This is a genomic window from Pseudomonas sp. CBC3 (assembly GCF_037967085.1).
Classification (GTDB): domain Bacteria; phylum Pseudomonadota; class Gammaproteobacteria; order Pseudomonadales; family Pseudomonadaceae; genus Stutzerimonas.
Genome location: NZ_JBANEO010000006.1, coordinates 1 through 56563 on the forward strand (window position 1 = coordinate 1; position 56563 = coordinate 56563).

The window sequence follows — 56563 nt, forward strand, 5'->3', positions numbered from 1 at the left end:
GTCAACCGCCTCGTGAAACCGCTTTCGATCGACCTGACCGAAGCCACCAACAGGACTCAACCACCACCCTGCCAGCCCGGCGCATTCTACTCGAATTCGCCGTCCGTGCAAGCCCTAGATTTAGATAACTTCTTGATTTACAAGAGGTTTCGCCAAGGGCCTGCGCCGGAGAAGGTGCGCATTATAGGCACCCAGAAATGCATGTCAACAGGTATTCCAGGTTATTAGCCTTAAGGGCCCTCGCTGCGAAGTGCTTATATATAGAGTCGGCTTCGGGGTTTCTCTTCATTCTTCAAACCAAGTTCGACAGGCTTTACACTGGCGCTCCTCTCAACTCATCAGATGGACGATATGTCTTATACGCCCGCCGACCAGCTCGACTTGATGCTGTTTCCTACTTGGCTCGTTCCAGTCGAGCCAGCGGGCATTGTCCTGACAGACCACGCGCTAGGTATCCGCGACGGACGCATCGCCCTAATAGCTCCCCGCGAGGACGCCGCCAAATACGCCGCCAAGGAGACACGCGACCTTTCTGGAATGTTGCTAGCGCCCGGGCTGGTAAATGCGCACGGCCACGCTGCCATGACATTGTTTCGAGGGCTGGCAGATGACCTGCCGCTGATGACTTGGCTACGCGAGCATATCTGGCCCGCGGAAAGCAAATGGGTCAACGAAGAGTTTGTGACGGCAGGTAGCGAGTTGGCAATCGCGGAGCAGTTACAGAGCGGCATTACCTGCTTTTCCGACATGTATTTCTTTCCCGAAGTGGTCAGCCAACTCGTGCATAAGCACGGAATTCGGGCGCAGATAACGATCCCAGTGATGAACTTCCCTATCCCGGGAGCACGCGACGCCGATGAGGCGCTTCGCAAAGGGGTATCACTGTTCGATGACCTCAAGCACCACCCGCGCCTGAGCATCGCTTTCGGGCCGCATGCACCTTATTCCGTATCGGACGACAAGCTGGAAAACATACGTACATTGGTGGCCGAGATGGATATCGGCATTCATATGCACGTCCACGAAACCGCACATGAAGTAGAAGAGGCACTGAAGCAGCATGGCGAGCGTCCCCTTGCCCGCCTGGCTCGCCTTCAGCTCCTGGGGCCACGCTTCCAGGCCGTTCACATGACTCAGATAAATGATGAAGATATTGCCCTGCTGGTTGAACACAACTGCAGTGTGATTCATTGCCCTGAATCGAACCTGAAACTGGCAAGCGGCTTTTGCCCGGTCGAACGCCTATGGGAAGCCGGGGTTAATGTCGGGATAGGTACCGATGGCGCAGCCAGTAACAATGACCTCGATTTGTTGGGCGAAACTCGCACTGCCGCCCTGCTTGCAAAGGCGGTCGCGAATTCGGCTACCGCCCTCGATGCCCACCGTGCACTGCGCATGGCCACGCTCAATGGTGCTCGTGCGCTTGGGCTGGATGATCACACCGGATCGCTGGAGATTGGAAAGTTTGCAGATATGGTCGCATTCGATTTGTCCCGCCTTGCGCAGCAGCCCGTCTACGACCCAGTGTCTCAGCTAATCTACTCCAGCAGTCGCGACTGCGTACGCCATGTATGGGTGGGCGGCAAACAGCTGCTCGATGATCGTCGGCTGGTTCGTATGGACGAAGAGCGCTTAATCACCACCGCCAAGGAATGGGGAGAAAAAATCCGTTCCAAGCATTGAGCCGGGTACGCTCCCACCGCTCGCCGCGACAAACTGACGTATACGAAGCGCGCCATCAGAGCTTTTTTGCTGACCGAAGCTGGCAACATCAGCAACTCGGACAAGCCTCTCATCCAAGCTTTCAAACGGAACAGATCATGAGCAACGTCGACCACGCCGAAATCGCTAAATTCGAAGCACTCGCCCACCGCTGGTGGGACCGCGAAAGCGAGTTCAAGCCGCTGCATGAAATCAATCCGCTTAGGGTCAACTGGATCGACGAGCACATCTCGCTGGCAGGCAAGCGTGTTCTGGACGTCGGCTGCGGCGGAGGGATTCTCAGCGAGGCCATGGCCCTGCGCGGCGCCACGGTGATGGGAATCGACATGGGCGAGGCTCCACTTTCCGTTGCCAGGCTGCACCTACTCGAATCAGGCCTGGATGTTGATTACCGGCAGATCACCGCCGAGGCGTTAGCCGAGGAGATGCCGGAGCAATTCGATGTCGTGACATGCTTGGAAATGCTCGAACACGTACCCGACCCCGCCTCGGTCATCCGGGCCTGCTACAAAATGGTAAAACCTGGCGGACAGGTATTCTTTTCGACCATCAACCGCAACCCGAAGGCCTACGCATTTGCCATCATCGGCGCCGAATACATGCTGCAATTATTGCCGCGTGGCACCCACGACTATCGCAAGTTCATTCGCCCGTCGGAATTGGGGGCTTGGAGCCGTGATGTCGGACTTGCAGTCAAAGACATCATAGGCCTGACCTACAACCCGCTGACGAAACACTACAAGCTGTCACCGGATGTAGATGTGAACTATATGATCCAGACACTCCGGGAGGCGTGATGCGTTTGCGCGCGGTGTTATTCGACATGGACGGTACGCTGCTCGATACCGCTCCGGACTTCATCGCTGTCGCACAGGCGATGCGCCTGGCACGAGGCCTCGCTCGAGTTCCTGACCAAGACGTGCGCGATGTCGTTTCAGGTGGAGCCCGGGCGATGGTGCTCAGCGCCTTCGACGTCGATCCACTATCGGATGAATTCGAGTCGTTGCGACTCGAGTTTCTGGATCGCTATCAGCACCATTGCGCGGTCGAAAGTCAGCTCTACGACGGCATGTCGGAACTGCTGATCGATATTGAGCAAGCGAACCTGATCTGGGGAGTCGTCACCAATAAGCCGTTGCGTTTCGCTGAGCCAATCATGCATCAGCTAGGTCTCGCATCGCGCTCTGCCGTGCTTGTCTGCCCAGATCATGTCAGCAAGAGCAAGCCCGACCCAGAGCCGATGCTTCTGGCATGCAGTCAGCTGGATCTCGATCCGTCCACCGTACTGTTCGTTGGCGATGACCTGCGCGATATCGAATCAGGACGCGCGGCAGGTAGTCGCACGGCCGCGGTGCGTTATGGCTATATCCATCCCGATGACAATCCCGACACCTGGGGCGCGGACGTGGTTGTCGACCATCCTCTGGAACTGCGTGCCTTGCTGGATCGCACGGCGCGGACTAATTAACAGCTCAAGCCTGACCACCTTCTTTTTCGATAACTATCGATGGGCGCCTGCCCACATCCTGTATATGAGGCTTCAGATGTTCGAGTACTCAGCCCGCCCCGACCTGCTCAAGGATCGGATCATCGTGGTCACCGGTGCCGGACGCGGAATAGGCGAAGCTGCAGCCAAAGCCTACGCGGCGCACGGCGCAACCGTTCTGCTGCTGGGTAAAAGCGAGGAAAACCTCAACCGGGTATACGACGAAATCGAAGCCGCCGGCTGGCCGCAACCAGCAGTAATCCCTTTCAATCTTGAAACCGCATTGCCGCATCAGTACGACGAACTCGCGGCGACCGTCGAACGAGAGTTCGGTCGATTGGATGGCCTGCTGCATAACGCGAGCATCGTTGGTCCACGTACGCCGGTCGAGCAGCTGTCCGGCGATAACTTCATGCGAGTCATGCAAGTTAACGTCAACGCCGCCTTCATGCTCACCAGCACGCTGTTGCCGTTGTTGAAACTGGCAAATGACGCCTCGGTGATCTTCACGTCGAGCAGCGTCGGGCGCAAAGGCAGGGCTTACTGGGGAGGCTACGCCGTATCGAAGTTTGCAACCGAAGGACTGATGCAGGTCTTGGCGGATGAACTCGACGGCACTGGCTCGATCCGCAGCAACAGCATCAATCCGGGCGCGACACGCACCGACATGCGTGCAAAGGCCTATCCCGGCGAGAATCCGGCCGTCAATCCCTTACCGGCCGACATCATGCCGGTCTATCTCTACCTCATGGGGCCAGATAGCACTGGCATCAACGGGCAAGCACTCGATGCTCAGTGATTCGAACTAGCCTATAGCGCCTGTTTCCCGTCGCAACAGCACCGGCAGGCATGCCAAATTGGCATCATCCTGCCGTTTCGCTGGCAAATGATTACCGCAGCGCAGGCGTTAAACTTGCAACCTGCTGATAAATAACGATTTTACATTCTGGCACTGAATTCGCATGGAACTTCTAATAGCGCAGATTGCGTCCGAGGTCCTTTCATGTTGGCAGACAAGCAGAACAACACCACCGTCGATATCGGGACTGCCCGCGCAAGGCGTCTGGACATTAGTGTCAACGAAACCTTTTCTCCGCCACGACTCAACCTTTTTAGTCTGGACAATCTAGCGGCACGCTTGCAGACCAGTCTAGAAATCGATCGGCTATGGAAGTTCTTCCTGGATGAAATCCATCATGTGATCCCGTCGTGTGCCCTTAGCTACCGCCACGCCGACACCGACTTTCACCTTCAGCTTGGTGAGACGACGAAGTTCGATATGAGCTATTCACTTTCCAATCAAGGTGATTGCCTCGGCGAGCTGCGCGTGTTCAACCATGCGCCCTTTTGCGAGTGGACGCTGAGCGAGCTGGAACGCGCAATTGACTGCATGCTGTTCCCGGTGCGCAATGCGCTGCTGTATCGGCGTGCCATTCAAGCGTCACTCAAAGACCCGCTGACGGGTACGGGAAATCGTGCAGCACTGGAGCAAAGCCTGACACGGGAAGCCGAACTGTCCCGGCGCCATGGCCAAGCCCTGTCGGTCATCATGCTGGACATGGATTATTTCAAGAATCTTAACGACCGCTACGGACATCAAGCTGGGGACGCCGCGCTTAGAGCGACAGCGCTGCTGCTCAAGGAACAACTGCGCAACGTCGATATGGTTTTCCGGTTTGGCGGCGAGGAGTTCGTGCTCGTGCTATCCAGCACCGGCCCCGAGGCAGCGGCCATCGTAGCCGAACGCATTCGAGCCGCCATTCAGAACCTCTTCTTTCTCATCGGAGAAAAGCAGGTTCGGCTGTCGGCCAGTCTCGGTTGCGCGACCTATCGCCCATACGAATCTCACGAAGAATTGCTGCTGCGAGCCGACCAAGCGCTTTACCAGGCCAAACGCGACGGCCGCAACCGGATCAGAGCCGCTGCTGCTGTATAGCAAAAATCACGGGCAACCAAACGAAAAAAGGGTGAGGTCACTACGATCTCACCCTTCATCGCTTCAAGCTCTATTCGTCACGGACGCTTGGGACGGTCACCGCGTCCAAAACCAGGACGCTGTCCCTCGGTATTGGACGGGCCATTGCGCTTGGCTGGCGATGGCTTGCCACGATTGCGACCAACAGTGCTCGGGCGCTCCGCCACTGGGGTGCCGCGGCCAGGTTTGCTGCGCTCATCTGCATCACGTGGCTTGCGTGCAGGCTGGTCATCGCGCGAGCGACGTCCTTTTTCGCCGCCACTCGGCACATCAGCGTCATGGGCCGAACGCAAAACTCTTGGACGTCGCTCGCCGCGCCCGAGAGGCTTGGCCACCTTGCGCTGCATGCGGTCGAGCTTGTCCTTGGTTTTGGCCTTCATTCCCGGCAACGCCACCGGCTTGAGACCGACCTCTTCGCTGAGGATGTCGACTTCGCTCTGAGTCATCTCCCGCCAGCGCCCCATGGGCAGGTCTGAAGTCATGAACACCGGCCCGAACCGCACACGCTTCAGTCTGCTGACGACGAGCCCCTGCGATTCCCACAGACGGCGCACCTCGCGGTTACGACCCTCCATCACCACGCAGTGGTACCAGTGGTTGAAGCCTTCGCCACCGGGTGCCTGCTGGATATCGGTGAAACGCGCCGGGCCGTCTTCGAGCATGACGCCCGTTTTCAGGCGCTCGATCATCTCGTCATCGACCTCACCGCGCACCCGCACCGCGTATTCCCGATCCATCTCATAGGACGGATGCATCAGACGGTTGGCCAGCTCGCCATCCGTAGTGAATAGCAGCAAGCCGGTCGTGTTGATATCGAGGCGTCCGATATTGATCCAGCGCCCCTCTTTCGGACGGGGCAAGCGATCAAACACGGTCGGACGCCCTTCTGGATCGTCGCGGGTGCAAATCTCGCCGTCCGGCTTGTTGTAAATCAGGACGCGGCGGACCACCTCGGTGGCTTCTTCGCGCTTGAGCAGACGGCCATCGACGGCGATCGCATCATGCAGATCGACACGCTGTCCGAGGGTTGCGATCGTGCCGTTAACCTTGACTCGGCCAGCGGCAATCCAGCTTTCCACGTCGCGGCGCGAGGCCAGACCAAGGCGGGCCAGAACCTTCTGCAGCTTTTCGCCGTGGGCAATATGAGGGGTCGTATCTTCGTGTTCGGTCATCTAGGCACCTCCCGGTGTGGCAGTTCCGATTGAAAGGCCGCGCACTATACGCGTACCGATTCGCCAAAGCACTAGGAAGCTTAGCAGCCAGAACCAGGCGCGCACGGAGCGTGGCGCGCCGTGCGGTCAGGCGGCTTAGCGTTTATCCAGCGCAGCTAGCGCATCAGCCGTGGCTTGCTGAATGCTGGCCCAATCGCCGTTCTTCAGCGCTGCCCCGTCGATCATCCAGGTGCCGCCTACACACATTACATTGGGGAGCGCCAGATACTGGGCGGCATTGGCAGCGTTGACGCCTCCGGTCGGGCAGAAGCGCACATCAGCGAAGGGACCGCCAAGCGCCTTGATGGCAGCGACGCCTCCGCATATTTCAGCGGGAAATAGTTTGAAGCGGCGATAACCAAGTGCATAACCACGCATGATGTCCGATGCGTTGCTGATCCCGGCCAGCAGCGGTACGGAACAGTTGACGCCTGCTTCAAGCAGCTCGTCCGTGCAGCCCGGCGAGACGATGAACTGCGCACCCGCTGCTTCGACGTCGTCCATCATGCGTTTGTCGAGTACCGTGCCAGCCCCCACACAGAGGTCGGGTCGCTCCTCACGCAACCGGCGGATGGCGGTGAGCCCATGTTTCGAGCGCAAGGTGATCTCGAGTGCTGTCAGTCCGCCTGCAGCGAGCGCGTCGGCCAGCGGCAGGATCTGCTCTTCGCTGCCGATGGTGATTACCGGAAGGATGCGCGCTTCGGTACAGATCTTTTCGATCAGTGCGTTTTTTTGGTCCATGGTCATGGAAAGTCCTCGGGCCTCAGGGGCACCAATAGATCTCTAGAGGGGAACGCAGGAATGCACGGATGGGCATTTGCATGGTTTCGAGGCGCATTGCCTGACGCAGCGTCTCCAGCTTGGACGAGCCCTGGATCGCCAGACACTGAACCCGAGCAGATGCCAGCAACGGGTAGGTCATGCTGAGGCGCTGCATCGGCGGAGTGGGCGCGAGCATCGGCAGGCAACGATCCCTGCCGCTGGGCTCAAGCCCTTGCTCCAACAATGGGCTGTTAGGAAACAACGAAGCGGTATGCCCATCATTACCCATGCCTAGCACCAGCACATCGATAGGCTGGCTGAGGTCAGCCAATCGATGATTCGCCAACTGCGCGGCCTGCTCCAGCGTTTCGGCCGGCTGATAAAGGCCGAGCAGCTGCGCATCAGCCGCGGCGTTCTGCAACAGATGGCGCCGCACCAGACCTTCGTTACTGTCGGGGTCGTCGACATCGACCCAGCGTTCGTCAGCGAGGCTGACCTGCACCTTCGCCCAGTCCAGCCGACGCGTCGACAATGCTTCGAAGAACGCGATCGGGCTGCGTCCACCCGATATCACCAGGCTAGCGCTGCCGTGAGTATCGACAGCGTAACTCAGCGCCCCGGCAACGCGGTCAGCCAATACCTGCGCCAACTGGTCGGGATCGGGCAGGCTATGGGCAACCACCCCCGACGGCAGTTCCAGTTCAGAGATCGCCATACCAGGACCTCCCATCACGTGTAATCAGGGCAACGGACGCGACCGGGCCCCAGGACCCAGCAGGATAAGCCTTCGGCGCATCGCCAAGGCGCGACCAGCCGTCGATGAGTTGATCGCACCATTTCCAGGCGTACTCGATCTCATCCTTGCGAACGAACAGGTTCTGATTGCCTTGCATCACTTCGAGCAGCAGGCGCTCGTATGCATCCGGAATCCGCGAACTCTTGTAAGTCTCGGAGAAGTTCAGCTGCAACGGCCCGCTACGAAGATGCATGCCCTTATCGAGCCCTTGCTCTTTGGTCATAACCTGCAGCGAGATGCCTTCATCCGGCTGCAAGCGGATGATCAAGCGGTTGCTGATCAGTGAACGTTGCTCAGGCGCGAAGATGTAGAACGGCGGTTCCTTGAAATGGATGACAATCTGCGAAACCTTTTCGCCCATGCGCTTGCCGGTCCGCAGATAGAACGGCACACCGGACCAGCGCCAGTTGCAGATATCGGCACGCAGCGCGACGAAGGTTTCGGTGCTGCTTTCGGCGTTAGAGTTTTCCTCTTCCAGATAGCCCGGCACAGCCTTGCCGCCGACCGAGCCAGCCACATACTGACCGCGCACCACTTGTTTACCCAGACGCTCCGGCGTGATCGGCGCCAACGCCTTGAGCACCTTTACTTTCTCATCGCGAATGCTGTCGGCGGTGAGGTCGCTTGGCGGGTCCATCGCAATCAGGCACAGCAGCTGCAACAGATGGTTTTGAATCATGTCGCGCAGCTGTCCGGCCTGATCGAAATAGCCCCAACGCCCTTCGATACCGACGGTTTCCGCGACGGTGATCTCGACGTGCGAGATGTGATGCTGGTTCCACTGCGTCTCGAACAAGCTGTTGGCGAAGCGCAGCGCAATCAGGTTCTGGACCGTCTCCTTGCCTAGATAGTGGTCGATCCGGTAGATACGCGTTTCGGGAAAATATTGCGCAACCGCGTCGTTAACCACCCGAGATGATTCGAGATCATGGCCGATCGGCTTTTCCAGCACCACGCGGGTCTGCTCAGCCAGTCCGACCGCCGCGAGGTGCTCGCATATCGCGCCATAAACCGCCGCCGGCGTAGCAAAATAGGCGATCAGCGGCATGTCGCGCGACACCGTTTCGGCCAGCGCTGCGTAGTCCTGGGCGCTGCGGAAGTCCATCGTGATGTACTCCAGCCGCGCTTGAAACCGCGAGAGCGCCGTTTCGTCCAGCTGCGCGGCAGGAATGTATCGGCGTAACGCCTGATCAATCCGCTCCAGATGAGCCGAAGGCTCTCCTTTATCGCGAGAAAGCGCCAATATGCGCGTATCGCTGTTGAGGAGTCCCGCTCGATCCAGCTGGTAAAGTGCCGGAAACAGCTTGCGCAGCGCCAGGTCGCCTAAGGCGCCGAACAAAGCAAAGGTAGTTGCGTCAACGGTAATAGCAGGCATGTTTTTGTATTAACCAAATTAGGCTGCGTTACAGGTTTTGTAAGTGCAGTTTAAGCAGATAATGTTGTCATTAAAACAACATAACCCGATTTTTTCGCGCCTCGTATCAGCTTTTTGAAGAGCTGAAGGCGCGACCCCTTGAAAGAAGAGACATGGATCGCATGAAAAATCTCTTGGAACAGATAAAAAATCAGCTCGACGAGCTGAACAAAGCGGAGCGGAAAGTCGCGGAGGTGATACTGAGCGACCCGCAGCAGGCCACTCGTTACAGCATTGCGGCGCTGGCCCAGACGGCCAAGGTCAGTGAGCCTACGGTAAACCGCTTCTGCCGTTCGTTCGGCGCAGCAGGTTATCCCGCACTCAAGATCCAACTGGCTCAGAGCCTGGCGAGCGGCGCTGCCTATGTCAGTCGCGCAGTGGAGGCCGACGACGGCCCAGAAGCCTATACACGAAAAATCTTCGGCAGCACTATCGCTTCGCTCGACAGCGCCTGTCAGGCTATCGACCCTCAGGCTATCAGCCACGCCGTAGACTTGATGATTCAGGCACGCCAGATTCATTTCTTCGGACTCGGCGCCTCTGCATCCGTCGCGCTGGATGCACAGCACAAATTCTTTCGCTTCAACCTTCCGGTGACCGCCCACAGCGACGTGCTCATGCAGCGCATGCTGGCGTCGGTAGCGCATACCGGGGATCTTTTCGTGATCATTTCCTATACCGGGCGTACCCGCGAACTGGTGGAGGCCGCAACGATCGCACGCGACAATGGTGCTTCGGTGCTGGGAATGACTGCTGCGGATTCCCAACTGGCCAGGGTCTGCACGCTGAGCCTGGACATACCACTGCCTGAAGACACCGACATCTATATGCCGATGACCTCACGGATCATTCAACTGACCGTGCTCGACGCGCTGGCCGCTGGCGTGACCTTGCGCCGGGGTGTCGATTTCCAGCCACACCTGCGAAAGATCAAGGAAAGTCTGATGGCGACCCGTTATCCAACTGAAGAGAGCTGATCACTTCTTTTTCTTCCTTGCCTTCCCCAGCGCTTTCAGCCGCTCGGCGGCCAACTCGTTGACCGCCTTGCGTTCCTTGTTTTTCATGCCCTTCCAGGCCTTCATCTCGTCCCGGCTGCGTCCGCAGCCAATGCAGATGTCGTCCTTGAGCTTACAAACGCTGATGCAAGGGTTCTTCGCCTTGTCGCTCAAAGCCACCTCCGGTTCAGTTGAGGACTCTACCGCTCGGGTCAGTAGAAGCCCTCTTCACCCAGAGGTTCTAACAAAATCAGGCTATCAGCGTGATCAGTCCCACCAGTATTCGACCTGCACGCCAAAGTTCGACCCATGCTGATCGCCGCCGAAAGCGCCGGTGTCCGACAGCGCGGAGCCAGCAGCCATCAGATTGGCCGCATCCTGCGCCGCGTCGTTCCACTGAGCATAGGTGTAATACAGGCGCACCTCCGGACGAGCCCAGAACTCAGGACCTGCCGGTGACCAGGTCGGAGCCACAGTGAATTTGGTTAGCTTTCGGGTGCCTTCCGGTGCGTCGATCTGATCATGTCCGACTTCGGCGACCAGCTTGAATTGCTCAGTCAAGGCATAGACCGGGCGCACGCCAACCGATATCCAGTCCTGATCGCCACCGTTCTGGCGCTTGTCCTTTTGGTACACCGCCTGGAACTGCCCACCGAAACGCGGCGTCACTTGCCAGTCGAAGAACTCGACCACTCGCCAGCTCGTGTCGCTGCTGCCCAGCGTCACGTCGCCGGTATACCCAAGACCCGTGCCTGGCCCTTCGCCGTACTGAACGGCCAAGGTATTGCTGCCTCCCAGGAACCCGATCTGCTTGTGCTGCACGGTAACGGCCCAGCCACTGTTGGCATCGTCACGGTCCGGCTCGTCGATATAGCTGACACCGAACTCCAGTTCGCCGCCCGGATTGCTGTCGAAGCCGCCGACGTTGAAATCGTGGCGATTGATGTAGTTGTCCTGGAACACGCTGTCCTTGCGTGAAAAGGCGTAGCTGTATTTCAGCCCGCCGATCTCCATATCCTCGATGCCGGCACCAGTGGCGCTCTGGTTCCAGTAGTAGAAATCGGAGATGTGGATGTCATTTCGCTTATAGAAACGTCGCCCTGCCCACAGCGAACCTCCGTTGAGTGCCGGCACCTTGCTCCATTCGGCATAGGCCTGCACCAACCTCGCCCAACCATGGTCGCCGGTGAATTTCGGCGTATGGTCATATTCGTTGTAGAGCGCCGCCATGCCCTCCACGCTCAGCACCGAACCATCGTCGAGCGTGAACAAGTCCTGCCTCAAACCCAGCTCCGCATACTGTTCGCACTCGTTGCCGAGGCGATACTTGGACGGGGCTCCAGGCAACTGGAAACAGGCTTGCGAATCGCTACCGCTCGATTCTCCAATGCCACTGCGCACGTAACCATTGAAATCCAGTGCCTGAACGGTAAACGGAATGGCGAGACTGCCCAGCGCTACCGCGAGACCCAGGCGTGTGGTTTTTTTCATATCCGCTCCAATTAGCTCTTATTGTTGTTACTGCCGTTGGATTGAGCCGGTGAAGGCTCTCCTTTCCGACCCGCATGTCAGCCTCATGCTCACTGCGGTTCGAGTCGTCATGCCCAGCGGTGTTCGCTGCAACCGCTGGAGCAATGCATGAATAACATCTGGACGCGTTCGGCGCCGGTACGCAGACACCCCCCCACCGGGCTTTTTTCATCCGAGCAAAGCGCCCTCTCAGCGAGCAACCAGCCGTGTGACCGTTCCGTTGCGCCCCGCCGCTCCATTCCCCGGCGCGACGCCCAACCGCTCACCCGTCTGCGCGTCGAACAGCAGGACCTTGTCCGGCTCGAACTGCAGCGTCAATGTTTCTCCGGGGTTAGGCGCCGCGTCCGGTGCCAGGCGGCAACATACCTTGGTCTGGTTGAGGCTTACGAAGATCATGGTGTCCGGCCCGGTCGGCTCGATCACCTGCACCTCCGCTCGCAACGAAGGCAAATCACCTGCGGCACCAATACCGATTTGCTCGGGCCGGATACCCAGAATCACATCCCGCCCTTCCAGCGATTCGCCGTCGGCAAGCTTCAGCGGTAGTTCGCAGCGATCCTGACCGCTTTCCAGCAGCGCACTCCAGCCACCGCTCTGCTTGCTCAAGCGCAGCGGCACGAAGTTCATCGGCGGCGAACCGATGAAACTCGCCACGAATAGGTTGGCCGGGTTGTTATAAATGTCCTTCGGCGTCCCGAACTGCTGGACGACACCATCTTTCATCACCGCGACCTTGTCGCCGAGCGTCATCGCCTCGATCTGATCGTGAGTGACATAGACCGTCGTCGTCTTCAATCGCTGATGCATCAACTTGATCTCCGTGCGCATCTCGACCCGCAGTTTTGCGTCGAGGTTGGACAACGGCTCATCGAATAGATAAATCTTCGGCCGCCGCGCCAATGCGCGACCCATGGCCACACGCTGCTGCTGACCGCCGGACAGCTGCGAGGGCTTACGCTCCAGAAGGTGCTCGATCTGTAGCAACTGGGCAACGCGCGACACTTCCTCTTCAATCTTGGCCGCCGGCACCTTGCGCATCTTCAGGCCAAAGGCGATGTTCTCCCGCACCGTCATGGTCGGATACAGCGCATAGGACTGGAACACCATGGCGATGTCCCGATCCTTGGGACTGGCGGTACTGATGTCAGCGCCATCGACGCGAATCTCGCCCCCCGTGATGTCCTCCAGCCCGGCGATGCAGTTCATCAAGGTTGATTTGCCGCAACCCGAAGGGCCAACAAGGATCAGGAATTCTCCATCGCCAATCTTCAGGTCGATATCCTTCAGGGTGTCATTGTTGCTTCCGGCGTAGCTCTTGCGAACGTTGCTGAGTTCAAGTGCAGCCATGGTCGTTCTCCTAACCCTTGACCGCGCCGGCCGTAAGCCCGCGCAGGAAATACTTGCCGGCGAGGATGTACACCACCAGCGTTGGCAGCCCGGCGATCATCGCCGCAGCCATATCGACGTTGTATTCCTTGGCGCCCGTGCTGGTGTTGACCAGGTTGTTCAGCGCCACGGTAATCGGCTGGGTATCGCCACTGGCGAACACCACACCGAACAGAAAGTCGTTCCAGATCTGAGTGAACTGCCAGATCAGGCAGACCATGATGGTCGGGATGGACATGGGCAGCAGAATCCTGCCGAAGATCGTGAAGAACCCCGCCCCGTCCAGCCGTGCGGCGCGAATCAGGGCGTCCGGCACGCTGACGTAGAAGTTGCGGAAGAACAGCGTCGTGAAGGCCAGGCCGTAGACCAGATGCACCAACACCAGCCCCGGCGTCGTGTTGGCCAGGCCGAGTTGGCCCAGCGTGAAGGACGCCGGCAGCAGGATCACCTGGAACGGTAGAAAGCATCCGAACAGCAGCAAGCCGAAGAACAGCTGCGACCCGCGAAAGCGCCACATCGCCAGCACGTAGCCATTGAGCGCGCCAAGCAGCGTGGAGATGATTACGGCGGGCACGGTGATCTTTACCGAGTTCCAGAAATAGCCTCCAACCGCGTCCCAGGCTTTGACCCAGCCGATGACCGTCATCACATCCGGCCACGACAACAGGTTGCCGGTCCGGATGTCATCGGGCGTCTTGAAGCTGGTCAGCAGCATGACCACCAGCGGCACCAGATACATCGCCACCGCCACCAACAGCGTCGCGTAGATCGCCACCCGGCTGAATGTCAGGCGCTTTCGCCCTACGAGGCTAGTCATGGCGCTTGTTCCTCAGTTCCGAATAGAGATAGGGCACGACGATCGCCATCACCGCACCGAGCATGAGAATCGCACTGGCCGCGCCTAGCCCCATCTGCCCGCGGGTGAAGGTATGGGCGTACATGAACATCGCCGGCAGATCAGAGGCATAGCCTGGGCCGCCCGCAGTCATTGCCGCCACGAGATCGAATGCCTTGATCGCAATATGCGCGAGGATCATCAAGGCGCTGAAGAACACCGGCCTCAGACTCGGCAGAATGATTCGCAGATAGATACTCGGCAGGCTCGCCCCGTCGATCTGCGCAGCCCGAACGATGGATTGATCGACACCACGCAAACCGGCAAGAAAGAGCGCCATGACAAAGCCGGAAGCTTGCCAGACTGCGGCGATTACCAGGCAATAGACGACGCGGTCAGGATCGACCAGCCAGTCGAAGCGAAACCCTTCCCAGCCCCAATCGCGCAGCATCTTGTCGATCCCGAGCCCCGGATTGAGCAGCCACTTCCAGGCCGTACCGGTGACGATCATCGACAAGGCCATGGGGTATAGGTAGACGGTGCGAATGAAGCCTTCGCGGCGAATGCGCTGATCCAGCAGCACCGCCAGCAGTACGCCGATGACTAGGCTAATAGTGATGAACAACCCGCCGAACACCAGCAGGTTTTTACTGGCCACCCACCAGCGGTCGTTGCTCCAGAGACGTTCGTATTGCGCCAGCCCAACCCATTTGTAGCTGGGCATGAAACGCGAGTTGGTAAACGAGAGCAGGAACGTCCAGAAGATGTAACCGTAGAACCCGACCAGCACGATCAGCATGCTCGGCGCCAACACCAGTTTGGGCAGCCAGTTCTGCAAGGCATCCAGCGGTGAGGCTTTGGTGAAGACAGCAGTTGAGCTCATGTCTGGCTCCGTGGGGGTACAGGATCCATAAAGCGGCTCCAATCGTTGTTCATGGGCACGACTTGCCCGTCACGACCAGTCGAGGGGCTGGCCGTGAGGTTCGATGCGTCAGGAAAAAAGGCCGCCGAAGCGGCCAATACGCTATTGAACTGCCTGAATCGCCGCAGCCAGTTGCTGCGCCGCTTTCTTCGGATCGGCAGACGGATCGTTGAAGAAGTTGGTGACCACGTCGAACACCGCACCCTGCACATAGCTGGAGGCCGCCATGCCGTGCGCCAGACTCGGTACCAGACCCGGACCTTGCGCAGAGTCCTTGAAGTCTTTCATCGACTGCTGGGCGCAGACGTCGAATTCGCTCATGTCCTGGTCCAGACGCACGGGGATTGAGCCCTTGTTCTGGTTGAAGAACTGCTGGAACTCAGGCTCCAGAACCGTCCGTGCCAGATCCTTCTGCGCCTGGCGATCCTCGTCATTGCTGAGCTTGAACATCGCCAACGAGTCGATGTTGTAGGCAAAGCTGCCCTCGGTACCGGGGAACGGTAGACATTGGTAATCGTCACCAGCGATCTTGTTCGCCGCGCTCCACTCGCTCTTGGCCCAGTCACCCATGATTTGCATGCCGGCCTTGCCGTTCATGACCATCGCGGTGGCGCTGTTCCAGTCGCGGCCCGCGGCGTTGTTGTCGACGTAGCTGCGCAGCTTTTTCAGCGCGGCGAACGCCTCGACCATTTTGTCGCCGGTTAGCACATCACGGTCCAGATCGACGAACGCCTTGCGAAAGTCCTCCGGACCGAGGACCGCCAATGCCAGATCTTCGAAAACGGTGCCGTCCTGCCAAGGCTGGCCGCCATGAGCCAGGGGCATGAAGCCGGCGGCTTTGAGCTTGTCCGCAGCAGCGAAAAACTCATCGAGGCTGTGCGGCGGCTTCGCACCGGCTTTCTCGAAGACGTCGGGGTTGATCCACAGCCAGTTGACCCGGTGTACGTTGACCGGCACCGCCACGTAGTCACCGTCGTACTTCATTGCAGTCGAGACCTGCTTGGGGAGCAGCTCATCCCATTTGGCCTGCTCGGCCACATCGTTCAGATCGGTCAGCAGGCCCAGTTCGCCCCACTCCTGAATATCGGGCCCTTTGATCTGAGCGGCAGCCGGTGCGTTACCGGAGACGGCGCGCGTCTTGAGCACCGTCATGGCGGCCTCACCACCGCCACCGGCGACAGCGAAATCCTTCCAGGTATGGCCTTGCTCTTCGACAAGTCGCTGCAGCGTATCGGCGGCGCGCTTCTCACCTCCAGAAGTCCACCAATGCAGAACTTCGACCTCACCGGCGTGAGCGAAGGGAACGAGAGAAGCGAGGGAAACAGCGGTAACCAGACGATGGATCGTGTTCATTTGTCTTCCTTTTTCTTTTTGTTTTCGGTGCAAGTCTCTGCTTGCGCTGCACCGATTCTAGGCGCGCCAGAGAGAGCGGCAGGTAACGAAGGGATAGCGAATGGTCACCGCTTGGTTACAAAGCGGCTGCCTGTGTAACGACCGCAACAAGCGTTGATTGGAGGCGGCTCACTCAGCATGTCGCGGCAGGCTCAAGGTCACGCGAAGCCCACCCTCTGGAAGATTGCGCAGGCCGATTTCCCCGCCATGGGCATGTGCGATGTTGCGTGCGATGCCGAGACCGAGGCCATACCCAGGCTGCTTGGCCGCCAGCCGAAAATTCGGCTCGAAGACCTGCTGCAGCCACGCCTGCGGAACGCCGGGCCCCTCATCGTCGACATGCAGCACAAAGGTCTCGCCGTCATCGTCGATACGCAGGTGCGCTCGCTCGCCATATTTCAGCGCGTTATCCAGCAAGTTGCCGATACAGCGCTTGAGCGCCAGCGGCTTGCCGGCATAGGGCGAGACCGCCTGGCCGTGCACCGTGACTTGGCCGTTGCCAGCGGGCGCGAGGTAAGGTTCGGTGACGCAATCGAGTAGTAGGTTCAGATCCAGCGGCTCGATGTTTTCATGGATGTCGGTGTCCTTGACGCATTGCAATGCGCCCTTGACCAGCAATTCGAGTTCATCGAGATCACGGCTGAACTTGTCTTGCAGAGTTTGGCTCTCCAACAACTCCACTCGCAAACGCAACCGGGTGATCGGCGTGCGCAGGTCATGGGAGATAGCGCTGAACAGCTGGGCGCGCTCGGTCAGGTAACGCCCGATGCGCTCGCGCATACTGTTGAATGCCCGGCTGACCTCTACCACCTCGCTGCCGCCCGCCTCGGGCAGCAGCTCCACTTCGCTGCCCAGCGACATCTCCCGCGCCGCCTGCGCCAGTCGCTTGAGCGGGCGGCTCTGCCAGTGCACAAGAATGCCGATGAACAACAACAGAAAGCTGGTAGTGAGAAAGATGAACCAGAGCTGCTGGTTCGGGATGCCCTCGTCTTCCAGGCTGACGTAGGGCGCCGGCATCAGCGACGCGAGATACAGCCACTCGCCAGGCGCGATTTGAATTTGCGTCACCAGCACGGGTGGATTCAGGGGTTCCAGACTCAGCGCGTAATGCGCCCAGGATCGCGGCAACTCGTCGAGCTTCAGCCCGCCGTTGAAAATGCGCAGATCATTGGGGCTGACGAAGTTGACCGACATGTCCGCGTCGTTGCCGAGGCGCTCGCGAAGCACGGCGTCCACCTCCGCCAGCACCGCCTGCTTGCGCTCGGTCGGCGGCAGGATCCGCATGTCCAAAGGTTTGTCATTCAGCGATACGAAGAAGCGCGTACCGCCCATGCTGCGCAATTGATCGAGCACCAGCGGTCGATAGCCCAGCGGCAGCGAGCGGAAATAGCTGACGCTGGCGGACATGGAATGCGCCAGGCTTCGAGCACTGGTCAGCAAGCCTTCCATCTGGCTTGCACGCAGCTGCGACACCCAGATGAAACTCGACAACGCCTGCGCCACCAGCACGACCAGCAGTGTCAGAAAGAGCATCCGGCCGAGCAGCGAGCGCGGCACGGGCAACCATCGGCGCTTAGCCAAGCGAGTCATGATGCGGCGCAACCTGGGCGGCGAGTAGGTAACCACTACCGCGAACGGTACGGATCAATCGAGGGCACTTGCCGGTGTCGCGCAGCCGTTGGCGCAGGCGACTGACCGCCATGTCGACGATGCGCTCAAGCGGCAGCACTTCACGACCGCGCGTGGCATTGGCAATGGTGTCGCGGTCGAGAATCTGTTGCGGATGATCGAGAAAGAGTTTCAACAATGCAAAATCAGCGCCGGACAGCAACACCTCTTCCCCGTCCTGATGAAACAACCGGTGGCTGACCATATCCAGCCGCCACTCGTCGAATGCGAGCACGTCGCCAGTGCGCTCCTGGCCGAAGTTGACGCGGCGAAGCAGCGCCTTGATTCGTGCCAGCAACTCACGAGGACTGAAAGGCTTGCCCAGGTAATCGTCGGCCCCCAGCTCCAGCCCGATGACCCGATCGGTCTCATCGGAACTGGCGGTCAGCATGATGATCGGCATCTGGGCCAGACGTTGGTGACCCCGAACCCAGCGGCAAAGACTGAAGCCATCTTCATCCGGCAGCATCACGTCGAGAATGACCAGATCGGCCGGATCGTCGGCCATCGCCTCGCGAAACTGCGCGCCATCGGCCACGGTGCGCACCTGAAAGCCAGATCGGCTGAGGTAGGTGTCCAACAGTTCGCGAATTTCCTGGTCGTCATCGACCAGCAAAATGGATCGTCCGGCCTGGTTCACTCTGCGTCCCTTCTCTTGTTCTCGTTTCGATGCGGCTCAGCGCTCGCCCGGTGTGTCCCTCAACAATTGCTGCAAGGCAACGCCTGCGCCTTCCAGTCCCGGGTATTCGGCTGTCACCACCCAGACCGGAACGTCGTCAAAGTACCGGCTCATGCAGCCCTTGTCGCGAAAACGTTGGCTAAAGCCGCTGCGCGCGAAGAACTCGACGAAGCGCGGCACGATGCCCCCGGCAATGTAGACACCGCCGCGTGCGCCAGTCGTCAGCACGTTGTCACCGGCGATCCGACCCAGCCAGGCACAAAATTGTTCCAGCACCGCCTCGGCGTATGCATCGCCCGCCAGCGCAGCGGCGGTAACCTCGGCGGGTGTAGTCAGACGAGGCGCCTCACCATCGAGCGCGCAACTGGCTCGATAGAGCTCCAACAACCCGCCCCCGCTGAGGATCGCCTCGGCATTCACATGACCGAGCTTTTCATGCAGGTGCGCCCACAATGCGGCCTCACGGGTCGTGCCGATCGGCAGGCAGACGTGCCCGCCTTCCCCCGGCAGCGCTCGCCAGTCTCCATCTGCCAATGGCAACAATGTGGCGACTCCGAGCCCGGTGCCGGGTCCGATGACCAGGCGTGCACGGCCCGCCTCGGACTGCCCGGGGCACACCTCGATCAGTTCGCCATCGCGCAGGCGGGTCATGCCCAGCGCCATGGCCGTGAAATCGTTAATTAGCAGCAGATCGCTCAGCCCAAGATCTTCGCAAAAAGCCTTGCGGCTCAGACGCCAGTGATTGTTCGTGAATGCGAACTCATCGCCAGAAACCGGCCCGGCACAGGCCAAGCAAACCGCCTGAAGCGCCTCGACACTCTGACCGACACCGTGCAGGTAAGCACGAATGGCGTCTTCCGGACGCGGATACTCAACGGTCGGCAGCACCCGCACCGACTCGACTCGCTGGTCGCGCCAGAGCGCGAAGCGGGCATTGGTGCCGCCAATATCGCCTACCAGTGCCGTCACTTGAGCACCTCCAGCCCTTCGGTAAACGCACTCGCGCCTTTCTCAGCCGGACTGAAGGCCGCCCGCATGAAACCGAACAGTTCGCGACCACAGCCGATCCCCAGATCACTGGGCGCCGTCACAGGCTCACGGCTATCGAACTCAACCTGATCAACCAGTACGCGCAACTCGCCCGTCTCGCCGTCGACCCGGATGACATCACCGTCACGCAAGCGGCACAGCGGTCCACCATCGAGCGCCTCGGGGCTGACGTGAATGGCTGCCGGCACCTTGCCCGACGCGCCAGACATGCGACCGTCGGTAACCAACGCCACCTTGTGGCCGCGATCCTGCAAGACACCGAGGAACGGCGTCAGCTTATGCAGCTCCGGCATGCCGTTGGCCTTGGGTCCTTGGAAGCGCACCACGGCAACGAAATCTTTTTCTAGCTCGCCGTTCATGAACGCCTGGGCCAGTTCGCTCTGGTCGCTGAACACTCGAGCCGGCGCCTCAACCACGCGGTGCTCCGGTGCGACCGCCGATATCTTGGTCACGCTACGGCCGAGGTTGCCCTCCAGCACACGCAGGCCGCCTTCGGGAGAGAAGGCACGTTCAACCGGGCGCAAGATCGCTTCGTCGAGGCTGTTAGCCGGACCTTCCTTCCAAACCAGCGCATCGCCTTCAAGGAAAGGTTCCTGGGTGTAGCGCTTCAACCCCTGACCCACGACCGTGTAAACGTCCTCATGCAGCAAGCCGGCGTCGAGTAACGTGCGAACCATGAACGGCACGCCGCCGCATGCATGGAAATGGTTCACGTCCGCCTGCCCATTGGGATAAACCTTCGCCAAGGTCGGCGTCACCGCTGAAATGTCAGCCATGTCTTGCCAGGTCAGCTGAATGCCGGCGGCTTGGGCAAATGCGGGAATATGCAGCGTGTGGTTGGTTGAACCACCGGTGGCATTGAGTGCCACCACCGAATTGATGATCGCCTTTTCGTCGACGATCTTGCACAGCGGCAGGTAGTTGCCGGACTGCGGCGTCAGGCGAGTCACCTGGCGCGCCGCCTCGCGGGTGAGCTCGTCACGCAGCGGCGTGTAGGGATTGACGAAGGACGAGCCCGGCAAGTGCAGGCCCATGATTTCCATCACCACCTGATTGGTGTTCGCCGTGCCGTAGAAGGTGCAGGTGCCGGGGCTGTGATAGGAAAGCATTTCCGACTCTAGCAGCTCCTCGCGGCTGGCCTTGCCTTCGGCGTAACGCTGACGAACCTCGGCCTTCTGCTTGTTGGGAATGCCCGATGGCATCGGCCCGCCAGGCACGAATACCGCCGGCAGATGACCGAAGCGCAAGGCGCCGATCATCAGGCCCGGGATGATCTTGTCGCAAATACCCAGGTAGAGCGCCGCATCGAACATGTTGTGTGACAGCGCGATGGCAGTGGCCATAGCGATCACTTCACGGCTGGCCAGGCTCAGCTCCATCCCCGCCTCGCCCTGGGTGACGCCGTCGCACATGGCCGGCACGCCGCCGGCGAATTGTCCGACCGAACCGACGTCACGCAACGCCTGCTTGATGATTTCAGGAAAGTGCTCGTACGGCTGGTGCGCAGACAGCATGTCGTTGTAGGCCGAGACGATCGCCACGCTGGCCTCGTCCATCAGGCGCAGCTTCTGCTTGTCGCCAGCGGATGCACAACCCGCCACACCATGTGCGAAGTTGGCGCATTGGAGTCTGCCACGCTGAGGCCCATCGCTCGCCGCGCCGGCCATCTGGGCAAGGTAGCGCTGCCGGGTTGGCCGGCTGCGCTCGATCAAACGTTCGGTAACCTCTTGAATCCGCGGGTGCATGCCATCACTCCTGCATATTAATCTTTGGTTTTATCAACAAAACAACGTGGATACGGGCTTGATTTCTATTCTGACAGGAATAATCTTGTCATTCCCACAACAAATTCCCATCAGGACCCATTTATGACTATTCGCATCGCCATCAACGGCTTCGGTCGTATCGGACGCAATGTTCTTCGCGCTCTTTACAGCTCAAGCTACCGCGAACATATGCAGGTCGTGGCGATCAATGACCTCGGCAGCTCGGCGATGAATGCCCACCTTTTGCAGTACGACAGCGTTCACGGCCATTTCGACGCAAAAATCGAGGTCGGCGAAGATCGTCTAGTGGTCAATGGCGATCCGATTGCCGTGTCCGCGATCCGTAACCCGGCCGAGCTTCCCTGGCGCCAGCACAGGGTCGATGTGGTGTTCGAGTGTACCGGTCTCTTCACCTCTCGCGAAAAGGCAAGCGCTCACCTCGAAGCCGGCGCCGCCAAGGTCATCATTTCCGCTCCAGCCTCCGGCGCCGATGCCACCATCGTCTATGGCGTCAACCATGACATTCTGCGTCAGTCGCACCAGATCATTTCCAACGCGTCGTGCACCACCAACTGCCTGGGTCCGGTCGCCCAGGTGCTGTCACGGGAGCTGGGCATCGAGCATGGCCTGATGACCACCATCCATGCCTATACCAACGACCAGAATCTGTCCGACGTTTACCACAGCGACCCCTACCGTGCGCGGTCGGCTACACAGTCGATGATTCCAACCAAGACCGGCGCCGCCGAAGCCGTTGGCCTGGTGCTGCCGGAACTGGCAGGCAAGCTGACCGGCATGGCCGTACGTGTGCCGGTGATCAATGTCTCGCTGGTGGATCTGACGCTGGAGCTCAGCCGCGAGACCAGTGCGGACGAGGTCAACGCACTGATGCTGGACGCCAGTCAGCGCTCGCCAATACTGGCCTGTAATTCGCTGCCGCTGGTTTCCTGCGACTTCAACCACAACCCGATGTCCTCCATCTTCGACACCAACCACACCAAGGTTAGCGGACGCCTGCTGAAAGTGATGGCCTGGTACGACAACGAATGGGGATTCTCCAACCGGATGCTGGACACCTGCCGCGCGCTCTACGAAGCAGCATGATCAGCGACCAGATCTCAGCATCGACTCGGTAGACCAGAGAAGAAAATGAATCGCATCGATTTCGTCACCGCGACACTGCCCGCCCGCAAGCGCATTGCGCTGGTCGCGCACGACCACTGCAAGGAGCGCTTGCTGGACTGGGCGAAGCGGCAGAAAGAGCAGCTGGCGAAGCACGAGTTGCTCGCGACCGGCACCACCGGACTGCTGCTCGGGCAGCGCCTGGGCCTGCCGGTGGAGTGCATGATCAGCGGTCCGCTAGGCGGTGACCAGCAGATCGGCGCGCGCATTGCTGAACGACGAATCGATGTACTGGTGTTCTTCTGGGATCCCTTCGAGCCGCAGCCGCACGACCCGGACGTCAAAGCGCTGCTGCGGGTCGCCGCGGTGTGGAACATTCCGCTGGCGGCCAACGAGAGCAGTGCCGACTATCTGCTCTCCAGCCCGCTGCTCAATCAGGCCCACAGTCTGAGTATTCCGGACTACAGCAGCTACCTGGCAGGGCGCCAGTTATAGGCTCATCAACCTCTACAGATTGTCGTCTGGAATGCGCTGATCTTCATCGACTTCGGCCGCGTCGCGCAGGTCGTCGAAGTCCGTCTTTAGGCCAGTCTCCATGCTGTCGAGCTCTGCCAGCAGGCTGCGGAAGCTGGTCTGCTCACGCGGCGCTTCAGCTTGCAGTTCCAGGTCGGCGCGCGCCTGCAACGCATCAGGCACGGGCGCTTCTTCGACATCTACCGGTGGCGGTGCAGGCTCCATTTCGCGCAGCACCGCTAACGGCGGCAGCTCATCGAGGCTCTTCAGATTGAAGTGGTCGAGAAACTGCCTGGTGGTGGCGAACATCGCCGGCCGCCCCGGCACGTCGCGATGACCAACCACGCGCACCCATTCGCGTTCCAGCAGCGTCTTCACGATCTGGCTGTTGACCGCGACGCCACGAACGTCTTCGATCTCGCCACGCGTGATTGGCTGGCGGTACGCGATCAACACTAGGGTTTCCAACAGTGCGCGCGAATAGCGCTGCGGCCGCTCTTCCCAGAGCCGACCCACCCAGGGTGAAAAGCGCTCGCGGACCTGAAGGCGATAGCCACTGGCGACTTCCTTGAGTTCGAACGCACGGTCCTTGCAGGATTTCTCCAGCACGCCCAGCGCCTTGCGCAGCAATGATGGCGACGGGCGTTCGGCTTCATCGAACAGCTCGGACATCCGCTCGATGGACATCGGTTTGCCGGAAGCCAGCAGAAAAGCTTCGAGCAGCGAAGCGAGATCCTTGGGATCGGAAAGATTCAACCTGAATTACCTCGACTCATCCGTGCGCGACATTATTCGACCCGAGCCCGAACGTGAATGGGTGCAAAGGGTTCATTCTGCACCAACTCAACCAGCGACTCCTTGACCAGCTCAAGCACGGCCATGAACGTCACCACCACGCCGAGCCGGCCTTCGTCTAGTGTGAACAACGCGACGAAAGGCACGAATGCCCCGCCCTTGAGGCGCTCTAGTACATCGCTCATGCGCTCGCGAGTCGACAGCGTCTCGCGCGTTACCTGATGGCTTTCGAACATATCGGCACGACGCAGCACCTCGGCCATGGAAATCAGCAGTTCCTCCAGACTGACCTCGGGCAACAGTTTGCGCGCCCGTGCGTCCGGCGCATCCAGCCGTGGCACGTGCAGCTCGCGGCCAACTCGCGGTAGCTCGTCGAGATCCTCCGAAGCAGACTTGAAGCGCTCGTACTCCTGCAAGCGGCGTATCAGCTCGGCACGCGGATCGAGCTCGTCCTCCTCGACCTCGGCCGAACGCGGCAGCAGCATGCGCGACTTGATCTCGGCCAGCATCGCCGCCATCACCAGATATTCAGCCGCCAGTTCCAGGCGCACGGCCTTCATCAGCTCGACGTAGCCCATGTACTGGCGGGTAATTTCCGCCACCGGGATATCGAGAATGTCGATGTTCTGCTTGCGGATCAGGTAGAGCAGCAAATCCAGCGGCCCTTCGAACGCCTCGAGAAAAACCTCCAGCGCATCCGGCGGAATATAGAGGTCCTGCGGCAGGTCGTTGAAAGCCTCGCCGTAGACAAGCGCCAGCCGCAGCTGCTCGCCGGGCGGATCGATCGCAACCTCGGCCTGGGGGTCCTGCATGCTCTCTCCATGAAATGTACGACATCGGAAGCGGCGCAAGCTTATGCCGGCCGTCCTGTTGTGCTCTAGCGGTAATTCAGACCCATTGCCTGACGCACGACCACCAAGGTTTCGCGGGCTTCATCGCGGGCCTGCTCGGCGCCCTCGGCAAGGATGCTTCGCACCAGATCCGGATTCTGCTCGTAGTCCTGAGCCCTCTCCTGCAGCGGCGCCAGCTCGAGTTTGATCGCTTCTATCAGCGGTGCCTTGCACTCCAGACAGCCAATACCCGCACTGCGGCAGCCCTGTTCGGCCCACTGACAGACATCCTCCGCCGAATGCGAAAGATGCATCGACCACACCGGGCAACGCGTCGGCTCACCGGGATCGTGACGATGTACCCGTGCCGGGTCGGTAGGCATGCGCTTGATCTTTTCTTCGATCTCGGCAGGCGTGTCACGCAGGAAGATGGAATTACTGGCCGATTTGGCCATCTTGCCGCCGTCCAAGCCCGACAGCTTGGGGGAATCGCTCAATAACGCCTGGGGCTCGGGCAACAACAGTCGGCCGCTCCCCTCCAGATATCCAAACAGACGCTCCTGGTCACCGATGGTGATGGTCTGCTGGTCTTTGAGCAGCGCACGGGCGGTGTTCAGTGCCTCGAGATCGCCCTGCTCCTGATAACTCCTGCGCAGGCTGGCGTAGAGTTTGGAACTCTTTTTGCCGAGTTTGCGGATCGCCGCTTCGGCCTTTACCTCGAAATCCTCTTCGCTGCCGTAAAGGTGATTGAAGCGCCGCGCGACCTCGCGTGCGAATTCGATATGCGGCAGCTGGTCAGCCCCCACCGGCACGACTCCGGCGCGGTACGCAAGAATGTCTGCAGCCTGGAGCAGCGGGTAACCGAGGAAGCCGTACGTATCGATATCCTTTTGCTGCGAATCGGGCTGCTGCTCCTTGTAGGAGGGTATGCGCTCCAGCCAAGGCAACGGACAGATCATCGACAAGAGCAGATGCAACTCGGCGTGCTCGACTACTTGGGACTGAATGAACATGGTCGCCGAGCTTGGACTGACGCCCGCCGCCAGCCAATCGATCGCCATCTCCTGCACATTGCGCGCGATATCGCTACCCGCCGCGTGGTCGGTGGTCAGGGCATGCCAGTCGACGATGCAGAAGAAACACTGATACTCATGCTGCATCCTTACCCAATTCTTCAGCACGCCGTGGTAATGACCGAGATGAAGACGGCCGCTGGGCCGCATACCGGACACCACACGTCGCTGCGATTCCATGGAACTCAAAAGGGTTTCCTTCGTAAATTTCGAAAAAAGCGGGTCAGACGATAAAGGGTGCGGGATCGCCGCAACCGACACGCAGCACTTCTGGATCGCCATCTACCAGACTGATCACCGTTGAAGCTTCGATGCCACCGTAACCGCCGTCGATGATCAGGTCTACCTGATGCTCCAGCGCATCACGCATTTCATAAGGATCACTCATCGGCTCGGTCTCCCCAGGCAGAATGAGACTGACGCTCATCAGTGGCTCACCCAGTTCAGCGAGCAGCGCCTGAGCGATCGGCTGCGCGGGGACCCGCAGCCCAATAGTGCGACGCTTGGGGTGCAGCAGCATACGCGGCACCTCACGCGTCGCGCTGAGAATGATGGTGTAGGGTCCGGGAAGATGCGTCTTCAAGAGGCGGAAAGCCGACGTGTCCACCTTGGCGAACAACCCGAGCTGGGAGAGATCGCGACAGACCAGCGTGAAATTGTGCTTGTCATCCAGCTGTCGCAAGCGGCGAATTCGCTCGATCCCGGCCTTGTTGCCCATCGAACAGCCGATGGCGTAGGACGAGTCGGTGGGATAGATCACCACCCCGCCGCCGCGAATGATTTCCACGGCCTGCTTGATCAGCCGGACTTGAGGGTTTTCGGGATGTATCTGAAAGAACTGGCTCATGAATACTCCGTGCTCAGCTGGCAACAGATTCGCCTGGCCCATGATCGAAATGCCTCCAAAGCGGTTGCAGATCTTCCGGCAAAGTTCGATACAGCCCCAGCTCCGACCAGTCGCCGGGCGCATGGAAATCACTGCCGATGCTGGCCATCAAGCCGAATTCACGAGCCAGTATCGACAACCCACCAACCTGCTCGAGCGGCTGCATGCCGTTGACGACTTCCAGCGCATGGCCACCAGCTTGGGCGAACTCGCTCACCAGACGTCGACGCTTGCTACGAGTGAAGTCGTATTGCCAGGGATGCGCCAGACTGATCCAGGCTCCGGCGTCACGCAGCGTCATTACGGTTTGCTCGAGGCTCGGCCAGTGCTGTTTGACGTCGCCGAGCTTGCCGGACCCCAGCCACTTGCGGAACGCTTCGGCGCGGTCACGTACATGGCCCGCGCGTACCAGGTATTCAGCGAAATGAGGACGCGCCGGGGCGTTATCGCTATCGCCCAGTTCCTGCTGGACGGCGCGTGCGCCTTCCATCGCTCCCGGCATACCTTTCGCTTCCAGGCGCTGGGCGATGAGTTCCGCGCGCTGCCAACGACCGCTATGCAATTGCGCAATGGCCTGCTGCAACGCGACCGCGTCCCGGCGAAAGGCGTAGCCGAGCACGTGAATGGTCGCACCGCTCCACAGACACGAAAGCTCGATGCCATTGACCAGCCGAACGCCCAGCGAATCGGCCATGGCCCGAGCAGCATCGAGGCCTTCCAATGTGTCGTGGTCGGTCAGCGCGAGCAGCTCGATACCGCGTGCATGTGCCCGCTCCACCAGCGCAGCAGGCGCCAGCGCGCCATCTGACGCGGTACTGTGGCAATGCAGATCAACAATCATTCGGGACCTTTTCTCTTAGGGCTTGGCGGCTCTTTGGTTCTGACCGCCATGGTCGGTGCTCGTGCCGTTATCGAGTTTGGCAAAAGCTTGCGCCGCGTCCAGGAAATGACCTGCGGACAGCGTTTCGCCAAAAGCGCGGTTTGTTATTATGCCGGTCACTTGCCGCTTCTGGCTCGCTCCGAGAAACAAATCGTCGAGGTCATGCCCCGGGCCTTGCCTGCGCTGCAGGTGGTCTATCCGGTCCGCCACTTCCCGAACCTGAACAATAGGAGTCAACATGCTTTACGCCATCATCGCTACCGATGTACCCGGCTCGCTGGAAAATCGTCTGGCTTCGCGCCCGGCTCACTTGGCGCGTCTCGAACAGCTGAAAGCCGAAGGTCGTATGGTCCTGGCCGGCCCGCATCCTGCAATCGACAGCAATGACCCAGGCGCTGCCGGCTTCAGCGGAAGCCTGGTGGTCGCCGAATTCGAATCTCTGCAAGCCGCCCAAGAATGGGCCGCCGCCGATCCGTATAAGGCCGCCGGCGTCTATGGCGACGTAGTGGTCAAGCCTTTCAAGCAAGTATTTCCCTGAGCCAATCGGTCGCAATATCCGTCAGCCGCAGGATTTCCGCGGCCCGTTGAAGAAAAGGAGTTCCGATGCGCCAAGGTTTGCCGTCCCTGCTGCTGGCCCTGAGTTTCGCCATATCGTATGTGCATGCCGATGAAGGTTCGCCCGATCCAACCGCCGCAAGGCAAGCCGGACTGGAGCAACGCCTGTCCGATAACGAACTTCAACGCAACGAACCGAGCAATGGCCCGGGCATAACCGATGCCGAACGGGCACAACTGGCGCAACTGCGCCGAGAAAACCAGCAACTGCGCCTGCAACTGCAGCACGGGCAGCCACAGCAGAAACGCTGGCTGAACGACCAGCAACAATGGTTCGCCGTTGGCGGAGGCGTCGGCGTGCTGGGCTTCCTGCTTGGCGTCCTGACCACCCGGGGGCGTCGCCGTCGGCAATGGCTCAATTGAAGTGGATACGAACGAAGCATGAGCGAACTGCTGCTGATAGATGACGACGAGGAGCTCTGCGAGCTGCTCGTGAGTTGGCTGGCCCAAGAGGGATTCGTCGCCCGCGCCTGCCATGATGGCCAAAGCGCCCGTGCCGCGCTGGCCGAACACCCGCCCGCAGCGGTGGTGCTCGATGTGATGCTGCCCGACGGCAGCGGCCTTGAATTGCTCAAGCAATTGCGCAGTGAACACCGCGATCTGCCGGTGTTGATGCTCTCGGGCCGCGGCGAGCCGCTGGATCGCATCCTTGGGCTGGAACTGGGCGCCGACGACTATCTGGCCAAACCATGCGATCCGCGCGAACTCACCGCCCGGCTACGCGCCGTGCTGCGCCGCACTCAGCCGGCGAGCGCGCCGACCCAGCTGGAACTGGGCGACCTTTGTTACAGCCCCGCCCGAGGCATCGCCAATGTCGGCGAGCATGAAGTGACGCTGACACTGTCCGAGGGTCGGATCCTCGAAGCGCTGCTCAGCCAACCCGGCGAGCCTCTGGACAAGCAAGCGCTGGCGCAACTTGCCCTTGGCCGCAAACTGACCCTGTACGACCGCAGCCTCGACATGCACGTCAGCAATCTGCGTCGCAAACTCGGCCCTCACCCTGACGGACGTCCACGGATCGTCGCGTTGCGCAGCCGCGGTTACCTTTACGCTTCCTGATTGGCTTTACCGAGCCTTTACCCTGGCCTGACCGCTCTTGACCTTGCGCGCCCTAGACTGAGCTCATCCGGTCGAAGCCCGAACGAGCACAAGCGCTCAGCGGAGATCGGTTCCCTTACCCAGGAGAGACCTCATGATGCGCAAGACTCTGACTGCCGTGCTTTTCGCCTCCACCCTGCCCACCATTGCCCTGGCGATGCCCGACGGCAACCATCGCCACCACGGCGGCAAGCACGCCCCCTTCGAACAGCTGGACCTAACCAAGGAGCAGAAGCGGGAAATGCGCGAGCTGATGGGTCAACAGATGAAGAGCCATCGCGAGATCACCCAGCGCTACCTCGACAAACTGCCTGAAGCCGAGCGCAAAGCCATGCAGGACGAACTGAAGACCAGCAAAGAGAACACGCACAAACAAATCCGCAGCCTGCTCAAGCCAGAGCAGCAGAAACAGTTCGATGAAATGCACGAGAAGATGGAAGCCAAGCGTGCCGAACGCGCCGAGTTCAAGCAGTGGAAAGCCGAGCGCGAAAAGAATAGCTGACCCTTAGCTGAAACCAACCCGCCCGGCTCGCGCGTTATTAGCCGCCAGCCGGGCTTCGTCGTGGAGATTGACCGGTGCGATCACTGTTCTGGCGCATCCTTGCAACATTCTGGCTGGCCATCGCGCTGGTAGCGGGCCTCGCCATGCTGCTGGGCCATGCGCTGAATCAGGACACCTGGATCGTCAATCGGCATCCGGGCGTGCAGGGACTGGCGGAGCTATGGACGAAGGTCTACGAACGTCAGGGAGCCCTTCCCGCTCAATTTTTCCTTGAGCGCCATCGGCAACGCTTTCATATCGATGTGCAGGTACTGGCCGAGAACGGCCAGCCGGTCATTCGTGGGACTTTTCCGGCCCGTGCCGCGGCGTTCGAAGCCCGTCAGGAAAACCGCTCGGGACGCCTGCCCTGGCGGCGGCTGACAGCCGACTACACCAGCCCGCTCAGTGGCGAAACTTATCTATTCATCTACCGCATTCCCAACTCGGAACTACAGGCCTGGCACCGTGGCAGTCTGTTCTGGCCGTTGAGCGCGATAGCCATCGCGCTGGTCGTGCTGACCGGCTTCAGCCTACTGCTCACGCTGTCCATCACCCGTCCACTCGATCGCCTGCGCAGCGCCGTGCATGATCTCGGGCAGACCGCTTACCAACAGAACTCGCTGGCCCGCCTGGCCACACGGCGCGATGAACTTGGCGTGCTGGCCAAGGACTTCAACCGCATGGGCGCTCGGCTGCAGAGCCTGATCGGCAGCCAGCGACAGCTTCTGCGTGACGTCTCCCATGAATTGCGTTCGCCGCTCGCACGCCTGCGCATCGCCCTGGCGCTCGCTGAACGGGCAACCCCGGCGGAACGTGAAGTCATCTGGCCGCGGCTGGCCAAGGAATGCGATCGGCTGGAAGCGCTGATCAGCGAAATTCTCGAACTGGCACGATTGGACGCCGAACCGGGCGCGGCGTCAGCCATCGATCTGCCGTTGATATTCGAACAGCTGGAAGAAAACGCACGCATCGTGTCGCCAGCCCAGTGCATCGAAACCTGCCTGGAAACCGAAATCGTGCCGCACGGCTGGCCGAACATGCTTGAACGTGCGCTGGACAATCTGCTGCGCAATGCGCTGCGCTTCAATCCAGAGGGTTCACCGATCGAATTACGCGCCCGAACCGAAGGCGACTGCCTGATGCTGAGCGTTCGCGATCATGGCCCAGGCGTGGATGAGGCCCATCTGGCGCGCTTGAGCGAACCGTTCTTCCGTGCTCCGGGACAGACCACCGCCGGCCACGGGCTGGGCTTGGCAATTGCCCGCCGCGCCGCCGAACGGCATGGTGGCGAGCTACTGCTGGACAATCACCCCGAGGGCGGTTTCATCGCCAGCCTGAAGCTACCGCTGAACTCGCCCGGCCCGAAGCTGCCGCGTCCTGATTGAGGCTATTTCGCCCCGCTCCATTGGCTGACGAAATCTCGCGGATCCAGCTCGGGCGGCGTTCGTGTACTGCCGTCCGGCGTTCCCAGATAAATGAAACCAAGCACCTGTTCATCGGCGGCCAGCCCCAGTTCTCGGGACACATGCCGATCATAGGAGAACTCGCCGGTACGCCAGACGGCCCCCAACCCCTGTGCGTGCGCCGCCAGCAACATACCGTGCGCCGCGCAGCCGACCGCAAGCACCTGTTCGGTGTCGGGCACCTTCGGATGAGGCAAAATTCGGGCAACGACCACCACTACCATCGGCGCCCGGAGCGGCATCTTGCGCGCCTTACGTAACGCCTCATCGGCGGCGTCCGGCTGGCGCAAGCCAAAGGCCTCGGCGTACAGCTCACCCAGGCGCTCGCGCGCCTCTCCTTGAATGGTCAGGAAACGCCACGGGCGAAGCTGGCCATGATCCGGGGCACGTAGCGCGGCACGGAAAAGCAGATCCAGCTGGGCATCGGTCGGCGCCGGATCGACGAGTCGCGTAACGGAAACACGGTTGAGCAGCAGGTCGAGAGCATCCATTGATCATCTCCAAAAAAGAGTCGGACATTCTAGAGGCTGTTTCCGTTTCGCTGCGAGCCGCGTTGTCGTATTGCCGTGACGGTGTGGAAACAGCCGAATGTACGATCGTTCGGCTGTGATCGCGTTAGCGTCAGGCCACGCGATCGGGCGACAGATGTGGCTCCAGCGGCGGCGTCAGCGGAGGCAGGCCATGGGCTGCCCGTGCCGCGTCGCAAAGGGCGTTGTGCTGACCATCAGCCCAGGACGCCTCGAATTCGCGGCAGGTGCTCGAGCGTTGCTCATACATCGTGCAGCGCACCCCACAACCGACATCGCCCAGCAACCCGACGCACCGCGCGGGCCTGGATTCAGTGCCGCGCATCGCAACGAGAAACGGGCTGACCTGCACCGTCGCCCCATCGGGAACGGTACCGCCGGACGAAGTGCACTCGCCCCAGAAGAAAGACACACGAAAATGCGCGCAGCAGGCGCCACACGTAAGGCAGGGATTGTCGATTGACATGGAAGGTGAACACCCAGAAACCGGGAAAGGGCCGGCGCCCGGGCAGCTATTCTATTCATCGCAACGGACTTGGGAAGAGCCTCAGAGGGCGCGCCGCGAAAGATTTATCAGCTGGCCGATAGTCGGTTTACTGGCGACGTAAGCCGCGTAGAATGGCGGGTCTGTTTTCGAGCCGAGCAGCATCACACATGGCCCTGCCGACCCTGCGCATCATCGGTTTCATTCTCGGCATTTTCCTGATCACACTTGCAATCAGCATGGTCGTTCCGATGATCACGCTGTTGGCGTTCGATCGTACCGACGATCTCCAGGCGTTTCTCTGGGCCAGTCTCATCACCTTTGGCTCCGGCATCGGGCTGATCGCCCCCGGCCGCCCTACATCGGCTCAGATGCGCCCGCGCGACATGTACTTTCTCACCACGGTCAGCTGGCTGGTGGTCTGCTGTTTCGCCGCGCTGCCCATGATGCTGATCCAGCACATGAGCTATACCGACGCGTTCTTCGAAACGATGTCAGGCATTACTACCACAGGCTCGACCGTGATCTCGGGGCTCGACTCGGCCTCACCCGGCCTGTTGATGTGGCGCTCCATGTTGCAGTGGCTTGGAGGCATTGGCTTCATCGGCATGGCGGTGGCCATTCTGCCGTTGCTGCGAATCGGTGGCATGAGGCTGTTCCAGACCGAATCCTCCGACTGGTCATCGCAAAAGGCGATGCCGCGCTCGCACGTCATGGTCAAGTGGATTCTAATCGTCTATCTCGCGCTCACCTTGCTTTGCGGCATCGCCTATTGGCTAAGCGGGATGACACCGTTCGAAGCCATCAACCATTCGATGACCACCATCGCCACCGGCGGCTATTCCACGTCCGATAGCTCCATGGCCAAGTTCACCCCCGCAGCGCACTGGGTAGCCGTTCTCTTCATGATATTAGGGGGGCTGCCCTTCATCCTGATGGTCTCGACCATACGCGGAAACCGCTACGCCCTGGTTCGGGACCAACAAGTGCAAGGCTTCGTCGGCATTTTGCTGATCATGTGCCTGGCTTTCGCGATCTGGCTGACGCTCAATTCCCACTACCCGTTCTTCGAGGCACTTCGCATCGTCTCGCTGAACGTGGTTTCGGTAGTCACGACCACCGGATTCGCGCTAGGCGATTACACGCTATGGGGCGACTTCGCGGTGTTGGCGTTCTTCTATCTGACCTTCATCGGCGGCTGCTCGGGATCGACTTCCGGTGGCCTGAAGATCTTCAGATTCCAGGTTGCCTACTCCTTGCTACGCGCCAACCTGGCGCAGCTCGTGCACCCTCGCGCCGTCATCCGGCAGCAATACAACAGGCACACCCTGGACGAGGAAATCGTCCGATCGATCCTGACGTTCTCGTTCTTCTTCACCATCACCATCGGCGCTCTGGCTCTGGCACTCGCCCTGCTCGGCCTGGACATGTTGACGGCGCTCACCGCGGCGGCAACCGCCGTCTGTAACGTGGGGCCAGGTCTGGGACCTATCATCGGTCCGGCCGGCAACTTCTCGACCTTACCGGACGCCGCCAAGTGGCTGCTGTCGGCCGGAATGCTGCTCGGTCGTCTGGAAATCATCACCGTGCTGGTCATGTTGACTCCATCGTTCTGGCGCCACTAAGACACATCACGTCTCGCCGATGTCCTCGTTCCACAGCTCAGGACTGGTGGCGATGAAGTTGCGCATCATCTCGACGCAGCTTTCGTCCTGCAACACCTGGACCTCGACGCCGCGACCGCGCAACAGCAACTCCTCCCCGATAAAGGTCTGGTTCTCGCCGATGATGACTTTCGGGATGCCGTACAGCAGGATCGCCCCGCTACACATCGAGCAAGGCGACAGCGTGGTGTAGAGGATCGATTCAGCATAGACGCTCGCCGCTCTGCCCTTTATGGACGATCACCGAACCGATGGGAATGCCGCCCTCGGCCAGACCCTTTCTCGCTTCGTCGATTGCCGCTTGCATGAACGCGTCCATTCATGTGCTCCTATGCTTGAAGACTTCACCTGGTGCAAGCTCGCACCAGTCACTTGATCTACGGGTCAGGCCGCGTCGCCCTTCCCCTTGAACAGTCGGCCGCCGAACGTCACCGCAACGAATACCAGCCCGCCGACCAGGATGCCGAAGGCCGCATCCAACAACGTCGGCAGCAGTCCGGCCAGTACCGAACCGATATAGGGCAGCGCTATAGTGTGCTCGGCGCTGTTCTCGATGAAATGATGGATCGCCTTGATGCCATGAGTGAGGATGCCGCCACCGACCATGAACATGGCTGCAGTACCAATCACCGACAACGATTTCATCAACCACGGCGCCATCGTCAGGATGCCCCGACCGATTGCCTGTGCGACACCGGTTCTTTTGCTCAGCGCCAGCCCAGCATCGTCCAGCTTCACGATGCCGGCCACCAGCCCGTACACGCCGACGGTCATGATGGCCGCAATGCCTATGAGTACAGCCACCTGCTCGGTGAAGGTCGCGGCTGCCACCGTACCCAGGGTAATGGCGATGATTTCGGCCGAGAGGATGAAGTCGGTGCGCACCGCACCGCTGATTTTTTCCCGCTCGAAGGCGACCATGTCGACACTCGGGTTGGCCAACGCCTCGATCTGCTGCGCATGATGATTGTCGTCCCGATGCAGAAAGCGGTGCGCAAGCTTCTCGAAGCCTTCGTAACAGAGGAACGCGCCTCCCAGCATCAGCAGAGGCGTTATCGCCCAGGGGATGAATGCACTGATCAACAGCGCAGCCGGTACGAGGATGAGCTTGTTGCGCATCGACCCCTTGGCCACCGCCCATACGACCGGCAACTCGCGGTCGGCTTTGACGCCGGTGACCTGCTGAGCATTGAGCGCAAGGTCGTCGCCAAGCACACCGGCGGTTTTCTTCGCGGCGATTTTCGTCATGACGGAAACGTCATCCAGAACCGACGCGATATCGTCTATGAGAGCAAGCAGGCTACTGGCCAATGTTCAGGCATCCTTTGGAGTATGCGGCGTTTGCAGGTCTGAAAATTAAGGCCATCGCCTCGCCGCACAAGTTCCAGTACGACGAGGTTAACGCTGCGCCCGGTATTCACCCGGCGTCATGGCGAACCAGCGCTTGAACGCCCGAAAGAAGTTGCTTGGATCGGCGAATCCCAGCAGATAGGCAATCTCCAGTAGAGCCAGATCCGGCTGCGCGAGGTATTGCTCAGCCAGTACCCGTCGTGTGTCGTCCAGCAACTGTTGGAAGCTCGTGCCTTCGTCACCCAAGCGCCGCTGCAAGGTGCGCTCGGACAGATGCAACAACTGCGCGACGGCCTCACGTCGAGGCTCGCCCTGAGGCAACAGGCGGCACAGAACCTGGCGTACCTGATGAGCTACCCGACTGTCAGTGAATCGCGCCAGGTATTCGCCGGCGAAACGGTCATGCAATTGCGCGAGTTCGGCATTGGCTGTCGGCAACGCAATGTCCAGGTCCTCGTGGCGCATCAGCAGCCCATAACAGCCGGCGTCGAAGCGCAACGGCGCATGAAAGACGTCGCGATAGGGCTCGATGGCCTGAGGCGGCGGCCCCCGAAAATACACTTCCACGGGTATCAACGGCTTGCCTGTAAGCCAACGACAGAACGCAAGCATGCTCGCCAGCGAACCTTCGGCACTTTGCCGTGCCGGCGGCAATTGGTCGCCGTGAATCGCCAGCGTCAGCATGTGGCCCCTTTCGGTCGGGAAGAAGCGCAGATCTGCGCCTTCGGCAATGATCCGCTGATAGCGCACCAGACGCAGGATACTTTCCTTTAGGGTGCTACTGGACATCAGCGCGTAGCCGACCACGTGCATCGCGCCGGGGCGCATTACCTTCGCCAGATTGAGGCCGATCGCCGGATTGCCCGTCACCTCGACCGCGCGCTGCCAGAGTCGGGTCATACCGTCCTGGGCGAAGCGGGCATCCGCATCGCTCAGAGCCGCATAGTCCAGGTCCAGCTCAGCGAATAGCGCGCGGCAATCGACGCCATCCAGTTCCAGAGCTTGGACGATACTAAGAGCCCAGTTTGATGAAGTGGTACGTTCCGTGATCAAGCGACTGTCCCGACCTGGCCTGCAATGAAATTTGCTCTGCGGACGATGCCGGGCGGTTTCAACCGCCGACTCGCGGCACACAAGGGTACTAAACTGGCACTCATAGCCAGTGGCCGAGAAGCTACAGCGATCTACACTGCGACGACCACAATGACAGGAGGTGCGGCATGAGCACGCAAACCGCCGAACGCTTTACCCGCTTTGCCGATTTTTATCCGTTCTACCTAGCCGAACACAACAACCGAACTTGCCGACGCCTGCACTATGTGGGCAGCCTGTTGGTGCTGGCGATTCTTGCCTACGCGTTGCTCAGTCAGCAATGGCTATGGCTGCTGGCAATGCCGGTGGCCGGTTACGGGCTCGCCTGGATCGGGCATTTCATATTCGAGAAAAACCGGCCGGCGACGTTTCAGTACCCGCTCTACAGCTTTCTTGGCGACTGGGTGATGCTCAAGGATATGCTCACCGGCAAAATTCGATTCTGATTACGGCGACCGGCTCAGACCCGATCACAACTGCCGCCCGTCACGGATTGGACAGGCTGTTTGGCGCAATGGTGGCGACTTGGTTATGATCGCCGGGCCAGCGCCGTCGATGCGCTAGCTCAATAGCGCCTGCTAGAGCGCCGGCATCTTTCAAGGACAGCAACCATAATGTCAACCGTGACCGGTGAACGGCGTAACGGCCTCGCGACTCGCCCATTGCGTGAGTATTACGCCCGGGTTCTCGCCTATCTGGCTTGCGCTGCTACCCTCGCCGCCGGTGTCTATACCCAGCAGTTTGCAGTCGGTCTTTTGTGGATGGTGCCCTTCACCCTCCTCTATCCACACTTCGCTTACCACCTGAGCTATCGTTTCAAACGCCAATACCCCGAGCAAACGTCGCAGACCCTTCTGTGCCTCGACGCGTTGAATGCGGGCGCGGGAATTGTGCTGCTAGGCGCTCTGGTGCCGAGCCTGATGATCCTGCTGACGCTGGGTTTCAGCGCGCTGGTGATCGGCAGCCTGCGCCATTTTCTGATGACTCTTCTGATGGTCGCCATCGGTTTCGGGTTGACGAGTCTGCTGATACCTCTGCGCTTCGGTGGCACGCCTACCATTCTGGTAACGACGGTCAGCATTCTGTTCACCACGTTGTACGTGTGCATCACGGCTTATTACGTGCACCAGCAAGGGGTCCGCCTGGCGCAAGCGCGCAGGGAGATCGAAGCCGAACAGGCCAAGGCTGCGCGCCTGGCCCGCAGTCTGGCCAAGTACCTGTCGCCTCAGGTGTGGGAGTCGATCTTCTCCGGCAAGCGCAGCGTACGGTTGGAAACGCAGCGCAAGAAGCTCACCGTCTTTTTCTCGGATATCAAGGGATTCACCGAGCTTTCCGAAGAACTGGAGGCTGAAGCCCTCACCGACCTGCTCAACAACTACCTCAACGAGATGTCGAAAATCACACTCAAGTACGGCGGCACCATCGACAAGTTCGTCGGTGACTGCGTAATGGTGTTCTTCGGCGATCCCACCAGCCAGGGTGCAAAGAAAGATGCGGTCGCCGCCGTATCGATGGCCATCGCCATGCGCAAGCATATGAAAGTGCTACGCCAGCAGTGGCGCGCTCAAGGCATTACCAAGCCGCTGGAAATCCGCATGGGCATCAACACCGGTTATTGCACGGTGGGCAACTTCGGCGCCGACACCCGCATGGACTACACCATCATCGGGCGTGAAGTGAACCTGGCCAGCCGATTGGAGAGTTCGGCCGAAGCCGGAGAAATTCTGATCTCTCACGAGACCTATTCGCTGGTCAAAGACGTAATCATGTGTCGTGACAACGGGCAGATCGCCGTCAAGGGTTTCTCGCGTCCCGTGCAGATCTATCAGGTAGTGGATTTCCGCCGCGATCTCGGTGCGACCAACAGCTTCGTCGAACATGAATTGCCGGGCTTTTCCATGTACCTGGACACCAATGGCGTCCAGAACTTCGACAAGGAACGTGTGATTCAGGCCCTCAACCAGGCCGCCGACAAGCTGCGCGACAAGATCATCATGTAGCATCGACGGTGCCGGTGGTTGCGGTCGAGACCGCGGGACCGCCCTTTACTGGATACAGTCGAGGCCATCGATGTCACCTATCCTTTCCCTGCGCCACTACAACAGCGACCAGATCGTCCATAGCCATCAGCACACCCAGCTGGTGTTCGGCCTGCGTGGACAGCTGGATTTCGAAATCAACGGGCGCGGGAGCCGTATCCAACCGCAACGGCTGGCCGTGGTGCCGAGAGATGTCCGCCATGCCTGCGGCAGCGCGGCTGGTAGCCATTGCCTGATACTCGACGTTCCTGGCGACGGCTGGTTGCAGCAGCGGCTTGGACATCACTCCGAGCCCGGACAGCGATTGCTGGAACGGCCCGCCGCGCTGCATCTGAGCCCGGCGCAAAGCCAGCTAGTCAGCTGGTTGGCGGCCAGTCCGATCAATGACCCGATCATCGCGGAGCAAGGCGCCGCGCTTCTGTTGGCCAGCCTCGCCAGCGGTTGCGGGCCAGTCGTTCAGCATGGCCCGCTACCCCTCGCAGCGCTCTACGCCCATATCGATCGCCATTTAGCGTATCCCCTGGAGGTACGAGATCTTGCGCGTCTGGCTGGTCTTTCCGTCCCACGCTTTCATGCGCGCTTCGTCAGCGAGACGGGCGTGACACCCATGGAGTTCGTTCGATTCCGCCGCTTGGAGCGGGGCCGAGAACTGTTAGTCAACACTCGGCTCGCGGTGGGTGAAATCGCTGCCCAGGTCGGATATGCCTCGCAGAGCGCCTTCACCGCCGCACTCAACCGCGCGTTCGGAACTACCCCGAAGGCACTACGCCGCGAGTCGCTCGATACTTTCTGATAGTGACGCGACAGACCGCTCGCTCGCCCCGGCCTTACCATGCTGACGCATAAAGATTCCGACAGCGCCAGCATCACGAGGCCTCATGAAAGACCGCCATTTTTATTCAGCCAGACCTTCTTGCCCGAGCAGCTATCCATGACGCATCGCAACGCCCTGCTGGCCATTCACTTCGGCGCGCTGATGTTTGGCCTCTCCGGCGTCTTCGGCAAGCTGGCCGAAAGTCAGCCGCTGGTGATCACCTTTGGCCGGGCGATGTTCGCCGTCATCGCCTTATCAATCGCAGCCTGTGTATTGCGTGCCGGCGGTAATCGACCGAGCTTGCGTCAAGCGGGCGGTCTGTTGCTGGGCGGCTTGCTGCTGGGTGGGCACTGGCTCACCTTCTTCATAGCGGTGAAGATCGCTGGAGTCGGCATCGCCACGCTGGGCTTCGCCAGCTTTCCGGCGTTTACAGTGTTGCTGGAGGGCGTGCTGTTTCGCGAGCGAACACGACCGATAGAGTTCGCCATGGTGGGCCTGGTTTGCCTGGGGCTATTGCTGGTCACACCGGATTTCGATCTCGCCAGCGAAAGCACCGTCGGGCTGCTCTACGGCGTGCTTTCAGGCTTGATGTTCGCGCTGCTCTCGCTGCTCAACCGCGCTGTCACCCGTGGCATCGATCCTGTACAGGCCGCGGTCTGGCAGAACGGAACCATCCTGCTCTGCCTGCTGCCCTTCTCCTGGACTTCGCTGCCGACCGTCCCGGCGCTGGATTGGCTATGGCTGGCGCTACTTGGCGTATTCTGCACGGGGCTGGCGCACAGCCTGTTCGTGGCGAGTCTCAAAGTGCTGAAAGCACGGACCACCGCTGTGATTTTTGCCCTCGAACCGGTCTACGGAATCGCTTTCGCGTGGTGGTTGTTCAATGAGCAACCGACGCTGCGCATGCTGGTCGGCGGCACGCTAATCATCCTCGCTACGGTCATTTCCAGCCGCCTGAAAGCGCCGGCCGCGCCGCCCGCGGAAGTATGCGTAGCGCCTCGTCGACTCTGACCTGGTGCCGCTCGGCGCTTATCCACGGTCGTTATGCCCTAAATCCCGCTGCGGATCGATACGGTCGCGCACCCGCTGCTTCAGTACCTTGGCCTCAGGGAAGCCGCCATCCAGCTTGCGCTCCCAGATCTGTTCACCGTCGCAGCTGATGTGAAAAGTGCCTCCGGTGGCTGGCACCAGCGAAACCTTGCCCAGATCGTCGGCGAAGGTGGACAAGAGCTCCTGTGCCAGCCAGGCCGCGCGCAGCAACCACTGGCATTGCGTGCAATAGATAATGACGATTTCCGGCTTGGTCGCGGACATGAGAAGCGCTCGGCAGCAGATGAGGACGCCTATAATAGCGGCCCTTTCGCAGACCTCCCGTTTCGGTGTTGCCATGTCCCGCCTCTTGCTTCTGCTGATCCTCTTGATACCGCTAAGTGGATTCGCCGATACCCAACCCAAAACCGGCCTGGTGCTTTCCGGCGGCGCTGCACGCGGGTTGGCGCATATCGGCGTTCTGAAAGCGCTGGAAGAGCACGGCGTGCGCATCGACGCGATTGCCGGCACCAGCATGGGGGCGGTCATCGGCGGGCTTTATGCGGCGGGTTACAGCGTTGAAGAGCTAGAGAAACTGGCACTCAGTCTCGACTGGCAACAAGTGCTTTCGGACGATCCGCCCCGCCAGGATGTGCCCTTCCGGCGCAAGCAGGACGACCGCGATTTTCTGGTCAAGCGCAAACTGAGTTTCCGCGATGATGGCAGCCTCGGGTTGCCGCTCGGCGTCATCCAGGGCCAGAACCTCGCCCTGCTGCTCGAGCGTCTCCTGGTACACACCAGCGACACCCGAGACTTCGACCGTTTGCCGATCCCCTTTCGCGCCGTGGCAACCGATATCGCTAACGACAAGAAAGTCATCTTCCGCAGCGGCCATCTACCCCAGGCGATTCGCGCCAGCATGTCGATCCCGGCGGTGTTCGCTCCGGTCGAGATCGAAGGTCGGTTGCTCGTCGATGGCGGCATGGTCGACAACATCCCGATGGATGTCGCCCGCGACATGGGCGTGGATCGGCTGATCGTCGTCGATATCGGCTCACCGCTGCAGTCTCGCGAAGAGTTGCTTACCGTTGTCGATGTGCTCAACCAATCGATCACCATGATGACGCGGCGCAACTCGGAAGCGCAGCTCGCAACGCTGCGCTCGGAAGACCTGTTGGTGCAACCCATGCTGGCGGGCTTCGGGTCCACCGATTTCGGTCGCGCGCGGCAGTTGATCGATGCCGGCTACCGCGCCGCTAGCGCGCTGGATGGCCGCCTGGCCGGCATGCGCAGCGAAAGCGGCGGCAATCTCGCGCTGAGCCTCGCACGCTCGGCCGAACCGCGCACGCCGCTGATCACAGCGGTGCGGATCGAGAACGACTCTAAAGTCGGCGACGCGGTGATACGTCGGCATATCCGTCAACAGGTCGGCAAGCGGTTGGACCTGCAAGATCTGCAGAAGGACATGGGCACGCTGTACGGACTGGATTACTTCGAGCAGGTCGAATACCGCGTGGTCCATGGCAATCCAGGCAACACCCTGGTCATCAGCGCTCGCGAAAAGCGTTCCGGCACCGATTATCTGCGTTTGGGCATCAACCTCTCGGACGATTTTCGCGGCGACAGCGCCTTCAACATCGGAGCCAGCTATCGCAAGAACGGCATCAACGAACTGGGGGCCGAATGGCTGACACGTTTGCAGCTTGGGGATCGCCAGGAACTGTTCAGCGAGTTCTATCAGCCGCTCGATGCGGGTTCGCGCTGGTTCGTCGCGCCCAACCTGTTTGCCGAGACGCAGAACGTCGAATCGATCATGGACAACGACCCTATCGCCGAATACCGCCTGCAGCGCTATGGCTATGGTCTCAACCTGGGTCGACAAATTGCCAATAACGGCGAAATTCGCTTTGGCGTTGGCCAGGCATGGGGCGAAGCGGATGTTCGCGTTGGCGACCAGCAGCTGCCGGACTTCACCTTCGAGGAAGGCTACTACCAGCTGCAATATTCCTTCGACACGGTGGACAACGTCGACTTCCCTCGTGAAGGCGAAGACATTGGGCTGACCTTGCGCCAGTACGATCGCAGCCTCGGCTCGGATGATCGCTACCGGCAGTGGGAATTCAACCTCGACAAGGCAGTCAGCTTCGGCCTCGACACCCTGGTATTCGGTGGTCGCTACGGGCGCACGCTGGATGATGCGGAAATCATTACATCGAGCTTCCTACTCGGCGGCGCGCGGCAGCTTTCGGGGTTCCGCCAGGATGCCCTGTCCGGCCAGAACATCAGCCTGGCACGCATGATCTATTTTCGGCGCATGACGCCGCGCTCGTTTCTGCCGCTAGATTTTCCGCTGTACCTGGGCGCGTCGCTGGAGCGTGGCCGCGCTTGGAACAACGACAACGAGTTCGACAGCGGCTATATCAATGCCGGCAGCGTCTTCATCGGTTACGAAACCCCACTCGGCCCGCTGAACTTCAGTTACGGCCTGAACGATGAATCCGAGCGCGCGCTTTACATGAATCTGGGACGCAGTTTCTGATCACCGCGTCCTCCGAACTCGATCAGCCGATTTGCGCGAGCAACTCGCTGACCTGGCGCCGCTGGTGTTCGTCGCCGTCAGTCGCCAGGTTTTCGAGGATGATGCAGGCACTTTCTATATCGCCCTGCTTGATATAGGCAACGGCTTGATTGAGGCGAACGAGATGCTCCGGATTCGCCATCAGCGCATGCATTTCCTCAGCTGACGGCGTTGAGGCGAGGTTGCCGGCGTCATCGACGAGCGACGGCAGCTTGCTGAGCGCAACAGTCTCGTCGAAGGCATCCAGCCAGGACTGCGAATCAATGGACAGCACCTGATTCGCCTCGATCGCCTGATTTTGCTCAGCAGGTACGGACGCCAGATCATCCAACGGCGCTACCGATGTCTCGTTCAACACAAAAGTGACGTCCAGAGCCGGTGGCGACGGCACCGGCTCAACCGCGGACAAAGCAGGATGCTGCGCCAGTAGCTGCTGCAGTTGAGCCTGGCTGCCGCCGGCCTGAAGGTAGCTCGCGGCGGCAGAGCCATACTCTTCCACATCACCGAGTTCCGCTAGAAGTCCCAGGTGACGCAGGCGAAGATCCAGCTGTTCGGGTGCTCGTTCGATTCCGCGCAACAGCACATCGAGCGCCTCATCGCGGCGGCCATAGGTGAGGTAAATATTCGCCGCTTCGAGCACTTCGGTTTCGCTGACGGAGGCGTGTGCTGGCTGAAGCGGCATCTCCGCCGCAGCTGCGGACACTTCAGGGGGCACAGCCGCTGGAGCAACCACCACGGACGCGGCTTGCGGCAACAGGGCCTGCAGCTTGTTGCGACGTGCGAACCAGAGACCACCAAGCAGCAGCGACGCCAGCACCGCACCACCCGGCAGCGCCCAGTCCTGCCACCTGAACGACGATACAGGCTCGGCTGTGGCCTGTTCGGCAGTAATGGGCTCAGCGACGGTCTGAGGCGCAACGTCCGCTACCGGCTCCGCCCGCTCAGTCTGCAACAAGGCAGCAGCCTGGGCACTCTCCTGATCGGCCAGTCGAGCGCTGACCGCCTCGAGCTGAAGCCGCATATCGTTCAGCAATTGCTTGAGCTGCAGGTTTTCCGCGCGCCCGGCTGCCAGCTCGTCGAGCAACTGCTGGCGCAAAACCGCGTCGTTATCGTCGGGCAGCACCGGATCGGTACCTCGAGATTCGAACGTCGATGGATTCTGAGCGACGGCTTCCACCGCCAGCTCCGCCTCGGCAGGCGCGATATCCGCAGCCGCAACCATCTCGGCCGTATCTGGCAGCAACAAGAACGCACCGGTGCTAAGACGCGCAGGATCACCGCCGGCAAAGGCCTCCGGATTCAGCGCCAGGACGTCGCGCATGAACTGCGACTGGGCGTCCTGCGCATCGCCGACGTACTTGCTCGCAATCATCCAAAGACTCTCGCCGCTTGACACCCGGTGACGCTTGCCCTGCGACGCTCCCGGTAGTTCAGCGGGAAGCACGGAATGCGCCGGTTCGGCGTGCACCGGCGAAGCCACGGCTTGCGGGACGACGACCGCCACGCTGCTGGCAGCCTCCAGCGTACTGGGCATCGGATCGAGCAGAACCGTGTATTCGCGCAGCATCCGACTTTTGGCGCGAGTGATCTCCACCAGAAAATTGAGGTAAGGCTCACGAACGGGTTGGCTGGATGCGACGCGAATACGGCTACGGTTTCCGTCGATCACTGGCGTAAAGCTCAGGTCCTGCAAGAACGCCAGGCGCTCGACCCCTACGCGGGCGAAATCGCTGCTGGAGGCCAGCACGACACGGATATCCTCAGCCGACAACTCGCCCACGTCGAGCAGATCGATCTCTGCGCTCAGTGGCTGGTTCAGTGCGGAATGCAGCCTGATATCGCCCATTCCAAGCGCTGATGCCATGCCGGAATAGATCAATAAGGCAGTGAATAACAAGACACGACGGTCTAACGTCATAACATCTCCGGCAATGACTCAGCGCACAGGGGACGCTGGCCTACTGTTCGATCGTTGAACTGTGAAGCGGTTATCGACGGAAACGGGAAAAATTGAGGCAGTTCGTCAGCTAACGTGCTAAGGCATTGTGCCATCATTCGCAAATGCTAGCCTAGCGCCAAGACAAACGGCGCCCTACCCTTGTGCCAAGAAATGGTCGGAATGAGTGTTAAACCAACGCAGCGGCCACCGACGCGAATGGCACCGGGACCGGCAATCCGCTGAGATTAGCGGGAAGGGAGTGTGTCGAGAGAGTCGTTAACGCTTGACCGTAACCAGATTGGCGAGGATGCGCTCGTGCACCTGCTGGCATTTGCGCAGGTCCTCTTCATCGATGCCGTTGAAGAGTTCCTCCCGCACCTGAGTAGAAATCGCCTCGATCTTCTGAATCAACGGGTGTGCGGGAGCCCCAAGTGTAATGAGTTTTGCCCGACGATCGTCCGGCGCTGGTTTGCGGTGCACCAGCCCCTGCGCCTCCAGACTGTCCAGCAGTCTGGCCAGTGTCGGTCCCTCGACCGCAACGCTCTGCGCGAGCTCGCGCTGGGTAGGGTCATGATCAAACCGGGCCAAATGCAACAAAACCAGCCATCGGGCCTGAGACAGGCCAAGATCCGCTAAACGCCGATCCAGCTCGGCGCGCCAGCCACGCGAAAGTTGCGCCAGCTGCATGGCGAAGCGGTGTTGGTCAGGGTACATGGAGCGCATTCCTGCAAAAACTAATTATTAGCGAGCTAACCACAGCATCGGAATGCTGGCAAGGCTACCATCGGTGCAAGAACGTAACGCTGCATTACAGCCCCCCTGCCGAGACCGCAGGACAATAGCGGTTACAGGCGCGCTCCAGACGCGATCAAAGCTCGAATTCAGCCTGCAGTGAAGCCCGGACACAGAACAGCACGGCTTCCGGCACCCGCCCTGCAAAGTGCTCGGCCACGGCGGCAACGGGAGGCAACTCGCCTTCACCATCGAGAAAAGCTTCTTGGATCTCGCCTAACAAGTCCTCCGGAATATCCAGCGCCTGTTCCAGACTGAGCTGTTGCTGGCCTATCGCTTCGGACAACATGGCGTAAACGTTCTTTTCACTGCATTCGAGTTGTCGCGCGATCTGTGCCGGCGTCATGCCGGCTCGGGCCAGCGTGATGAGCTCATGACGGATATCGGCGGCTGACCTGACGGTATTCGCCGTGCCTTGCAGGACCTCCAGAAACGCCTGGCCATAACGTTCGAGCTTGCGCGCGCCGACACCGCTGATACGCGCCATATCCGCTAGAGACGCAGGCTGGCTACGGAGCATTTCCAGCAGCGTCGCGTCCGGAAATATCACATAAGGGGGCACGCCATGTTCCTCGGCCAGCTTGCGGCGCAAGGCGCGCAACGCCTCCCAGTTTTCCCGCTCTTCGCTGCGCACCAGCTGACTCGCCGCGCTGGCGGAGGGCTTCGATGCCTTGACAGCCAGCTCGCGTCGCAGCTCCAGCGTCACCTCCCCGCGCAACAGGGCGCGACAGCTATCACTGAGCCGCAGCCCGCCAAAACCGTCCAGATCGACGTCGGCCAGCCCTCGCGCGACCAACTGGCGGAACAGCGAGCGCCATTCGCCTTCCGATAACGCCTTGCCAACGCCAAACACCGATAGCTGTTGATGACCGAGGCTGCGAACTTTTTCGTTATCGCGCCCCAGCAGAATGTCGACCAGGTGCCCAACACCGTAACGCTGACCGCTGCGATAAATGGCCGACAACGCCTGGCGTGCAGGTTCGGTAGCATTCCAAGTCTGCACGCCATCCATGCAGTTGTCGCAATGCCCACAGGGCTCGGGCATTTGCTCATCGAAATACGCCAGCAGGACCTGACGGCGGCAGCGGGTCTCCTCGCACAGCGAGAGCATGGCGTCGAGCTTGTGTTGCTCGATGCGCTTGTGGCGCTCGTCGCCTTCGGAGTTGTTGAGCATCTGCTTGAGGAAGATGACGTCTTGCAAGCCGTACGCCATCCAGGCATCGGCGGGCAAACCATCACGACCTGCGCGGCCCGTTTCCTGGTAGTAGGCTTCCAGAGACTTCGGTAAGTCCAGATGCGCGACGAAACGCACGTTAGGTTTGTCGATGCCCATGCCAAAGGCGATGGTCGCGACCATGATCAAACCTTCCTCGTTGAGGAAGCGCTTCTGATGGAAGGCCCGCAGATCATTCGGTAGCCCCGCGTGGTAGGGCAATGCGGGGAAGCCCTGTTCGGTAAGGAAGGCGGCAGTATCGTCAACCTTCTTGCGGGACATGCAGTAAATGATGCCGGCATCGCCGCGGCGCTCGGCCAGGAAAGCCATCAATTGCTTGCGTGGCTGCTCCTTGGGCACGATGCGATAGAAGATATTCGGGCGATCGAAACTGGAGAGGAAGCGCTCGGCATTCTCCAGATGCAGCCGCTGAACGATTTCCTCACGCGTACGCTTGTCCGCCGTGGCGGTCAGCGCAATCCGTGGGACGCTGGGGAAAAACTCGGCGAGTTGGCCAAGTTGTAGATATTCGGGACGGAAATCATGGCCCCACTGCGAGACGCAATGGGCCTCGTCGATGGCAAACAAGCCAATCTGCAAGCGCTGCAGAAACGCCAGCATGCGTGGCTGCACCAGCCGCTCGGGGGCAAGGTAGAGCATCTTGATTTCGTTGCGTCGCAGGCGCTCGGCGATGTCCCGTTGCTGCTCGGGACTTTGGGTGGAGTTGAGCGCCACGGCCGCGACACCCAGTTCCTCGAGCGTAGCGACTTGATCATCCATCAAGGCAATCAGCGGCGACACCACCACCGCCAGGCCGTCACGAAGCAGCGCCGGGACCTGATAGCAGAGCGACTTGCCACCACCGGTCGGCATCAGCACCAGCGCATCCTCGCCGCTGGACACACGCTGGATGATCGCACCCTGGTTACCACGAAACGCGTCGTAGCCGAAAACATCTTTGAGAATGCGCTGTGCCTGATCGAGCATGCCGGTCTCCGAAACAAGACGCGCGAGTATACGCGACACGGACGCAGCCTTCAGGCCGAACACCACCACGACGCGATAGTCGGACGGCAATACGGTTAGCGGAACTCCAACGTGGTTTTCATATCTCTCGAAGACGATGGGCAAAGCTGACGCAGCACCGCAGCGAACAGCGCGCGGTAGCCGGAGGCCCACGGCTCGTCTAGAATCACCGCTGTTCTCTTTCCAAGGTAGTCATCGATGTCATTCGCCGAGCAACTCGCCCGCCTGCAAGTGTTTCTGGATGCAGATGATCTGCACGAAGAGGCACTGGATTACATCGCCGCGCACGGCTACCTGACCGCCCTGTGCATCTGCTCGGAGCAGGTGCCGGAGCGTGAATGGATCGACGCGCTGTTCTCCGAACCGCCCAAGTACGCCGACGACACCGAGCGCGACGCCATCGAAGCGACGCTAATTCAGCTCAAGGCGCATATCGCCCGGCAACTGGCTAGCGATGAAGACATGGATCTGCCTTGCGAGCTGGACCTGGGCGACGAGCCGGACGAGTCCGACCTGCGCGGCTGGTGCATCGGCTTCATGGAAGGCGTGTTCATGCGCGAGTCGGTATGGTTCGAAGAGTCAGAGGAAGAAGTCAGCGAGCTGCTCCTGCCGATCATGGTTGGCTCCGGCCTTTTCGATGAGCAGCCCGAGTTCAGCGATATCGCCGCAGACCGCGATCTGGTCGACGAGATGGCCGCTCAGATTCCCGAAATCCTTACTGCGCTGTATCTGATCTGCCACGCCCCCGAAGAAAAGCCGGCGCTACTCAAGCCGCGCCGGCATTGACACGCGGATAGCCTCTTGGCCCACCGCGATATCCCGACGTATCGCAACCCGGTAGCGCGCTACGCGTTGCTGGTGGTGGGCTGGATATGCGTTGGTCTGGGCGTCATCGGTATCTTCCTGCCGGTTCTGCCTACTACTCCTTTCCTGCTACTCGCCGCTGCCTGCTTCGTACGCAGCTCGCAGCGTTTCTACGTTTGGCTGGTGATGCATCCAAGGCTCGGCCCGTGGTTTCGGGATTATCTGGAAGGCAACGGCATCCCGCTCAAGGGCAAGGTCTATGCGATCACCACCATGTGGCTCAGCATCGGCGTGTCCTGTTGGCTGGTACCGCTGTTCTGGGCTCGGATCGGCATGCTGATCAGTGCGACCCTGGTAACGCTTTACATCCTTCAACTGAAAACTCGTCCGCCGCGCTAAGGCGCCACGCCTTTATTGGCCGCCTCAACGGTGACAGCCATGATTGCGCTGAAAAACTTCTGCGCCCATAGCATCGATCTGAGTTTCGATCAGCGCCTCGAACGGCCTCAGCAACGCATCGAACCGCCCTGCGCCTTCCAGAGCATTCAAGGCGACCACGATTGCTTCTAGCGTGGACAAAGCACCAGGCATCGGAGCCTTGCGTAGTCGATAACGTGACGTCAGCCCCTCGGGAAGCGCTACGCGTGGCAGGCTGGCGAGCGCTGGGTTGAGATGTAGCAATTTGCGGGCCTTGCGCCAGGTGCCATCCGGAACGACGAGCCGCAACGGGCGATCCTCAGCAGCCAGTTGTGCGAGCGACACGGCGTCGTCCCCCGGGAACAGCAGATAGCTTTCGCGACTATCGCTCACTGGCAGATCGTCGAACCGCTCCCCCACTCGCAGTTCGGCGCTCGTCAGCCCCAACGCCGCGAGGCGTGCCGTATTCAAGGCATGTCCGGTTTCGCTGGGGTGCTGCAGGATCAGCACCTCGGTCTCGCTGACGAGCGAGGGGATCAGGGCGCAAAGGCATTGCTTCAATGGACGTTGGCAACGCGGACAGCGCGGACGAGGCATGGCTTCTCCTTCAGGGGCGGGAAGTCTGCCATATCGTATGGAGGTGTAAAGGTGGACTAAGCTAGTCGCCGTCACTGGACCGGACGAGGCAGCGCAGATGCTCACATTGCACCACTTGGACAATTCCCGCTCGCAACGCGTGCTCTGGCTTCTGGAAGAGCTCCCGCTTCCTTACGAAATCAAGCGCTATGCTCGAAACCCACAGACGATGCTGGCCCCGGCTGAGCTGAAGCAGGTGCACCCGCTCGGCAAGTCGCCAGTCATTACCGATGGCGAGCTGACACTGGCCGAGTCGGCCGCAATTCTGGAATACCTGATCGATCGATACGGCGAAGGTCGCCTGGTTCCAGCAGCGGATTCGCCAGATTACCGTCGTTTTCGCTACTGGATGCACTACGCCGAAGGCTCGGCGATGCCGCCGCTACTACTCAAGCTTGTGTTCGATCGAATCTCCACTGGGCCTATGCCGTTTTTCATCCTCCCGGTGGCACGAGCCATTGCTAAAGGTGCCCATAAAGCATTCATCGGCCCGCAGTTGAAGCTTCATCTGGACTATATGGAAAGCGAGCTAAGCAAAAGCCCATGGTTCGCGGGAGAGGAATTCAGTGTCGCGGATATCCAGATGAGCTTTCCTTTGGAAGCCGCGCGAGCTCGCGCCGGGCTGGATGCCAGTTACCCGATGCTGAGCGCTTTTCTAAAAAGGATACATGACCGCCCCGCTTACCAGCGGGCCGTAGAACGGGGAGGTCCAGTCATGCCCGGGCGCTGAAGGGCAACCCGTGCAAAATTGAATCAGCGCTTTGGCGCCTTTGACGTGCACCGCTGGGAGCGAACCGGTATCGGTTGCAGGCGAGGCGGCTCAATGAAGCCAAGCGCCACTGCCAGATTCCAGCACACACGATTGAGCCATGCTTTCATGGTCGAACCCTCCTGCTTCGTTACGGGTCTTGGTGGAGCCGTGGGGCTTCGTTGTCAGCATAACCCATGAAGTGCACCGCCGCCTGCGACAGATGTTGCAGATCATTCCGCCGCGGTGCTTTCGTCCGGCTCTATAAATGCGACCTGCCGCGTCTGCAAGCGTTCACCTCGCGGCTCTTACTGAACAGTTCGTTCCTTGCGTCTGTATGGAAAAACATCAATAACCTTGCCGTCGCTTATCGCGCACTGCAAACCCTTCCAATAATCGGCGTCATACAGCTCGCCATGCAATTTGGCGAACAATCGACGCTGCTTAATATCAGCGAAGAGAAAACGCGGAAACTCCTCGGGAAACACATCGTTCGGCCCCACCGAATACCAAGGCTCGGATGCCATTTCATCTTCTGGATAGCGGGGCTCGGGGATATAGCGAAAATTCACCTCGGTGAGAAAGCAGATCTCGTCATAGTCGTAGAACACCACCCGACCATGACGGGTCACGCCAAAGTTCTTCAGCAACATGTCACCTGGGAATATGTTGGCTGCAGCGAGTTGCTTGATGGCCAGTCCGTAGTCTTCCAGCGCCTCCTGCACCTGCTGCTCGCTGGCGCTGTCGACGTATATGTTCAGGGGCGTCATTCGCCGCTCCGTCCAGCAGTGACGCACCAGCACGGTATCGCCTTGGACCTCGACCGTGGAAGGTGCGACTTCCAGTAGCTCTGCCAGGCATTCCGGGTCGAATTTCGATTTTGGAAAACGAAAGTCGGCGAACTCTTGTGTATCCGCCATACGCCCTACCCGGTCGACATTTTTCACCAGCCGATACTTTTCAATGACCGTGGCGCGGCTGACATTCTTCGTGTGCGAAAACCGATCCTTGATGATCTTGAATACGGTATTGAAACCCGGCAGCGTGAATACGCTCATCACCATGCCGCGCACCCCAGGCGCCATGATGAAACGGTCGTCCGTAACGGCCAGATGGTTGATCAGCGCACGATAGAACTCCGACTTCCCGTGCTTGTAAAAGCCGATCGACGTATAGAGTTCCGCGATGTGCTTGCCCGGCATGATGCGTTTGAGAAAACCGATGAACTCCGCCGGAATCGGCACCTCGACCATGAAATACGAGCGCGTGAATGAAAAGATGATCGAGACTTCCGCCTCGTCGGTGATCAGCGCATCTGCGACTATGCCGGCCCCCTCGGGATGCAGCAGCGGGATGACCAGCGGCCATTGCTCGTCGCGCGTGAAAACCCGTCCGACCAAGTAGGCACCCTTGTTGCGATACAGCGCCGAGGAAAAGACTTCAACTGCAAGATCGGGATCCTTGCATACCCAGTCCGGCAACGACTCTTGCAGTTGTGCCTCGAGCCGTCGCAGATCGCCATCGAGATCGTCATAGGGCACAGCGAAAGCAAAATCGTTGAGGATCTGCGCCAACACTCCATGTAGATCGCCGGCCGGGCGATAGCGACGAGTCTGGGCCATCCGCTCCTGGGCCCGATTTGTCGGCCGGGTCGAATGGATGAACATGGTGTTGTCGCTGATGCAATCGTGGCTGAACAGCATGCAGAAGATCGAGTTGTACCAGGTTTCGGACAACTCATCGTCGAAGCGCGGGTCAATCAATTCGATGTACGCGCTCTTGACCTGGGGCCATCGCTGCACATCAAGCAGTACGCCTTCGGCGAACCTAGACCGTAAGTCCTTCGCGGTTTCGCCGACCTTCTGCTCGTAAAGAGCGATGCGTGCCGCCGAGGCACGCTGAGCGTCCTGCCATTGGGCCTGCTCGAAGCGAGCCCGAGCGCCGGTCGTGATCAATCGGAAGTGCTCACGGTAATCATCGAAGCCCAGCAGAATCTGCCTAGCAATCTCGGCGTCAGGCGATGTTCGCACCATGTCGGTTATCCGGCAGCGACAAAAGCCGAGCTTAGCCAGTGGCCGATAGCAATGAAAGCGCTGCAACGAGATCGGAAAAGTTTGAAAGCGTGTTTCGACTTGCGAGATCAGCAAGTCTCACTAACACTTTGACGTCCCATCACCGGAGCCATTCTCCATGCGCCCCTTAGATTTTCTGCGTCTGCTCAGTCTCGCTGCAATCTGGGGTGCCAGCTTCCTGTTCATGCGCATCATCGCGCCGGAACTCGGAACCTTTCCCACCGCGTTTTTCCGCGTGCTGTTCGCCTGTATCGGCTTGCTGGGAATACTGGCGATGATGCGGATTCGCTGGGACTTTCGCGGCAAACTGAAACTGTGCCTAGTTCTGGGGATGATCAATTCGGGGATTCCTTTCGCATTCTATGCGCTGGCCGCGCAGCTTCTGCCGACTGGCTACTCAGCTATATTCAATGCCACCACACCGATGATGGGCGTGATCATCGGCGCCTTGTTTTTCGCCGAAGAGCTGACAACGACGAAGGTGATCGGCGTGCTCTGCGGTCTCAGCGGCGTAGCGCTATTGACGCGTACCGGCCCCGTGGCGTTCGACGCGAATCTGCTGATCGGCGCGCTTGCATGTCTGGGTGCAACCGCCTGCTACGGTTTCGGCGGTTTCCTGACACGCCGCTGGATCAATCAGCACGGCGGATTGAACAGCGAGCTGGTGGCCTTTGGTAGTCAGATGGGCGCGGCACTATGTCTTTTGCCGCTGTTCCTGATCTCGCTGCTGATGGCTCCGCCGGTATCCTGGGGCGGCGGCACGGTCTGGCTCAGCCTGATCGGGCTCGGCGTCGTCTGCACCGCCTTCGCCTATATTCTTTATTTCCGGCTGCTAGCTGACATTGGCCCGGTCCGCACGCTGACGGTGACCTTCATCATTCCGCCCTTTGGCGTACTCTGGGGTACCCTACTGCTCAACGAACCGCTGTCCTGGGCTTACCTCTATGGTGGTGCGCTGATTGCGGTAGCGCTCTGGCTAGTGCTGAAACAGGCGCCAACCACAACCGTGGCGGCGCCAGAAACCCAGCGCGGCTAACGCTAATCGGACGAACGCCGAAACACCATAACGAGCCCGAGCACGATCAACAGCATGCCGATAAGGCTGAGCATCGGCAGTACGTTATCGAACACTAGATAATCCATCAGCGCGGTAACGGCCGGCACCAGATAGAACAAGCTGGTCACGTTGACTAAGTTCCCGCGTGCGATCAATCGATACAGCAGCAAAGTCGCCGCCACGGATATCAGCAGCCCCATCCACAACACCGGTATCCAGAAACCCAGCGCCGGTGTGATCTCGAAAGGCTGAAAAGGCACGAACAGCGAACAGAGCAGTAGCCCGGCGAAGTATTGCAAGGGCATGGCGCGAAGCGGATCGCCGTATGCGCGCTTTTGCATCATCGAGCCCAGCGTGATGCTCAACAGCGCCAGCAGAGCGCAAGCTACGCCCGTCCAAGACAGCCCACCCACGCCGAGGCTGTGATAAACCACCAGTACAAGACCGACCAGCCCGAGCAACAAACCGAGCAATCGCATCGGCCGTAACCCCTTGCGCTCTAGCAACACCGCCGTGAGGATCGGCTGCACACCTAGCAATGTCGCCATGACGCCCGGCGTCACCTGCAGATCCAGCGCCAGCAAATAGAAGATCTGATAAGAGCCCAGCAGCACTACGCCAGTCGCTAACGCAAACCAGCGCGCCCTTTTACTCTCAGGCAACGATAGCGAAGCCAGCCGCATCACGACCACCAATGCAACGAATGCGATCACGAAACGAACCAGCAGAAAGGCAAAAGGCGATGCGTACGCCAAGCCCCATTTTGAAACGATTGCACCGCTGCTCCAGAACAGCACGAAAAGTACCGTAGTCGCATACGCGACCAGGTTGTTGGGTGATAACGAAATCATCCTGCCACCTTTGGGAAAGGCAATACGAGACTGCGCCAGCGAATGGCAAACGCAGTGACGGGGATGCCGGCGAACCGGCGTAGCTCAGGCCAGCGCGGAAGGTGGCGGTGGCGGAGCCAGTGGCAAGCCCGGTGGCGGGCTCGCAGGTAGGCAGGACAGGATGATCGGCATGAACGTAGGCACTGCAGAACCGCCCGTAAGGAACGGGCTTCCACAATAAGCGCTGGTGCCGCAGGCTACGTTGTTCATACCGATCTCGAAACGAGGAAAAAAGACTATAGCTGCGCTGCGCCAAATCCGCCAAGACAGGCCGGCGCAGCGAAATTCACTGTTGCAGTTCCTGCTCACCGAATATATCGGCGAACAACATGGTGGACAGGTAGCGCTCACCGGAGTCCGGCATGATGACAACGATATTCTTGCCCTGCATTTCCGGCTTCTCGGCCAGACGCACCGCCGCAGCCATCGCCGCGCCGCAGGATATGCCGCAGAGGATGCCCTCTTCACGCATCAAACGCAGCGCCATTGCCTTGGCCTCGTCGTCGCCGACCTGCTCGACATGATCGACAACCGATAGGTCGAGATTTTTCGGCACGAAGCCAGCACCGATGCCCTGAATCTTGTGCGGGCTGGGTTTGACCTCCTCGCCAGCGAGCGTCTGGCTAATCACCGGCGAGCTGATAGGCTCGACCGCCACGCTGAGGATCTTCTTGCCCTTGGTGTTCTTGATGTAGCGCGAAACCCCTGTGATGGTGCCGCCGGTTCCGACGCCGGAAACCAGAACGTCGATGTTGCCTTCGGTGTCATTCCAGATTTCCGGACCAGTTGTCTTTTCATGGATTTCCGGATTCGATGGGTTCTCGAATTGCTGTGGCAGGAAGTATTGCTCGGGATTCGATGCGGCGATCTCCATGGCCTTCTCGATGGCCCCCTTCATGCCCTTCGCCGGTTCGGTGAGCACCAGCTCCGCACCGAGCGCCTTCAGTACCTTGCGACGCTCCAGGCTCATCGATGCCGGCATGGTCAGAACCAACTTGTAGCCACGCGCCGCCGCGACGAATGCCAGGCCAATGCCGGTGTTACCGGAAGTCGGTTCGACGATCGTCATGCCTGATTTGAGGCGACCCGTTTTCTCGGCATCCCAGATCATGGCAGCGCCGATCCGGCATTTGACCGAATGAGCGGGGTTACGGCCTTCGAGCTTGGCCATGATGGTGACGCCCTTGGGGCCCAGGCGGTTGACCATGACCAATGGGGTATTTCCGATAGTCTGCGCGTTGTCAGCAAAGATGCGGCTCATGACAGTGTTCCTGCGAGTGAAAAACCAGACTCATGAGCCTAAGCTCAGTCTCATGGCTCGTCCAGCCGAACTCAGCGATACATGCAAAGGTCCACCCACTAGAGTCTGTTGACGTTTCGTTCGCAGCCGCGCCGGAGCCTGTTTTTGTGCAAGGCAAGGCACGAGGAGCGAAGTTTGGTCGTTCCAAAAAGAGCGACGAGAAACGCCGCATCGCGCAAACAGGCTCTGCCCGAAGGGTTGCGCGGTAAAGGTCGCCATGCGGCGTTGCGGGACTTCGCAAGGGAGCACCAATACCTGCGTCCCGCGCGATCCACATGGATGTGATGAATGCAGCAAGCCCGCCGGGAGCGGGCGCTGCCTTGCCTGGCGACATTTGGCGCAGCAACGCGGCTCGCGACGAAACGCCAACAAACTCTAATAAGCAGTTCCATGATGAACCCGACCGAATCAGGCCTGTCATGAAAAAACGCTACCGCTTTCCTGTGTGGATACTCCTGTCGCTCGTTCTGCTATTGCTGGTCGTTCACCTCGCGTTGCCTCACCTAGTGCTCAATTATCTGAACGGCAAGCTGGCTGATTTGGGCGAGTACCAGGGGCATATAGAGGATGTCGATCTGGCCTGGTGGCGTGGCGCTTATCGTGCCGACGGGCTCCTCATCGAAAAGAAGAACGAGCAGGTTCAGGCGCCGCTGTTCACCGCAGACTCGATCGATATAGGGGTGAGCT

General features: G+C 60.0%; 57 protein-coding genes and 2 pseudogenes (1 of these 59 cut by a window edge). 25 read left to right on the top strand and 34 right to left on the bottom strand.

From position 1 onward, the window contains the following. The 6 genes and pseudogenes from V6943_RS19045 to V6943_RS19070 form a co-directional block, all read left to right on the top strand. A pseudogene (locus V6943_RS19045) lies at positions 1-228 on the top strand (hypothetical protein); the annotation flags it as partial. Between the two features lie 123 nt (positions 229-351). Continuing rightward, entirely contained in the window at positions 352-1683 is a 1332-nt protein-coding gene (locus V6943_RS19050; protein WP_340555074.1) for a TRZ/ATZ family hydrolase, read from the top strand. Positions 1684-1820: 137 nt separating this feature from the next. Next, a complete protein-coding gene (ubiG, locus tag V6943_RS19055) occupies positions 1821-2519 on the top strand; it encodes a bifunctional 2-polyprenyl-6-hydroxyphenol methylase/3-demethylubiquinol 3-O-methyltransferase UbiG (protein WP_340555075.1) in 699 nt (232 codons plus the stop codon). Then, positions 2519-3190 (top strand): N-acetylmuramic acid 6-phosphate phosphatase MupP, encoded by a 672-nt coding sequence (gene mupP / locus V6943_RS19060; protein WP_340555076.1) that lies wholly within the window; start codon positions 2519-2521, stop codon positions 3188-3190. The genes ubiG and mupP overlap by 1 nt, the downstream gene beginning before the upstream one ends. A gap of 76 nt (positions 3191-3266) precedes the next feature. After that, positions 3267-4007 (top strand): YciK family oxidoreductase, encoded by a 741-nt coding sequence (locus V6943_RS19065; RefSeq protein ID WP_340555077.1) that lies wholly within the window; start codon positions 3267-3269, stop codon positions 4005-4007. A gap of 204 nt (positions 4008-4211) precedes the next feature. After that, positions 4212-5144: a GGDEF domain-containing protein gene (locus tag V6943_RS19070; protein ID WP_340555078.1), complete on the top strand. Its 933-nt coding sequence runs from the start codon at positions 4212-4214 to the stop codon at positions 5142-5144. Between the two features lie 77 nt (positions 5145-5221). Here V6943_RS19070 and rluB read toward each other — a convergent pair whose 3' ends face one another. The 4 genes from rluB to zwf form a co-directional block, all read right to left on the bottom strand. Further along, positions 5222-6355, bottom strand: a complete 1134-nt coding sequence (gene rluB, locus V6943_RS19075; RefSeq protein WP_181101436.1) for a 23S rRNA pseudouridine(2605) synthase RluB — start codon at positions 6353-6355, stop codon at positions 5222-5224. Positions 6356-6490: 135 nt separating this feature from the next. Continuing rightward, entirely contained in the window at positions 6491-7141 is a 651-nt protein-coding gene (locus tag V6943_RS19080) for a bifunctional 4-hydroxy-2-oxoglutarate aldolase/2-dehydro-3-deoxy-phosphogluconate aldolase (protein WP_181101435.1), read from the bottom strand. A 16-nt stretch (positions 7142-7157) separates the two neighbouring features. Next, complete coding sequence (gene pgl, locus V6943_RS19085; RefSeq protein ID WP_340555079.1) at positions 7158-7871, bottom strand: 6-phosphogluconolactonase; 714 nt, start codon at positions 7869-7871, stop codon at positions 7158-7160. Next, positions 7858-9327: a glucose-6-phosphate dehydrogenase gene (gene zwf / locus V6943_RS19090; protein WP_131650499.1), complete on the bottom strand. Its 1470-nt coding sequence runs from the start codon at positions 9325-9327 to the stop codon at positions 7858-7860. The genes pgl and zwf overlap by 14 nt, the downstream gene beginning before the upstream one ends. Positions 9328-9488: 161 nt before the next feature. On the opposite strand from zwf, the gene V6943_RS19095 reads away from it, so the two are divergent. Then, complete coding sequence (locus V6943_RS19095; protein WP_177493050.1) at positions 9489-10343, top strand: MurR/RpiR family transcriptional regulator; 855 nt, start codon at positions 9489-9491, stop codon at positions 10341-10343. Here the strand turns inward: V6943_RS19095 and V6943_RS19100 are convergent, their stop codons facing one another. The 10 genes from V6943_RS19100 to edd form a co-directional block, all read right to left on the bottom strand. Continuing rightward, the gene (locus V6943_RS19100) at positions 10344-10535 is read right to left on the bottom strand and encodes a DUF1289 domain-containing protein (RefSeq protein WP_197445753.1); all 192 of its coding nucleotides are present in this window, start codon (positions 10533-10535) and stop codon (positions 10344-10346) included. A gap of 93 nt (positions 10536-10628) precedes the next feature. Then, positions 10629-11852: a maltoporin gene (locus V6943_RS19105; protein ID WP_131650496.1), complete on the bottom strand. Its 1224-nt coding sequence runs from the start codon at positions 11850-11852 to the stop codon at positions 10629-10631. 228 nt (positions 11853-12080) lie between these two features. Continuing rightward, on the bottom strand, positions 12081-13238 hold the full coding sequence (locus tag V6943_RS19110; protein WP_340555080.1) for an ABC transporter ATP-binding protein: 1158 nt from the start codon (positions 13236-13238) through the stop codon (positions 12081-12083). A 10-nt stretch (positions 13239-13248) separates the two neighbouring features. Continuing rightward, positions 13249-14094 (bottom strand): carbohydrate ABC transporter permease, encoded by an 846-nt coding sequence (locus V6943_RS19115; RefSeq protein ID WP_256050088.1) that lies wholly within the window; start codon positions 14092-14094, stop codon positions 13249-13251. Continuing rightward, on the bottom strand, positions 14087-14995 hold the full coding sequence (locus V6943_RS19120; protein WP_340555081.1) for a carbohydrate ABC transporter permease: 909 nt from the start codon (positions 14993-14995) through the stop codon (positions 14087-14089). Before V6943_RS19120 ends, V6943_RS19115 begins: the two co-directional genes overlap by 8 nt. A gap of 141 nt (positions 14996-15136) precedes the next feature. Then, entirely contained in the window at positions 15137-16387 is a 1251-nt protein-coding gene (locus V6943_RS19125; RefSeq protein ID WP_340555082.1) for an ABC transporter substrate-binding protein, read from the bottom strand. Positions 16388-16555: 168 nt separating this feature from the next. Then, positions 16556-18016 (bottom strand): ATP-binding protein, encoded by a 1461-nt coding sequence (locus tag V6943_RS19130; protein WP_340555083.1) that lies wholly within the window; start codon positions 18014-18016, stop codon positions 16556-16558. Continuing rightward, the gene (locus V6943_RS19135; RefSeq protein WP_340555084.1) at positions 18000-18734 is read right to left on the bottom strand and encodes a response regulator transcription factor; all 735 of its coding nucleotides are present in this window, start codon (positions 18732-18734) and stop codon (positions 18000-18002) included. Before V6943_RS19135 ends, V6943_RS19130 begins: the two co-directional genes overlap by 17 nt. Before the next feature lie 36 nt (positions 18735-18770). Beyond that, positions 18771-19742, bottom strand: a complete 972-nt coding sequence (locus V6943_RS19140) for a glucokinase (RefSeq protein ID WP_340555085.1) — start codon at positions 19740-19742, stop codon at positions 18771-18773. Further along, complete coding sequence (edd, locus tag V6943_RS19145) at positions 19739-21568, bottom strand: phosphogluconate dehydratase (RefSeq protein ID WP_340555086.1); 1830 nt, start codon at positions 21566-21568, stop codon at positions 19739-19741. The genes V6943_RS19140 and edd overlap by 4 nt, the downstream gene beginning before the upstream one ends. 123 nt (positions 21569-21691) lie before the next feature. On the opposite strand from edd, the gene gap reads away from it, so the two are divergent. Together gap and V6943_RS19155 are read left to right on the top strand one after the other, a co-directional pair. Then, positions 21692-22693 carry a type I glyceraldehyde-3-phosphate dehydrogenase gene (gene gap / locus V6943_RS19150; protein WP_340555087.1) on the top strand — a complete coding sequence of 334 codons (1002 nt, stop codon included), beginning with the start codon at positions 21692-21694 and terminating at the stop codon, positions 22691-22693. Positions 22694-22738: 45 nt separating this feature from the next. Continuing rightward, the gene (locus V6943_RS19155) at positions 22739-23206 is read left to right on the top strand and encodes a methylglyoxal synthase (RefSeq protein ID WP_340555088.1); all 468 of its coding nucleotides are present in this window, start codon (positions 22739-22741) and stop codon (positions 23204-23206) included. Between the two features lie 12 nt (positions 23207-23218). On the opposite strand, the gene scpB is transcribed toward V6943_RS19155, so the two are convergent. From scpB to V6943_RS19185, 6 genes are all read right to left on the bottom strand, one after another. After that, a complete protein-coding gene (gene scpB / locus V6943_RS19160; RefSeq protein ID WP_340555089.1) occupies positions 23219-23980 on the bottom strand; it encodes an SMC-Scp complex subunit ScpB in 762 nt (253 codons plus the stop codon). Between the two features lie 32 nt (positions 23981-24012). Further along, a complete protein-coding gene (locus V6943_RS19165) occupies positions 24013-24711 on the bottom strand; it encodes a segregation and condensation protein A (RefSeq protein ID WP_165914245.1) in 699 nt (232 codons plus the stop codon). A 185-nt stretch (positions 24712-24896) separates the two neighbouring features. Then, a complete protein-coding gene (locus tag V6943_RS19170) occupies positions 24897-26102 on the bottom strand; it encodes a tryptophan--tRNA ligase (protein WP_131650534.1) in 1206 nt (401 codons plus the stop codon). Between the two features lie 43 nt (positions 26103-26145). Further along, positions 26146-26769: an L-threonylcarbamoyladenylate synthase gene (locus V6943_RS19175; RefSeq protein WP_131650483.1), complete on the bottom strand. Its 624-nt coding sequence runs from the start codon at positions 26767-26769 to the stop codon at positions 26146-26148. 13 nt (positions 26770-26782) lie between these two features. Beyond that, positions 26783-27649 (bottom strand): PHP domain-containing protein, encoded by an 867-nt coding sequence (locus tag V6943_RS19180; RefSeq protein ID WP_131650482.1) that lies wholly within the window; start codon positions 27647-27649, stop codon positions 26783-26785. Between the two features lie 15 nt (positions 27650-27664). Continuing rightward, positions 27665-27928: a hypothetical protein gene (locus V6943_RS19185; protein WP_131650481.1), complete on the bottom strand. Its 264-nt coding sequence runs from the start codon at positions 27926-27928 to the stop codon at positions 27665-27667. On the opposite strand from V6943_RS19185, the gene V6943_RS19190 reads away from it, so the two are divergent. The 5 genes from V6943_RS19190 (at position 27927) to V6943_RS19210 (ending at position 31327) form a co-directional block, all read left to right on the top strand. Then, entirely contained in the window at positions 27927-28226 is a 300-nt protein-coding gene (locus V6943_RS19190) for a YciI family protein (RefSeq protein WP_131650480.1), read from the top strand. The genes V6943_RS19185 and V6943_RS19190 overlap by 2 nt on opposite strands. A 65-nt stretch (positions 28227-28291) precedes the next feature. Next, complete coding sequence (locus tag V6943_RS19195) at positions 28292-28666, top strand: hypothetical protein (protein WP_131650479.1); 375 nt, start codon at positions 28292-28294, stop codon at positions 28664-28666. An 18-nt stretch (positions 28667-28684) separates the two neighbouring features. Further along, positions 28685-29362 (top strand): response regulator transcription factor, encoded by a 678-nt coding sequence (locus V6943_RS19200; protein WP_131650478.1) that lies wholly within the window; start codon positions 28685-28687, stop codon positions 29360-29362. Positions 29363-29498: 136 nt separating this feature from the next. Next, positions 29499-29903: a Spy/CpxP family protein refolding chaperone gene (locus V6943_RS19205; protein ID WP_340555111.1), complete on the top strand. Its 405-nt coding sequence runs from the start codon at positions 29499-29501 to the stop codon at positions 29901-29903. 74 nt (positions 29904-29977) lie between these two features. Beyond that, a complete protein-coding gene (locus tag V6943_RS19210; RefSeq protein ID WP_340555090.1) occupies positions 29978-31327 on the top strand; it encodes a sensor histidine kinase in 1350 nt (449 codons plus the stop codon). A 2-nt stretch (positions 31328-31329) separates the two neighbouring features. Here V6943_RS19210 and V6943_RS19215 read toward each other — a convergent pair whose 3' ends face one another. Continuing rightward, the gene (locus V6943_RS19215) at positions 31330-31896 is read right to left on the bottom strand and encodes an NAD(P)H nitroreductase (RefSeq protein ID WP_340555091.1); all 567 of its coding nucleotides are present in this window, start codon (positions 31894-31896) and stop codon (positions 31330-31332) included. Positions 31897-32026: 130 nt separating this feature from the next. Next, a complete protein-coding gene (locus V6943_RS19220; RefSeq protein ID WP_131650475.1) occupies positions 32027-32398 on the bottom strand; it encodes a YkgJ family cysteine cluster protein in 372 nt (123 codons plus the stop codon). Between the two features lie 188 nt (positions 32399-32586). On the opposite strand from V6943_RS19220, the gene V6943_RS19225 reads away from it, so the two are divergent. Then, positions 32587-34041: a TrkH family potassium uptake protein gene (locus V6943_RS19225; RefSeq protein WP_340555092.1), complete on the top strand. Its 1455-nt coding sequence runs from the start codon at positions 32587-32589 to the stop codon at positions 34039-34041. A gap of 6 nt (positions 34042-34047) precedes the next feature. Here the strand turns inward: V6943_RS19225 and V6943_RS19230 are convergent. The 3 genes and pseudogenes from V6943_RS19230 to V6943_RS19240 form a co-directional block, all read right to left on the bottom strand. After that, positions 34048-34399, bottom strand: a pseudogene (locus tag V6943_RS19230) (nucleoside deaminase). Between the two features lie 65 nt (positions 34400-34464). Then, positions 34465-35391 (bottom strand): DUF808 domain-containing protein, encoded by a 927-nt coding sequence (locus V6943_RS19235; RefSeq protein WP_340555093.1) that lies wholly within the window; start codon positions 35389-35391, stop codon positions 34465-34467. An 87-nt stretch (positions 35392-35478) separates the two neighbouring features. Then, on the bottom strand, positions 35479-36480 hold the full coding sequence (locus V6943_RS19240; protein WP_340555112.1) for an AraC family transcriptional regulator: 1002 nt from the start codon (positions 36478-36480) through the stop codon (positions 35479-35481). A 170-nt stretch (positions 36481-36650) separates the two neighbouring features. On the opposite strand from V6943_RS19240, the gene V6943_RS19245 reads away from it, so the two are divergent. The 4 genes from V6943_RS19245 (at position 36651) to V6943_RS19260 (ending at position 40386) form a co-directional block, all read left to right on the top strand. Next, positions 36651-36968, top strand: coding sequence for an Mpo1-like protein (locus tag V6943_RS19245; RefSeq protein WP_340555094.1), 318 nt, complete (start codon positions 36651-36653; stop codon positions 36966-36968). Positions 36969-37136: 168 nt separating this feature from the next. Next, a complete protein-coding gene (locus V6943_RS19250; protein WP_340555095.1) occupies positions 37137-38522 on the top strand; it encodes an adenylate/guanylate cyclase domain-containing protein in 1386 nt (461 codons plus the stop codon). A gap of 70 nt (positions 38523-38592) precedes the next feature. Then, a complete protein-coding gene (locus tag V6943_RS19255; protein WP_197445746.1) occupies positions 38593-39354 on the top strand; it encodes an AraC family transcriptional regulator in 762 nt (253 codons plus the stop codon). Between the two features lie 138 nt (positions 39355-39492). Next, complete coding sequence (locus V6943_RS19260) at positions 39493-40386, top strand: DMT family transporter (RefSeq protein ID WP_340555096.1); 894 nt, start codon at positions 39493-39495, stop codon at positions 40384-40386. Between the two features lie 18 nt (positions 40387-40404). On the opposite strand, the gene V6943_RS19265 is transcribed toward V6943_RS19260, so the two are convergent. Continuing rightward, positions 40405-40689, bottom strand: a complete 285-nt coding sequence (locus tag V6943_RS19265) for a SelT/SelW/SelH family protein (RefSeq protein WP_340555097.1) — start codon at positions 40687-40689, stop codon at positions 40405-40407. Positions 40690-40762: 73 nt separating this feature from the next. Between V6943_RS19265 and V6943_RS19270 the strand changes: the two genes are divergently transcribed. Then, positions 40763-42943, top strand: coding sequence for a patatin-like phospholipase family protein (locus V6943_RS19270; RefSeq protein WP_340555098.1), 2181 nt, complete (start codon positions 40763-40765; stop codon positions 42941-42943). 22 nt (positions 42944-42965) lie between these two features. Here V6943_RS19270 and V6943_RS19275 read toward each other — a convergent pair whose 3' ends face one another. The 3 genes from V6943_RS19275 to recQ form a co-directional block, all read right to left on the bottom strand. After that, positions 42966-44900, bottom strand: a complete 1935-nt coding sequence (locus tag V6943_RS19275; protein ID WP_340555099.1) for a FimV/HubP family polar landmark protein — start codon at positions 44898-44900, stop codon at positions 42966-42968. A gap of 297 nt (positions 44901-45197) precedes the next feature. Further along, positions 45198-45635 (bottom strand): MarR family transcriptional regulator, encoded by a 438-nt coding sequence (locus V6943_RS19280; RefSeq protein ID WP_131650464.1) that lies wholly within the window; start codon positions 45633-45635, stop codon positions 45198-45200. Between the two features lie 154 nt (positions 45636-45789). Next, positions 45790-47913, bottom strand: coding sequence for a DNA helicase RecQ (recQ, locus tag V6943_RS19285; RefSeq protein ID WP_340555113.1), 2124 nt, complete (start codon positions 47911-47913; stop codon positions 45790-45792). A 237-nt stretch (positions 47914-48150) separates the two neighbouring features. Here recQ and V6943_RS19290 point away from each other — a divergent pair, with 237 nt between their 5' ends. Further along, the gene (locus V6943_RS19290) at positions 48151-48738 is read left to right on the top strand and encodes a UPF0149 family protein (RefSeq protein WP_131650463.1); all 588 of its coding nucleotides are present in this window, start codon (positions 48151-48153) and stop codon (positions 48736-48738) included. Between the two features lie 15 nt (positions 48739-48753). Then, on the top strand, positions 48754-49155 hold the full coding sequence (locus V6943_RS19295) for a YbaN family protein (RefSeq protein WP_131650462.1): 402 nt from the start codon (positions 48754-48756) through the stop codon (positions 49153-49155). A 24-nt stretch (positions 49156-49179) separates the two neighbouring features. Here V6943_RS19295 and V6943_RS19300 read toward each other — a convergent pair whose 3' ends face one another. Continuing rightward, complete coding sequence (locus tag V6943_RS19300; RefSeq protein ID WP_340555100.1) at positions 49180-49770, bottom strand: tRNA-uridine aminocarboxypropyltransferase; 591 nt, start codon at positions 49768-49770, stop codon at positions 49180-49182. A gap of 97 nt (positions 49771-49867) precedes the next feature. Between V6943_RS19300 and V6943_RS19305 the strand changes: the two genes are divergently transcribed. After that, positions 49868-50539: a glutathione S-transferase gene (locus V6943_RS19305; RefSeq protein ID WP_340555101.1), complete on the top strand. Its 672-nt coding sequence runs from the start codon at positions 49868-49870 to the stop codon at positions 50537-50539. A gap of 23 nt (positions 50540-50562) precedes the next feature. Here the strand turns inward: V6943_RS19305 and V6943_RS19310 are convergent, their stop codons facing one another. Next, entirely contained in the window at positions 50563-50688 is a 126-nt protein-coding gene (locus tag V6943_RS19310; protein WP_305955868.1) for a PA1414 family protein, read from the bottom strand. A gap of 177 nt (positions 50689-50865) precedes the next feature. Then, on the bottom strand, positions 50866-52590 hold the full coding sequence (gene aceK / locus V6943_RS19315) for a bifunctional isocitrate dehydrogenase kinase/phosphatase (RefSeq protein WP_340555102.1): 1725 nt from the start codon (positions 52588-52590) through the stop codon (positions 50866-50868). A gap of 157 nt (positions 52591-52747) precedes the next feature. Between aceK and V6943_RS19320 the strand changes: the two genes are divergently transcribed. After that, positions 52748-53665 carry a DMT family transporter gene (locus V6943_RS19320; protein ID WP_181101385.1) on the top strand — a complete coding sequence of 306 codons (918 nt, stop codon included), beginning with the start codon at positions 52748-52750 and terminating at the stop codon, positions 53663-53665. Positions 53666-53667: 2 nt separating this feature from the next. Here V6943_RS19320 and V6943_RS19325 read toward each other — a convergent pair whose 3' ends face one another. Together V6943_RS19325 and cysK are read right to left on the bottom strand one after the other, a co-directional pair. Beyond that, the gene (locus tag V6943_RS19325) at positions 53668-54537 is read right to left on the bottom strand and encodes a DMT family transporter (protein ID WP_340555103.1); all 870 of its coding nucleotides are present in this window, start codon (positions 54535-54537) and stop codon (positions 53668-53670) included. Between the two features lie 325 nt (positions 54538-54862). Then, positions 54863-55837, bottom strand: a complete 975-nt coding sequence (cysK, locus tag V6943_RS19330) for a cysteine synthase A (protein WP_131650456.1) — start codon at positions 55835-55837, stop codon at positions 54863-54865. A gap of 458 nt (positions 55838-56295) precedes the next feature. Here cysK and V6943_RS19335 point away from each other — a divergent pair, with 458 nt between their 5' ends. Continuing rightward, a protein-coding gene (locus V6943_RS19335; RefSeq protein WP_340555104.1) for a DUF748 domain-containing protein crosses the window boundary here: on the top strand, positions 56296-56563 show its 5' end (the start). Its footprint extends 809 nt past the window's final position; only the first 268 of its 1077 coding nucleotides appear in the window; it begins with the start codon at positions 56296-56298; its stop codon lies beyond the right edge, outside the window.

Excerpts from the sequence above, each read along its gene's own strand:
- V6943_RS19050 (WP_340555074.1), top strand. The coding sequence starts at position 352 with ATGTCTTATACGCCCGCCGACCAGCTCGACTTGATGCTGTTTCCTACT.
- ubiG (WP_340555075.1), top strand. The coding sequence starts at position 1,821 with ATGAGCAACGTCGACCACGCCGAAATCGCTAAATTCGAAGCACTCGCC.
- mupP (WP_340555076.1), top strand. The coding sequence starts at position 2,519 with ATGCGTTTGCGCGCGGTGTTATTCGACATGGACGGTACGCTGCTCGAT.
- V6943_RS19065 (WP_340555077.1), top strand. The coding sequence starts at position 3,267 with ATGTTCGAGTACTCAGCCCGCCCCGACCTGCTCAAGGATCGGATCATC.
- V6943_RS19070 (WP_340555078.1), top strand. The coding sequence starts at position 4,212 with ATGTTGGCAGACAAGCAGAACAACACCACCGTCGATATCGGGACTGCC.
- rluB (WP_181101436.1), bottom strand. The coding sequence starts at position 6,355 with ATGACCGAACACGAAGATACGACCCCTCATATTGCCCACGGCGAAAAG.
- V6943_RS19080 (WP_181101435.1), bottom strand. The coding sequence starts at position 7,141 with ATGACCATGGACCAAAAAAACGCACTGATCGAAAAGATCTGTACCGAA.
- pgl (WP_340555079.1), bottom strand. The coding sequence starts at position 7,871 with ATGGCGATCTCTGAACTGGAACTGCCGTCGGGGGTGGTTGCCCATAGC.
- zwf (WP_131650499.1), bottom strand. The coding sequence starts at position 9,327 with ATGCCTGCTATTACCGTTGACGCAACTACCTTTGCTTTGTTCGGCGCC.
- V6943_RS19095 (WP_177493050.1), top strand. The coding sequence starts at position 9,489 with ATGAAAAATCTCTTGGAACAGATAAAAAATCAGCTCGACGAGCTGAAC.
- V6943_RS19105 (WP_131650496.1), bottom strand. The coding sequence starts at position 11,852 with ATGAAAAAAACCACACGCCTGGGTCTCGCGGTAGCGCTGGGCAGTCTC.
- V6943_RS19110 (WP_340555080.1), bottom strand. The coding sequence starts at position 13,238 with ATGGCTGCACTTGAACTCAGCAACGTTCGCAAGAGCTACGCCGGAAGC.
- V6943_RS19115 (WP_256050088.1), bottom strand. The coding sequence starts at position 14,094 with ATGACTAGCCTCGTAGGGCGAAAGCGCCTGACATTCAGCCGGGTGGCG.
- V6943_RS19120 (WP_340555081.1), bottom strand. The coding sequence starts at position 14,995 with ATGAGCTCAACTGCTGTCTTCACCAAAGCCTCACCGCTGGATGCCTTG.
- V6943_RS19125 (WP_340555082.1), bottom strand. The coding sequence starts at position 16,387 with ATGAACACGATCCATCGTCTGGTTACCGCTGTTTCCCTCGCTTCTCTC.
- V6943_RS19130 (WP_340555083.1), bottom strand. The coding sequence starts at position 18,016 with ATGACTCGCTTGGCTAAGCGCCGATGGTTGCCCGTGCCGCGCTCGCTG.
- edd (WP_340555086.1), bottom strand. The coding sequence starts at position 21,568 with ATGCACCCGCGGATTCAAGAGGTTACCGAACGTTTGATCGAGCGCAGC.
- gap (WP_340555087.1), top strand. The coding sequence starts at position 21,692 with ATGACTATTCGCATCGCCATCAACGGCTTCGGTCGTATCGGACGCAAT.
- V6943_RS19155 (WP_340555088.1), top strand. The coding sequence starts at position 22,739 with ATGAATCGCATCGATTTCGTCACCGCGACACTGCCCGCCCGCAAGCGC.
- V6943_RS19170 (WP_131650534.1), bottom strand. The coding sequence starts at position 26,102 with ATGGAATCGCAGCGACGTGTGGTGTCCGGTATGCGGCCCAGCGGCCGT.
- V6943_RS19175 (WP_131650483.1), bottom strand. The coding sequence starts at position 26,769 with ATGAGCCAGTTCTTTCAGATACATCCCGAAAACCCTCAAGTCCGGCTG.
- V6943_RS19180 (WP_131650482.1), bottom strand. The coding sequence starts at position 27,649 with ATGATTGTTGATCTGCATTGCCACAGTACCGCGTCAGATGGCGCGCTG.
- V6943_RS19190 (WP_131650480.1), top strand. The coding sequence starts at position 27,927 with ATGCTTTACGCCATCATCGCTACCGATGTACCCGGCTCGCTGGAAAAT.
- V6943_RS19185 (WP_131650481.1), bottom strand. The coding sequence starts at position 27,928 with ATGTTGACTCCTATTGTTCAGGTTCGGGAAGTGGCGGACCGGATAGAC.
- V6943_RS19195 (WP_131650479.1), top strand. The coding sequence starts at position 28,292 with ATGCGCCAAGGTTTGCCGTCCCTGCTGCTGGCCCTGAGTTTCGCCATA.
- V6943_RS19200 (WP_131650478.1), top strand. The coding sequence starts at position 28,685 with ATGAGCGAACTGCTGCTGATAGATGACGACGAGGAGCTCTGCGAGCTG.
- V6943_RS19205 (WP_340555111.1), top strand. The coding sequence starts at position 29,499 with ATGCGCAAGACTCTGACTGCCGTGCTTTTCGCCTCCACCCTGCCCACC.
- V6943_RS19215 (WP_340555091.1), bottom strand. The coding sequence starts at position 31,896 with ATGGATGCTCTCGACCTGCTGCTCAACCGTGTTTCCGTTACGCGACTC.
- V6943_RS19220 (WP_131650475.1), bottom strand. The coding sequence starts at position 32,398 with ATGTCAATCGACAATCCCTGCCTTACGTGTGGCGCCTGCTGCGCGCAT.
- V6943_RS19225 (WP_340555092.1), top strand. The coding sequence starts at position 32,587 with ATGGCCCTGCCGACCCTGCGCATCATCGGTTTCATTCTCGGCATTTTC.
- V6943_RS19245 (WP_340555094.1), top strand. The coding sequence starts at position 36,651 with ATGAGCACGCAAACCGCCGAACGCTTTACCCGCTTTGCCGATTTTTAT.
- V6943_RS19250 (WP_340555095.1), top strand. The coding sequence starts at position 37,137 with ATGTCAACCGTGACCGGTGAACGGCGTAACGGCCTCGCGACTCGCCCA.
- V6943_RS19255 (WP_197445746.1), top strand. The coding sequence starts at position 38,593 with ATGTCACCTATCCTTTCCCTGCGCCACTACAACAGCGACCAGATCGTC.
- V6943_RS19260 (WP_340555096.1), top strand. The coding sequence starts at position 39,493 with ATGACGCATCGCAACGCCCTGCTGGCCATTCACTTCGGCGCGCTGATG.
- V6943_RS19265 (WP_340555097.1), bottom strand. The coding sequence starts at position 40,689 with ATGTCCGCGACCAAGCCGGAAATCGTCATTATCTATTGCACGCAATGC.
- V6943_RS19270 (WP_340555098.1), top strand. The coding sequence starts at position 40,763 with ATGTCCCGCCTCTTGCTTCTGCTGATCCTCTTGATACCGCTAAGTGGA.
- V6943_RS19275 (WP_340555099.1), bottom strand. The coding sequence starts at position 44,900 with ATGACGTTAGACCGTCGTGTCTTGTTATTCACTGCCTTATTGATCTAT.
- V6943_RS19280 (WP_131650464.1), bottom strand. The coding sequence starts at position 45,635 with ATGTACCCTGACCAACACCGCTTCGCCATGCAGCTGGCGCAACTTTCG.
- recQ (WP_340555113.1), bottom strand. The coding sequence starts at position 47,913 with ATGCTCGATCAGGCACAGCGCATTCTCAAAGATGTTTTCGGCTACGAC.
- V6943_RS19290 (WP_131650463.1), top strand. The coding sequence starts at position 48,151 with ATGTCATTCGCCGAGCAACTCGCCCGCCTGCAAGTGTTTCTGGATGCA.
- V6943_RS19300 (WP_340555100.1), bottom strand. The coding sequence starts at position 49,770 with ATGCCTCGTCCGCGCTGTCCGCGTTGCCAACGTCCATTGAAGCAATGC.
- V6943_RS19305 (WP_340555101.1), top strand. The coding sequence starts at position 49,868 with ATGCTCACATTGCACCACTTGGACAATTCCCGCTCGCAACGCGTGCTC.
- V6943_RS19310 (WP_305955868.1), bottom strand. The coding sequence starts at position 50,688 with ATGAAAGCATGGCTCAATCGTGTGTGCTGGAATCTGGCAGTGGCGCTT.
- aceK (WP_340555102.1), bottom strand. The coding sequence starts at position 52,590 with ATGGTGCGAACATCGCCTGACGCCGAGATTGCTAGGCAGATTCTGCTG.
- V6943_RS19320 (WP_181101385.1), top strand. The coding sequence starts at position 52,748 with ATGCGCCCCTTAGATTTTCTGCGTCTGCTCAGTCTCGCTGCAATCTGG.
- V6943_RS19325 (WP_340555103.1), bottom strand. The coding sequence starts at position 54,537 with ATGATTTCGTTATCACCCAACAACCTGGTCGCGTATGCGACTACGGTA.
- cysK (WP_131650456.1), bottom strand. The coding sequence starts at position 55,837 with ATGAGCCGCATCTTTGCTGACAACGCGCAGACTATCGGAAATACCCCA.